Below are 41,694 nucleotides of genomic sequence, written 5' to 3' on the forward strand. Positions count from 1 at the left end.
GGTGGGACGACGAAATCGAATTCTAACGAATGACCGATTTCTGTCCCACGCGCTCTATCCTATTTAATTTTCAAATTCTTGCTTGATGAGGTCCATCAAACTATTGCGGTCTTGAATCCATTGAGCGCGTTCGTCCTTCTCATAGGTCCGGTTGGACAAGAAAATCACCGCCTCTTGCTTGGTGCGATTGTACATGATGAAGGTTCCTGTATAGCCTGTATGGTCTAGCCAGTCGCCCTCTAGATTCCATCCAAGAGAACGTGCCTTCCCCGCTTCACGCGCAAAATTCTGAGATAGATTCCGCGCAAAATCGTCTTTGAGGTAATGTTCCAAAAAACACTCGAGATCCCTTACAGTTGAAAAAAGTCCGGCACTACCCGCATGATGGCCTAAGACCTGAGCCTTGGGATCATGGACAGAGCCAGAAGTAACTCCACGCACCGTTGGCACCGCCTGGTCAACTGGTCCAAACTGTGTCTCTGTCATTTTCCAAGGTGCAAAAATCTTCTCTTCAAATAAAGCATCCAAGGGTTGGCCGAATACGTTTTCTAACCAAAATCCCAATAGAAGAAAATTGACATCGGTGTAATGAAAACTCTTGTCTTCTTTCAACTGCAAATTTTCAAGAGCTTCTTTCAATTGTCTGGCATCCAACTGATCCCGATTGGGGATAAAAGGATCCAGTCCAGAAGTATGGGTCAAGAGTTCCCGGATGGTCGTCCTTGGATGGGCAAAAGGCGGATAAAGCTCTTTAAAGGATTGATCCAGCGGAAGTTCTCCTCTCGCATATAAGAAAGCGCAGATCGTAGCGACTCCGACAACCTTACTAACGCTGGCCAAATCATAGACTAGACCCGCACATACCGGCTCTCCTATTTCAGGGTTTGCGAGCCCTAGATAATGCTCACTCCACTGGCCCTTGCGGTAAAGCGCAAGAGAGGCACCTGGATAGATGCCTTCTTGGATTTGTTGCTTGATTTTTTCGATGATTGGATTCACACCTATCTCTCCATTCTTAGGGTTCATAAGAAATATGGACGCGGCCTTGCTTGCCCTCAAACCAGAGCTCAATCCGGCTAGTATCCTTAGCAATCATAAACGATCCTTTACGGTGTACAAATTCAACAGCATCCCCTAGACTTTCCCTCAAAGCCTCCACATCAAACGCAGCCAATTCGACCTTGATGGTGCTTAAATCCCAAGTCACATTATTTTCCAGCTGAAGATCTTCTCCTTGCGCTTCCTTCACATGAACAAAGCCTGTAAGATCAGCAGCCTCGTACAATTTCTTGGCTTGAGCAGGATCCAGTACATTGACCTCAAGAAAGGCCACTTCAAAGGCAGTCAAACCCGTGAAATCGTCTGGAACCACGACTAGAGGGGCTTCCTCCAGAGGTTCTAGACTTTCAAGTTCTTCTTCTGCGTGCACCAGGATCCGATCTCCTTGAGGAGACACCACTTCAAAGGCACGACCATTGGCACCTTGGTAGAGAGCCGTTGTTTGGGGCTTCCGTGCCAGTAGGTAATCAATTTCTTGAGCCTCGCCGACTTTGACCACGATGCGTTTCAATTTTTTGGGCCCTTCAACCTTGCGCGAGCGCATGCTTGGTGATTCTTCCAAGACGATTTTTTCCACGTTTGAAGCATCCCCCAAGGATAAAAGGGCACCTTCTTCTACCAATACTTTCATTCCCAATGTTTCTTCATAAAAGTCTTGATTGACATTGCGGTTGTTTACTTTTAAGACTGGGATAACTCTTACGATCTGATTTATTGTCATAACTTCCTCCACGCTCATTTTATTGTAAAAGATTTTCTGACTTTTTACAAGAAATTTTGCGCAAATGAGTGCAGATTTCTGAAAATTGCTTTTGATCCGCTCTTTCCCCATTTTCTTTAGACAATCCCTTTCGGATCCAGTATAATAGAAATTGGAACGATGACAGCGCTGATGCGACTGCTCACTCACATCGAGATATGATTTAGATAGGAGAATCTACGATGAAATTTAATCAATTTAGCTATATCCCTACGGCTACTGCTACCATGAAGGAAGAGCTGGCGGGGCTTGGCTTCACCTTCCAAGAAGAGCCTGATCCAAAGGCCATGCTAGAGGCCTTTGTCCGCCAAGCATTCTTCCAATACAAGAACACAGACTACGCCTTATCTACTCTTGTGGCTGATAAAGACACAGATCTGCTAGCCTTTTTCAAGTCTGATAAAACCTTAACGGCAGATGTTTTTTATGCGGTTGCCTTTCAACTACTGGGCTTTAGCTTTTTTGTCGATTTTGATGATAGCGAGGCCTTTCGCAAGGAAACCCATTTCCCCATCACCTATGGCACGCTTCTTGAAAATCTCTACCAACTCCTTAATACCCGAACCAAACGAGGCAATAGCTTGATCGATCAGTTGGTCAGTGATGGCTTGATCCCTGAAACCAACCAGTATCACTATTTTAATGGCAAGAGTCTCGCCACCTTTACCAGTCAAGATGCTATTCGCGAGGTCGTTTATGTCGAAAGCCGGGTCGATACCGACAAGGATGGCCTGCCAGATCTGGTCAAGGTCAGCATCATCCGTCCTCGCTATGAAGGCAAAATCCCAGCTGTTATGACGGCTAGTCCCTACCACCAAGGGACCAATGATAAAGCTAGTGACAAGGCTCTCTACAATATGAATGTCGACCTGGAGGTCAAAGAACCTCATACCATCCAACTAGAAGAACCTCAATTAAACTTCGTCGAACCGGTCGGTCAAGCTGAAGAGGTGGATGAGGCTGAAGAGCTCCTAACCCATATCAACTCCAGCTACACCCTCAATGACTACCTGCTGCCACGCGGATACGCCAATCTTTACGTATCTGGAGTTGGAACAAAAGATTCGCAAGGGCTGATGACCAATGGAAATTACCAACAAATCGAAGCCTACAAGAATGTGATCGATTGGCTCAATGGCCGTTGCCGGGCCTTTACAGATCATACACGCAAGCGCCAAGTCAAAGCCGATTGGTCTAATGGAAAGGTCGCAACGACAGGAATCTCCTACCTTGGAACCATGTCTAACGGCCTAGCGACCACAGGCGTGGACGGCCTAGAAGTCATCATTGCAGAAGCAGGAATTTCTTCTTGGTACAACTACTACCGTGAAAATGGTCTCGTCACAAGCCCTGGTGGCTATCCTGGTGAAGACTTTGATTCCCTAGCCGAATTAACCTACTCGCGCAACCTTCTAGGTGGGGACCATTTGCATCACAATGCTGCCCACCAAGCCGATCTAGACATGGTGAAAAAAGAACTGGATAGAGCTTCTGGAGATTACAATCAATTCTGGCACGATCGCAATTATCTCTTAAATGCAAATCGGGTCAAGGCAGAGGTGGTCTTCACTCATGGTTCGCAAGACTGGAACGTCAAACCGCTTCATGTCTTTAATATGTTCCAGGCTCTTCCAGCAACTATCAAAAAGCACCTCTTCTTCCACAATGGGGCCCATGTCTACCTCAACAACTGGCAATCCATTGACTTTCGTGAAAGCATGAACGCCTTCCTGTCGAAAAAATTGCTAGGCTATGCTTCAAGCTATGAATTGCCAACGGTCATCTGGCAAGACAATACAGGAGAACAAAGTTGGACTCCCTTGGAAGATTTTGGTAACCAAACAAATCAGCGGACCTTCTCACTGGGAGACAGCGAAAAAGTCATCCAAAACCGTTACGAAACAAAGGATTACGAGCGCTATGGCAAGGCTTATCCAACCTTCTTAACGGACCTCTACCAAGATAAGGCTCAACAAGTAACAATTGATCTTCCGATCGAAGAAGACCTGCACCTCAACGGGAAAGCTCGCCTTCACCTGCGGGTCCAATCCAGCACCAATAAAGGCCTGCTCTCAGCCCAACTCTTAGAGCTTGGAAGTAAGAAGTTCCTCCAACCTTATCCTGCTGTCTTGTCGGTCCGTACGCTGGATAATGGTCGCTACCACATGCTAGACAACCTGACAGAGTTGCCCTTCAAAGAAGCTGGCCAACGAGTGATTTCTAAAGGTTATCTCAACCTCCAAAACCGTCAGGATCTCTTAGAGATTGAGCCCGTGACGCCAGGCGAGTGGATGGAATTTGACTTTGAACTCCAACCAACCATCTACAAGCTCGAAAAAGGCACAACTCTTCGCCTGGTCCTTTACACGACAGACTTTGAGATCACTGTGCGCGATCAAACCGATTACCAACTCACCGTCGACCTTGCTCAATCAAGTCTCAGCCTTCCCGAAATGACAACGTCTCACTAAGCTCATTTCAAGCCTTGTCTACTTTGCTTCATTTGACAGCTTAGCCTACTTGTGATACTATCTAATAGAGTATTTCATAGAAAAAGATAGTAGAGGAAGTTATGGCGATTGAAAAAACTGTCAGCGAACTTGCTGAAATTTTAGGAGTCAGCCGCCAGGCGGTCAACAACCGTGTCAAGGCACTCGCTCCAGAAGATACTGAAAAAAATGAAAAAGGGGTTACCGTTGTAACCCGTAGTGGCTTGATCAAGCTCGAAGAAATCTACAAAAAAACCATTTTTGAAGATGAGCCGGTCAGCGATGATACCAAACAGCGCGAATTGATGGAGATTTTGGTAGATGAAAAAAATTCTGAAATTGTCCGTCTCTACGAGCAACTCAAGGCCAAAGACGAGCAGTTGGCAAAAAAAGATGAACAATTGCGCGTGAAAGATGTGCAGATTGCTGAAAAAGACAAGCAATTGGACCAACAGCAACAATTGACCTTACAAGCAATGAACGACCGCGATACCTTGAAACTTGAACTCGAACAAGCCAATGAAAAAGTTCAAGAGCAAGAAAGCAAAGGTTTCTGGGCGCGCGTTTTCCGTCGATAATCCGGGGCTGGATCATACCAGTCCCTTTTCTGTCTCACCAAAGGAGATTTCCCATGAAAGTATTAGAAGAGTATATCGCCTTCGATCTCGAATTTAACCAATACGAAGGCGCCTACCAGATCATCCAGGTATCTGCCGTGCGTTTTAAGGAAGGTGAAGAAGTCGACCACTACGATACCTACGTCTACACCGATAAGCCTCTAAAAAGCTTTATTAACGGCCTTACTGGCATTACCCAGGACAAGATCCAACATGCCCCTCAACTCGAGCAGGTCCTCGGTGAATTCAAGACCTTCGTTGGAGACCGACCCTTGATCGGCTACAATGCCAAAAAGAGCGACCTTCCCATCCTGCTTGAAAATGGGCTGGATTTAGAGGACCAGTATGCCGTCGATGTCTTTGACCAAGCTTTCGAGCGCCGTCCATCTGACCTCCACGGCATTAAAAATCTCCAACTCCACACTGTTGCAGAATTCCTGGGCGTCGCAGGAAGATCACATAATAGCTTAGAGGACGCCCGTATGACCGCCCTGGTCTACCAACAATTTCTCGAATTTGATCAAGGCCGCACCCTCCTTGAAGAACAAGAGGACTTCTCCACCAACCCCTTTGGAGGCTTGGACTTATCCGGATTTTTTGAGGAATAAAAAGAGAGAGTGGGACAGAAATCGGCAATTCGTTAGAATTCGATTTCTGTCCCACTCTCTCTTTTGAGTTGATGAACATCTTCTTTGCTTAAAATGGCAATTTCCCTGCGAAAGCACCGAGTTTTTTCTTAGTAGCTGCATCAATTTCTTCAATGGCAGCATTGATAGCTTGGACTGTCATATCCGAAAGCGTTTCTGTATCTTCAGGATCGACCACTGCAGCATTGAAATCGATGGAAACGACCTTCTTATCACCTGTAAGAGTCGCGACAACCAAGTCTTGAGCAGATTTCCCTACAAATTGAGTTGCAGCTAGTTCCGCTTGGCTTTGCTCCATTTGCTTTTGCAATTTTTGAGCTTGCTTCATCATATTTTGCATATTCATCATAGCAATAACATTCCTTCCAAATTGTGAAATTTACAGTTCATTATACCATTTTTTAGACGCTTGGAAAAGCTTTGGTAAGGGAACTCTGATCTCACGTCTATTGTTTCAGACAATTTCATGAAGAGAGAAAAGGGTTTTAAAATCTGTGAGCCTCATCTTCCTTTAAAAGCCTGCATGTTCTTTCAAATACTCCTCTTCTTCCTTGGTCGAAGGCCGTCCTAAGATGGCATTCCGATGTGGATAACGCCCAAATTGTTTGAGAATCTCCGCATGCATTTTCTCATACTTCAAACGCTTTTCTAAGCCCGGTTGATCAAATAAGCGCAAAGCTTCTTCATGAATGGCTAAAGATTCCGAATGCATAAAGGGCATGTAGAAAAAGCCTCTTTGTACAACTGGTAATTCTTGGGCTTGTATTAGGCCTTCTTGGGCCAAAACCAAGGCAAGCGAATCGGTTGCAAAGGCTTGGGCCGTCCCTCGAAAAATATTCCGAGGGATCTGGTCCAAAAGCAAAATCTCTGCCAAGCGCCCTTCAGCTGACGCGCGCCAGCTGAACAATTCCCCACGACTGGCCTTCCAATAAAGTTCTTCAAAGCGCACGCGCATTTCTTGATCCAGTGCGTCTGATTTTTTGAACCAATCCTCTGGCTTCAACTCTTCAAACCAGAAGCTTATCACTTCCTTCATTGCTTAACCCGCCATAATTTTTTCTTTTGTTTTTTCATCCAATGAATCATTCATCCGACCGTACTTGTATCCAGCCAAATCCAAGGCTACATAGGTAAATCCGATTTTCTTCATGTAGTCATTGATCTTGTCATGCAGTTGGATGGCTTCAAGCAGATGGTCTTCTTCCACTTCGATGCGTGCCAAGTCTCCATGGACACGCACACGAGCTTGCTCAAAGCCAAGTCCTACAAGGAACTCTTCCCCTTCAAAGACCCGTTGGACATTTTCTGAAGTGATTTTCACCCCGTATGGGAAGCGTGAGGCAACACTACAAGATGGCACCTTATTCCAATTGGAGACCCCTCTTTCCTTGGCCAATTGACGAATTTCTGTCTTATAGAGACCGGCTTCTTGCAAGACACTGCGGACACCTGCTTCGTCCCGAGCCTTTATCCCAGGACGGAAGTCGTTGATATCATCCATGATCATGCCGTCCACCAATTGCTCAAATCCCAATTCTGTAACCGAATCCTTAATGGTTTGGTACATCAATTGTTTGGTGTAATACCAAATATTGGGCGTATTGGCAGCAATCCGAGGATCACTCAACTCTCTCATTTCCAGACCAAGCACCGGTGCTCCAAGCTGATCAGCCAAGTCGAGTGCTAGATCGAACTCTTCATTTGAAAACATCTCAGAGTTCACGACAGCCGCAATGACATTGTCGGGTCCCAAGGTATCCAAGGCCACCTTCAAGAGATAAGAACTGTCAATCCCACCTGAATAGGTAACGGCGACTTTCCCGATTTTGCGTAAAATATCTTGTAATTTTTCTTCTTTTTCTTTTCTGATTTGTGCTTCTGTTGCCATCTTAGAATAGCTCCCTTCCGATAAATTCTTCAATCCGTTCATTATCCAAAATCACGATCTTTTGCTGTCGAATATCCAAAACGCCTTCTCGTTTTAATTCATTGAGAATGCGATTGACACTGTTTCGCGTCGAAATCCCACAAAAGCCAGCAATATCTTCATTGGTAATGTTGAAATCAATCAAGACGCCATCTTCTTGCTCCACACCAAACAAATTGCTTAATTTTTGCAAATGAAAACAAACTGCTCCTTTTTTGCCATTCATCATCATATACTGCTGAGACTCCATACTTTCAGACAGTTTATTGCGATAATAGTCCCTCACATAGTCCTGCAGTTCTTTTTGTTCTTTGACAAAATTCCAAAATTTGACCCGGGGAATGCGATAAAAACTCGCTTCTTCTGTCTCCACTCGCACATTAAAAGGCGAGTCTGTATAATTGGACACCTCATCACGAATCAAAGAGACAATGTCAATGGCTTTTAGATAGGAAAAGTTAAACTCACGCCCATCGCGCATGATGACACTGGTCTTGACTACACCTTCTTTCAAGATGTAGATGTAGTCCTCTTTGATCCCACGATAGGAGAGGTAACTATGGTATTTTTTCTTGACGATCGGCGTTCGCCTCTCTTCCAAAAATTTCACTAAAAATTCTGAATTCACGACGGTTTTTCCTCCCCATCTGCTCTTTCTCAAAGTCACACTAATGATACACCTATTTTCGTTATTTTATGTTATCATTTGTTAACAACAAACAGTACACACCTCTTTTAAAAAAGAATTATACTATAAGTATCAGTATTAATAAAGGAGATCGCAAATAATGGTAGAAATTAAATTACCGTACGACAAAAAGACGATTGTTGCAAAGATTCCAGATGAAAACTTTGCTGGTTTGTTAGAGTCAAAAGCGGAAAACTTCCATAACCCACTGTCTGAAGAAGAAACTGTTGAACGTTCATTGGATAACCCTATCGGCAGCCCATCTTTGGAAGAACTCGCTAAAGGTAAAAAAGACATCGTGTTGATCAGTTCTGACCACACTCGTCCTGTACCTTCTCATATCATTACCCCAATCATTTTGCGTCGTATTCGCTCAGTTAACCCTGATGCACGCGTGCGTATCTTGGTTGCTACTGGTTTCCACCGTCCTTCAACTCGTGAAGAATTGATCAACAAATACGGCCAAGAAATCGTTGACAATGAAGAAATCGTTATGCACATTTCAACAAACGACGATGACATGGTTAAAATCGGTCAACTTCCTTCAGGTGGGGATTGTATCATCAACAAGATTGCTGCTGAAGCTGACTTGTTGCTGGCAGAAGGATTCATCGAATCTCACTTCTTTGCTGGATTCTCAGGTGGACGTAAATCAGTCCTTCCAGGTATTGCTTCATACAAGACTATCATGGCGAACCACTCAGGTGACTTTATCAACTCTGATAAAGCACGTACTGGTAACCTTGACCACAACCCAATCCACGAAGATATGCTTTACGCTGCTCGTACTGCAAAATTGGCCTTCATCGTCAATGTTGTCTTGGACGGCGAAAAACACATCATCGGATCTTTCGCTGGGGACATGGTTGAAGCCCACAAAGTTGGTTGTGAATTTGTTGCAGACTTGGCACACGTGTCTAAGATCGAAAGCGACATCACGATTTCAACAAACGGTGGTTTCCCACTTGACCAAAACATCTACCAAGCCGTTAAAGGGATGACAGCTGCTGAAGCTTCAAACAAAGAAGGCGGAACCATCATCATGGTTGCTGGATGTGCGGATGGTCACGGTGGAGAAGGATTCTATCGTAACCTTGCTGAAGTAGAAGATCCAAAAGAATTCTTGGAACAAGCCATCAATACACCTCGTTTGGAAACTGTTCCAGACCAATGGACTTCTCAAATCTTGGCTCGTATCTTGGTACACCACCATGTTATCTTTGTATCTGACCTTGTCGATCCTGCTTTGATCACAGGTATGCACATGGAACTTGCAACTTCATTTGACGAAGCACTTGAAAAAGCCTTGGCTCGTGAAGGAAAAGATGCGAAAGTAACCGTTATCCGCGACGGACTCTCTGTCGTTGTTGAATAGAATCGACCATGGATTTTCAACCAAATCTAGAACAAACACTCCGTGACTTGCAAGCTGGCCACCTCTCTGTAGAGGATGCGCTGGAGCAAATTAACGGCGTGAAAGAACTAGGGTATGCAGCAATTGATACTGACCGGCAACGCCGCAATGGCTTCCCTGAAGTCATCTTCGGCGAAGGAAAGACAGTTGAGCAAATGGAAGGCATCATGCAATTCCTCTTACAAAAAGAATTGCCGATCCTTGCAACTAGAGTCTCTCTCCAAAAGGGAGAGGCTCTTTCTCAGCTCTTTCCTAACGGCCACTATTATCCAGAAGCGCGCTGCTTCGTTCTCAACTCGAAAAAAGAAGAGGTGGATGCGGAGCACTACATTGCCGTTGTGACAGCAGGGACTAGTGATGTTCCTGTTGCCGAAGAGGCTGCCGTAACGGCAGAGACCTTTGGCCACGCTGTCCACCGGATCTATGACGTAGGAGTCGCCGGTATTCATCGCCTCTTTAGACGCTTAGATGAGATCCAAAAGGCCAGTGTGGTGATTGTCATCGCTGGAATGGAAGGAGCTCTTGTCAGCGTTGTTGGAGGTCTTGTGGATGTGCCTGTGATTGCCGTGCCGACTAGTATCGGATACGGAAGCAATCTTCAAGGACTCACGACTTTGATGAGTATGCTGACTTCTTGTGCTTCTGGAGTCACCGTCGTCAATATTGACAATGGATTTGGTGCAGCTTATTCAGCTTGTATGATCAACCGACTCAACCACAATCGAAAGGAAAACGAATGACCAGTCTATTTTTAGAACCTTTTTCTGGAATAAGTGGCGATATGCTCAATGGTCTATTGGTTGACCTTGGGGGAGACGTCACCTTACTTCGCTCCGAACTCGAAAAACTGGGAGTCGATGGTTTCCACCTTCATGTTGATCGCATCGCAAAAAGTGCTATCTGGGGAACTGATTTTGATGTCCACCTTCACCACGGGGAGAAAGATACGGGGATTGAAGGCGATTTTGATCACGATCACGAACATCATCATGATCACGAACATCATCATGATCACGAACATCATCACGATCACGAACACCATCACGATCACGAACATCATCACGATCATGAACATCATCACGATCATGAACATGGACATTCCCATGCGGATGCCCGCAGTTATGCAGACATCCACGACTTGATTGTCGCTTCTCAGTTGAGTCCTTTTGTAAAAGAAAAGAGCCTTGCAGTCTTTCTTGACATTGCAAAGGCTGAAGCAGCTGTGCACAACATGCCTGTTGAGCAGATCCATTTCCACGAGATCGGTGCCATTGACTCGATCGTCGACATCGTTAGCTTTTTCATCCTAGTGGAATCGCTCGGAATCGACACAGTCTACTCCACTCCTCTCACAGAGGGAAGTGGAACGATCTCAGTCGCCCATGGGGAAATGCCGGTTCCAGTTCCTGCTGTCATGCAGTTGAGAAAGGAAACCACCATTCCGATCACTCAAGACTTCACCGTCAAAACAGAGTTGATCACCCCAACAGGGTTAGCCCTCTTGAAAGCATTAGACCCGATCTTCGAACCGATCCCATCCCACTTCGCCATCCAAAGTGTCGGCTATGGCTTTGGGAAAAGAGATACCGGAAAATTCAATGCTTTACGCGGTTCGCTATTGAAGGAAGACGCCTCACATAGCACGACCATCGTTCATCACACCGATGATCGCATCGTTGAAATCACCACAACGATTGATGATCAAACACCAGAACAACTGGCTTATATTCTCAATCGGTTCTTGGATGCTGGCGCTTTGGATGTCTACTATCGTAGCATCGTTATGAAAAAGAATCGTCCTGGTTTTGAGTTAACGCTTTTGATTCAAAATAGCCAGCTGGAAGATTTTTCAACCCTCTTGTTCAAAGAAACCAGTACCATTGGTTTTCGATACCAACAAGTTGACCGCAAGGTCATGCAACGTCGATTTGAACAAATCGATACAGAATTTGGAACCGTTACGGTTAAAATCAATCAGTACGGATCCATCACTAAGAAGACGCTTGAATACGAAGACTGTCAGCGTATTGCTAAGGAGATGCAGTTGCCGATTCAAGAAGTTTATCACCAATTACAAAAATATATTTATTAATTTAGGAGACATTTATTAACATGACACATCAATTACTTGCAGAAGTTATGAGTACAGCTTTGATGATTATCTTCGGGGTTGGCGTACACTGTGACGACGTTTTGAAGAAAACAAAATATGCTGGAACTGGACACTTATTCGCGATCACTACATGGGCATTCGGTATCACTGTCTGCTTGGTTGTCTTTGGCGGCGTTTCAATGAACCCTGCAATGGCTTTATTAAAGGTCCTTCTTGGTAAATTGACAATCGCTCAATTCTTCCCAATCGCTATCGCTGAAATGATCGGTGCTTTCCTTGGAGCTTTGATTGCTTACTTTATGTATGCTGATCACTTTAAAGCTTCTGAAGGTCAAATTGATGGTGTTGCTATCCGTAACATCTTCTCAACTAACCCTAACTGCCGTAACCTTCCACGTAACTACTTCGTCGAAGCGTTCGCAACATTTATCTTCTTGACATCAATCATGGCTGCTGAACACGCCAACGAAGCAATGCTTCCATTCACTGTTGGTTTGATCGTTTGGGCTATCGGTATGGGTCTTGGTGGTACTACAGGTTTCGCCATGAACCAAGCGCGTGACCTTGGACCTCGTTTCGCTTACCAAATCTTGCCAATTAAAGATAAAGTAAACAACGACTGGCAATATGGTCTTCTTGTACCAGGTACTGCTCCATTTGTTGGTGCTGTCCTTGCCTTCTTCTTCATCCGTTACTTCCTTGGAATCATGTAATCGGAAGATCAATCCTATGAAAAAACAAGCATCTGCGGGTGCTTGTTTTTTTGATTCCTTCATTTTCCGAAGACCTCTATAAAATGATATAATGGACAAAGCAAATCATGAAAGAAACAAGAGAAAGAAGATTGATATGACTCACTATCAGACTATTGTCATTGGAGGCGGTCCTGCTGGGATGATGGCGACCATTGCCAGCGCCTCTTATGGCCAATCCACCCTGCTGATCGAAAAGAATAAAAAGCTGGGCAAGAAGCTCGCTGGTACCGGAGGAGGTCGCTGCAATGTCACGAACAACGGGACCTTAGATGATCTGATGGCCGGTATTCCTGGAAATGGCCGTTTCCTTTACAGTGTGTTTTCTCAATTTGATAACCATGATATCATTCAATTTTTCACCGATAATGGCGTCAAGCTGAAAGTCGAGGATCATGGTCGAGTCTTTCCTACTAGCGATCAATCCCGCACCATTATTCAAGCTTTAGAGAATAAGATCCTTGAGCTAGGTGCTAGCATGGCCACCAACTGCGAAGTAGTCTCTGTCACCAAGCCTGAGGATGTCTTTATCATCAAATCTGCTGAAAAAACTTGGACTGCTGACAAGCTGGTCGTTACAACTGGGGGTAAATCTTACCCATCGACCGGCTCTACGGGGTATGGGTATGAGATTGCCCGTCACTTCAAGCACACCATCACCGATCTGGAAGCGGCAGAGAGTCCTCTGTTGACAGATTTTCCACACAAGGCCCTCCAAGGGATCTCTCTGACAGATGTGACCCTCAGCTACAGCAAACACATCATCACACACGACCTGCTCTTTACGCATTTCGGTCTCTCTGGTCCTGCAGCCCTTCGGATGTCTAGCTTTGTTAAAGGCGGGGAAATCTTATCTCTGGACCTCCTGCCAACCACTTCTTCTCAAGATTTAATAGATTTTCTTGAAGAGCATCGTGAAAAGTCTATAAAAAATACCCTTAAGTCCTTGCTACCTGAGCGTCTAGCAGATTTCTTAGCGCAAGGATTCCCTGAAAAGGTAAAGCAGCTGGCTCCTGCCCAGAAAGATGAGCTGATCCGAAAGATCAAAGAGATGCCTATCCCCGTCACTGGAAAGATGTCTCTTGCCAAATCCTTTGTGACGAAAGGGGGCGTCAGTCTTAAAGAAATCAATCCGAAAACACTAGAAAGTAAATTAGTTTCTGGTCTTCACTTTGCTGGAGAAGTCCTCGATATCAATGCCCATACAGGCGGTTTTAATATCACATCCGCCCTCTGTACCGGTTGGGTAGCAGGTAGTCCTCATTACTAAAAAACGAACTCGATTTGTTCGAGCTCGTCTTTTAATAATGACAAACTATTTTAAAGTAAAATAAGTTAAGTAATTCTACAAAGAAATATAAATGTGGTCCAGTTCTTAGAATGAATCAAGAAAATGCCGAAACTTTCCGCTGTGAGAAAAGTGCCTGAAACAAAAAGTTTCAGGCACTCGGAATTATTGAGAGTAAAACAGTTTGGGAAACTGTTTTAGCCTGAGCCCAGAAATTAAAGAGCGAAGAGGCTCAATAATTAGTCATGGAACTTCTACGAAGTTCGCTGACGTCCGTACTCACCTAAGGAAAGTTTTTAAGATGACTTTGTCTTAAAACTGAAACGGACTCGATTTTCCATCGAGTTCGTCTTTTTATTGTTCTTTGGTTAATGAAAAGCGGAAATCATTGTATTTGTTGTAGTCAAATGGAGTATTGACAGGTGCTGTGAACACAACCGGTGTATAGTGACCTTCTTCTAATACAAAACCAGGTTCGAGTCGGAAATTGGCTACGCCTAGACCTGTGATCCCTGGAAGTAAGGCATCTGCTCCATCTAATCCTTCTGAATCCCAATAGTAGATATTTCCTGTTGCTTGGACGGCTCTTGCTGTATAGGTCGCTGTCCGAGTTGGTTCGCTATCATTTTTGAAGCTAACCACTGTTGTCACATTCCCATTTGCATCGACAGTCATTTTAATCGCATCCGCTTGTGGACTAGATCCTACCCAAGTTCCCACCAGTTCTGCAGGGACAGGGGCTTGGCTCGGGGTAGGTGTGGTTTCAGTCTTGCTAGCCTCTTTTGCAGGGCTACTAGCATTGGCTTGACTAGATGAACTCTTGGTCTCTGTTGCTTTGGAAGAAGCTTCTGTAGCTTTCTTACTACTACTTTTTGTTTTTTTGACAACCTTGCTGCTCGATGCTTTCGAGGAGGACGCGGATGTTTTGTGATCCTTTGATCCACAGCCACTCAGGGACAAACCAAGTGACGCAGCCACCAGAACAGCGGTACCCCAACGGAAGATTGTTTTTTTCATAAGATCACCTCTTTCTCTTTCTGATTCCCATTATACTCCGTTTATTACAAAAATCAAGTTTTTTGTAATAATTGTAATTTTTTTGTAACATATTTTTCTATTTAAAATGCCAATCGTAAGAGGGCCATGAGAACAATTCCAAACAAGACGGTTCCCATAAGATTTTTAGAACGAAAAGCTACATAAAGACAGGGCAGTGTCACCGCTATTTCTAACCAGTGGAACTGGGGCAGGTGACCGATTTTCCCGGTGGCTAGGCTTGATAGGACCAAGGCAAAGATAATGGAAATGGGCAGGTATTTGAGAAAGCGAGTCACAGGATCTGGCAGGCCCTTGTACTTGACCAAGACAAAGGGCAAGATCCGAGGAATCCAAGTGACTAGGGCTGAGGCCAGAATGGCCATGAAGATAGAACTATTCACGCGCATCACAAATCACCCCCACAAAACAGCCAATCAAGGTCGCAACTAGAACAGCAATAGCTTGGGCAACCACAAAGAGCAAGAGAAAGAAACTCACCGCCACTGATAAGAGCACCAAGAGCAGGGTCTTGGTCTTTTCTGTCAGTTGCATACCTTGAAACTGGGCTGCGAAAATCCCAATAAACATAGCTACTAAGGCAAAATCAAGTCCAAAAGCCTTTGGATCAGGTAGGAGAGACCCCAGAGCTGTTCCAACAACCGTCGCACTGATCCAGACCACATAGCCTACTAAATTGTTTCCATGCATCCAAGGTACTGTGATCCGATCGGTCTTTAGCTTCTCACTCAAATAGACACCATAACTCTCGTCCGTTAGAAGACTCCCAATTCCAATGGTATGAGCGAGGCTGGCATCCTTAAAATCAGAGGAGGTATGCAGACTCATCAACATATTGCGGAGATTGATCAAAAAGACCGTCAGGGCCATATTGAGGATCGAAGAATGGACTGCAATCAGGGAAATCATTGCAAACTGAGCCGCACCTGCATAGACGAGAATACTCATCAAGGCCATCTCTAGGGGAGATAGATAGGGAGACGCCACCACACCGCAAGCCAGGCCAATACTGATATAGCCTAGAGCTGTCGGCAGTGCATCTCTCACTCCCTGCCAAAAATCTTTTTCCATGCTCTCACTCCTTTTCTAGACACAACATACTGACTTCTATTATAGCATAAGAAAAAGAAGGCAAGAGAAGACTTTTGCGATAAAAGAAGAGAGTGGGACAGAAATCGGTCATTCGTTAGAATTTGATTTCTGTCCCACTCTCGTTTCGAATCCTAGATTCTCCTAAGATTCTTTTTTCGTCTTGGCTATAAAGAGGGCCGTTGCTCCTAGACTCAGACCTGCTAGGAAGAGGGCAGTTGAGGCTGCTTCCCCTGTTGCTGGAAGCATCGCCTTGTCTTCTCCTTTCATCTCTGTAGCAAGGCTTGGTGAAGCTTCACCTGTCATGGAGGTCGTCATTTCTTTGTAGACCACCGCATAAGTTCCTAAATGAGTCGTTGTGAATTCCAGCCAATCACCTTTCAGCGTGAAGTCCACAGTCTCGTTTGTTGTCAGATCGTAAAGGGCTTCAACAGCGCCAGTAAGTGGCAAACGGACTAGAACAGCACCAGTTGGTTCCACACGGGTATGCGTTGGGTCAAGCAGTTGGATCGCATAGGCATCATAGCGTTTGCCTTGCAAGGCTTGATCCATCACTCTTTGAACATGGACGTTAGTAGCTGTTCCTAATTCACTGTCTCGGCCAATCACCATCACGCCCGTTGCGGGATCACTCAACAAGTGCAAGTTTTGTTGAGGGGATGTTAGATTGCTTTGATGCGATTCGTTTTCAGGTAACTTGTAAGCTGGCAAGTCAAGGACGGCTGCTTCAAGGCCATTGGCACCACCTGTGTAGGCTGGAAGATTGTTTTGTGCTGCTTGGACCGCATTCACACCTCCCTTGAACTCTGGGACTTCGAGGACAGCTGCTTCAACAGCGTTGACTCCTCCTGTGAATGCTGGGATCTCAACGACTGGTGCTGCTTCCTCTCCCACTGTTCCGACTGCTTCTGTATAGGCTGGAACTTCGTGGACAGCTGCTTCAACACCATTGACTCCACCTGTGAATGCTGGGATCTCAACGACTGGTGCTGCTTCATCTCCCACTGTTCCAACTACTTCTGTATAGGCTGGGACTTCGTGGATGGCTGCTTCAACACCATTGACTCCACCTGTAAATTCTGGAATTTCTACTACTGGTGCTGCTTCATCCCCCTTACTGCTCGTACGGAACTCAGGTTTCGGAGCTGTGGTCGTTTCCACCGGTTGATCAGTCAGACCTTGGTGGAAAATCGTTAATTCGTAGAACTCAGGCTTGCCTCCTTGCCATGTGAGCTTGACATCCAACAAAGGCGCCTTGTTTCGTACAGCAAAGGTTTGGAAGCTTGTGGTAATGGCTCCCAAATCTGCCCAGGCTCCGGTCCGATCTTCTTTCAAAGTCCGAGCAAGTACATGCGCTACCACCCCTTGAGGAAGGCTTGAAACGAGGCGGATATGATTGGCATCTGTTGGTTCTGACAAGTGGTAAATCAGTTCGCCTTGGTCTTTTTCAGCCTTGTAGCTCGTCAAAACCTTCCCATCGACAAGATTGGTGTAGAGGTTACCACGACTTTCTCCACTATTTCCTTGGACGGTTGGGTCGTTGATTGGTTTTACAAATTCACCATCATTGATCACTAATTCGGTAAAGCCGACAAAGCGAGCATCGTAATCAGCGGTAAAGAGGACACGGAGATAGTTGGCTTTAACTGGACTTGTGAGCTCTCCTTCGATGTAGCGATTTCCTGGCATCTTAGAATCATGGGTCCAGCCATCTGTCAAGGAATCATCTCTTGTTTCATTGGCAAGGCCATCTCCAACGCTGACAACATCGGTCCAAGTCTTGCCATCTGGACTGACTTGGATCTTACCATCTCGAAGGTAATTTTGAGTTCCGTCTTGGATGTAAGCTCGAATCTTCTTGATATCCCGTTGGCTACCAAGCTTCAGGGTGATATGGCCACCTTTATGAGCATAATCTGAGAATTCAACAAAGTTATTGTAGACTCCATCAAATAATTGGTCCAAATTCTTAAGCTTGCGTACGTCATTGCTTCCGTATGTGGCATCAATTCCCATAGAAGTCGAATCTAGCGTTGTTGGTTCGACTTCTTTGGTCTTCACAAGTAGAGAAGTTACGGTCACTGCTTGTTCTTGATCGGTCTTGTTGACCAAACGAGCATAGCGGACCAAGGCTTGATCGGTCACTTGGCTAGCTGGATACCACTCTTGAGCATTTGGAGAGTACTCGACGCGGAGGGCTGGATTTTCAATTCCGATTGCTTGGATACTTTCGGCTTGATGGAGACGATCCAGTTTCATTCCCAAATAGCTATGGGCTGGTAGCTTGGTACCACTTGGAATTTGCAGGTCATAACGGCCGAGGCTATCATATACTGGGATAGATTTCAAACTTGCAACGTTGGTATCTGTTAATTCGCTGTTGCCAGAACGGGTTTCAAGGGAGAAGTCTGCAATTCGCCACCACAGATTGGTATTCTTGGTGTTCCGAACACGGACGTAGCGAGCTGAAATTGGAGTTTCGATTTCTTTGGTTTGCTCACCTGATAAACGATCCAATTCTTGCCATGTATGCCCATCTGTAGAATACTCTAGAAGACCGCTGGCTAATTTATCGCTTGAACCTTGAACCAGACGCACCTTGGTCACTGGTTTGACTTCACCCAAGTCGAGCTGAATCCAAGCATCCACTGGAGTGGTATCTGTCCGATCGGCATTGGCAAACATGGCTTCCGTATTGTCACGACCATCTGTGATCTGAGTAACTGTCGTGTTGTACTTGTACATGAGATTTGGACTAATCGTCACTGTAGCGCTCTGTTTGCTATGATGTACTTCGACTGGTCGGTTAACTGCAATTTCACGCACAGCAAACCAGGTATTGTCCCGATCGGAAGTAGCAACCATCCGGACAGCCTTGGCATTGAGATTGAGATTCTCAAATTGAAGGAGAGGCTCATTACCAGTGTAGTGAGGATCTGTCAGTGCTACCCATTGGTCATTTTCATTGAGATACTCAACCTTGGCATTGTTGAAGGTATCACGTGGATTGGTTTGAGTTCCCATTGCAAAGGTCAAGGTATGAATTGGCACAGCCTTGTTGAATTTCAGACCAATGTAATCACCAGTTTGAATACTGTTTGGTGATTTGATCAGGGCATGTGTACTTAGATCTCCATCTGTCACTTCTGCTAGTCCACCTTCTACACCTGTACGATTAGTGATAAAGGTACTCATTACTTGGTCTGGGTGCAGAGCTTTTTGAACTTCTGATGCCAAGATTTCACGGAGACCAAGCAAGAATGGACGGATATGTTGAACACCTAACTCTGCTCTTTCATCATGGTCAACATAGTGGAAGGTATAGGTTTGGGACTGTTCATAGAGCTTCAAGCCCTTGTAGTAACTATCCCAAAGTTTTGCGGCATCATTTTTTGAAATGGCTTCTGTTCCATCAAGGAAGGCACTCAGAGCATCCATCTGATCAATTGTATTATCCAACCAATAATGGATTTGAGTTACCATCTTTTTATCACCAGAGGCTTTATACAGTTGCGCTGCAGCTTTTAGTTTGGCAAATTCTCCACGCAATTCCTCCCGTTCTGCACGGACATCTTGACCTGCTTGCAACTTGGTCATAAAGGCAGTTAATTTTGGTGCTAACTCTACAGATTCTTCCAATTTCACAACACGACCATCCATATTTTGATTGATCATGTGTTTTCCGAGTTCACGGAAGGCTTTAGAGGTATCACTCTCTGTAAACTGACCAGTTTCAACAAAGTTAAAGGCCATATCGTTTACTTTCTTCGCTTCTTCTTCAGACTTCCATTGTTTCCATGCGTATTGCGCCGCAGAGAAGAGTGCAATCTTAGAAGGCTCAGATTGTTGCATTGGATTCAACATAATGCCTGAAAGGAGACTAGGATCTACATTTGGATGCAGGAATTTCTCACCACCACCTAAAATCAAGTGTTGTTTCGAGTTGTCTGTACATGGCCAGTTGATCCATAGAGCCACTGGACGATAGGTCTTGCCACCCGCTGTGAGGTTGTTCTTGAGGTTGGATAGAAAAGATTCTGATACTTCTCCCCAAACCTTACCTCCAGTAAGGGTCATGGTGGTGGAAGCAGGAAGGTTTTCATTGAGCGAACGCAACTCCGCTTCACGGCCATTGCCCCAGTATTGAGCAGGTACGAAGATCATATCCTTACGAAGGCCTGCATACCGCGCTTGCTTTTCAGTCAACCAGTCAGTCATATCCTTCATCAAGCGGTTGTAGCTATTGTAGCCTCCTACTGGACTTGGCGCATCATCGGCCAAAATACCGAATTCACGAACACCTACATCCATCAGCTGGGTGAACTTGGCCTTAATGGTTTCCAGATCTTTTTGGTAGTCAGCATCATTTCCGAAGCGAATCCGGTTGTTCATAAATGGGTGGATGGTCCAAACATAACGTGTCTTGTTTTGGTTTCCGACACGCGCCAATTCACGGATTTCAGCTAGTTTTTCTTCTGGATACAGTTCACGCCATTTCTTGTTGTGGTATGGATCGTCTTTTGGTGCAAAGAAGTATTGGGTCAACTTCAAGTCACCACCATAGCGCATGAGTTCTGCACGATCAGCGTTCGACCATGGATTTCCGTAGTAGCCTTCGATAAAGCCACGATTCTTAATGTCAGCATAGTCTTCGACGGTTACATTGCGCAAGACTGGTGCTGCACTTTCATTCAGCATGTGTTTGAGAGTCGTCAAACCATAGAAGACAGCATCTGTATCTTTACCGACGATCGAGATGCTATTTCCTTTGATAGACAAGGCATAGGCATCAATCTTATCAAAGAGTCCTTGAGACAGATTTGGCATTTCTTTTTCGGCTTGGGAATTTTGCCCATGCACACCAAGGTAGATGTTCGTTGCACCTGCCACTGCTGCTGGACTACTTGTGTACGAGATTTGATGATCTTGCAAGACACTCTTCAAGCGGTTGCGCGTATAGATATCCAATTGATCGCCCATGACAAGATTGACTTGTTGATGAAGCTTGGTAACGCCTTCACCATAAGTAACTTTTTGTGGGGTTGGAAAGACCTTGTATTCTCTCTTGAGATAGTCTTGACTTTGGGCAGCAGCAGCAATCGCTTCATCACTTGCTGGCTTCTTAGCTACAAAACTATCCGCGAGTTCGGTTGTACCATCACCCATTTCCTCAACTTTAGGCTTTTCTGGAGTTTCAGGTTTTTCTGGGCTAGCAGGCTCTTCTGGTTTGCTACTAGAAAGTGGCTTGAGCAAATGGATTTCAGCAGCACTGCCAAATCCTGCAACACCTGCTAGGACCTTAAATTCTACCTTATCAGTATCAACTGTTTCAAATGAAACTGTTTTTTCTTTGGCATTGGTGTCCCAAGTTCCTGAAGCCACCTTGACCATTTGGCCATCTTTTTGGGCATAGATTTCATAGGACGTGACAACCCCATTGCCCCCGCCTGAACGTGGAAGATAGGTCAAGCCATTCACCATTTCAGCTGTTTTCAGCTTCATTGTAACCGTATATGGAGCTTGAGATCCGGTCCATTTCGAATGCCAGAAGGTCGTTGGATCATTGTCAAAGGCTTTTTCAATAGCCCCTTCTGTTTCAGTACCAGGCAATTCTTGACTGCTTGCAGTCACTGTCAAGTGATCATTTGGAATCAAGCGTGGATTGACAAAGGCTTCATCCGTCAACTCTGCACTATGCAAGATGCCCTTGAAGCCACCAATGGTGTCAAGAGGAAGGACCAAGCTATTGTAAGCTAAGTGAGGTGCAGCTGGATCAGCCAAGCGTTCTACCTGTTCACCATTTACATATACTTCGGTCAATTGAGGTTTGGTAACCACAGCAATCTGGTAACGTTTATTCTTTTCCAGTTTCTTATTAAATTGGATATGGAATTGCTCAAAGGTATAAGCCAGGTAGCCATCCTTGTCTGCGAGATAGAGCCTATTGTCCCCACTGCTTGAGAAGGTTTGCTCACCGTCTCCTGTCACTGTCACATCGAATTTCAAGACATGACTAGGACCAACATCACCAGCCAAACCATTGATCCGACTGTCTTTTTCAAAGGCTAGGCCATCATTACTGGTTGTCACTTTCTTACTGGCATAGTTTTCAATCGTTTCTGGTGTGATGTGAAAGAGGGCATCTGCTTCTACGGTCTTATCGGGATTGGTTTGTGGTGCGTAGATACTGGCTGGTAAGACCCGTTCAGCATAGCTTGCACTCGCACGATCGGATCCCCACGTACGCTCTGCGGTAGTCTGCATGCTCTTGAAAAAGCGTTTAAAGAGATCGTAAGACGTGAGACCTGTTTCATGAAGGTCAATATTATCATTCCAAAGCGCATGACCACCACCAAGAACGCTTGGGTTAGAGGCCTCTAACAATGGTCCATGGCCAGTTCTGAAGTCATTCGGTGTCCAGCTATTGTATTGGAGTTCATAGTTGGCATAATCCCCATAAGCCCCTTGCTGGTTGTTCCCATTTGGGACACTGTAAGTTGGAATATCTGTGATATTGATCACCTTGGCACCTTGGGCAATCGCTTCTTTCGGTTGTTGCCAACCGATGCTCCAAATGTCCACTTCAACACCATTTAAGTCAATTGGTGTGTGTCCTCTCTTGGCACTAAGAGATCCCCAAATTCGTGGGGTATAGCCTTTAGATTTGATGTATTGGATCAAATCATTGACATACCGACGATAACTTTCTCGATTTCCGTAGTATTCATCTGTCCCGATATGAACGGTAGACACCCCGTGAAGTGGTGCATCTTCTCCATCCAGCAACTTGTCATAGACGTATTTGACAAAAGCTAGAGTTTCGTCATATTTGCTATCCAAATCCAACATGGCCACACGTTCTACATTGTGCTTGCCCCTGTAATCACTCAAACTACCCTTATACATGAGGTCTGGCCGAACCTTGACAAAGGACAAAGCATGACCGGGCGTGTCAATTTCAGGTACGAGATTGATATGCAAGGCTTTGGCCAGTTGAATCAACTGTTGCATCTCCTCTTTGGTATAGTGCTGGTCTGAAGTGAGTTTTTCCCCATTGGCCCCTACAATATCTGTATCAACTCGGAAACCTGTCTTAGCAGTTTTTAAGACATAGCTCAACTCTTCTTCTGGGCTCAGATGTTTACCAGCCAGATGATCTTTTAGGAAAATATAGTTGTCATTCAAGTGCAATTGCAAGTCGTTCATCTTGTAGTAGGCCATGTTGAGCATGATATCTACTACTGTATCATAAGGGATAAATTTGCGACCTGTATCCAGCATAAAACCACGGTAGCTGTAGCTTGGAAAGTCACGGATTTCCCCATTTTGCAGGTCTTTTTCCCCCATTTGAAGCAGTGTCCGAGTGGCGTAAAAAGCTCCTGCCTTGTCGGCAGCTTCTACAGTGATCACACCATCCTGAATCGTGATGCCATACCCTTCCTTGCCATAGCCCTTGTCTTCTACTTTTTTAAAGACAATGCGTTTGGAAGTTTCTTGATCGCCTGTTGCCAGTTCAAGTCCACGACTTTCAAGGTCCGCTTGGTAGAATTTTGCTTCCTCAGCAAATCCAGAATCCCCCACTGAGATCACCGTATCTGCTGTAATAGACGTTTTTCCTTCTCTACCAAACCATTGTTGTACTGCTGGTGCTACCGTCGGTTTCACACCCACACCTTCATTTTGATGCAAGCCTTTAACAACGACTTCAAATTCTTTGGTCAGGGTACGTCCTTCGTTTGTTTGTTCCACCATCACTTTGACGTGTTGATCTGTCAATGGTGTATAGATCTTATTTTCAAGATCAATCACTCCCTGCTTGTTACTACCAATCAGGCGAACTTGGCCTGGAAGGGTTGGCAAAACCAAGGAATGACCATTTTCTGCTAGGCTAAGTTCATTTACTTGCCGAATACTGGTTGGCTTGCTTTGGTCAGGAATATTGGAATAGGCACGAATTTCTTGGATCCCTACATTTTTCCATTGCATACTACCAGCTTGGTAATCCGTCACTTCCAGTTTGAGATACTTGGCCAAAATCGGTGTTTTCAAATCTACCTTTTCATCTAAGACAGGATTCCCTGTTTTTTGATGGGCCAGTTGCCAGCGTTTTTCACCGTGATCATTGACATCATCAACACCAGCATAGTAGAGATTCCAAGAAGTGATATTTGGATCGTTTTGTCCCCCTCTGAGGCGCCGGTCCCAGTCAATTTCCACATGCTTGATCAAACTTGTCTTAGGAAGGGTAAGCTCGATACTTGGATTTTTTGCATCTCGGTCGGTAGCCCAGCGTGTATCGCTATTGCCATCGACTGCCTTATCCGCTGTGAAGTTGGTTCCAGTTTCGTGATTGCTAGCAGTTGCCTGCGCCCCTTCTAGATGATTTCGGTCTGGACGATCTTCTAGATCTGTGACAATTGGCTGACTTGGGCTCACTACCGGAGGGGTAACAGGTGCTACTACAGGTGCTACTGGGCTAACTGTTTCAGTTGGTTTCACGACAGGTTTTGGTGTTTCTTGTGGCGTTTCCGTTGTTGGACTGTCAGCCTGGTCTTTAGTTTCAGAAGACGTGGAATTCCCCTGAGTTGCCTCAGAATCAGCTTTTTTTAGTAAGTTAGCAACTTCAGAAGGCAACGTCTCCATCGGTTGAACCTGTGTGATCGTCCCTTCTGTTTCAGGACTGGCTTGAGTTTCTGCTGCCTCTACCACACCAACACCAAAGAAACTAGCCCCAATCATCACAGAGGCTGCACCGATTGCAAATTTGCGAATACTATAATAGCATCGTTTTTCAAATCCCTTTTTACTCATGTTTCCATCACCTTTCATCAGAATAGCAAGGTATCGTAAGCGCTATCATTTTCATATTTCAAAAAGGGAGCGGGACAGAACGAATCGAGATTTGGATTCGCCTCGCTCCCTGTTTCGAATCCTAGATTCTCCTAAGATTCTTTTTTCGTCTTGGCCATAAAGAGGGCCGTTGCTCCTAGACTCAGGCCTGCTAGGAAGAGGGCAGAGGAGGCTGCTTCACCTGTTGCTGGAAGCATCGCCTTGTCTTCTCCTTTCATCTCTGTAGCAAGGCTTGGTGAAGATTCACCTGTCATGGAGGTCGTCATTTCTTTGTAGACCACCGCATAAGTTCCTAAATGAGTCATTGTGAATTCCAGCCAATCACCTTTCAGCGTGAAGCCCACAGTCTCGTTTGTTGTCAGATCGTAAAGGGCTTCAACAGCTCCAGTAAGCGGCAAACGGACTAGAACAGCGCCAGTTGGTTCCACACGGGTATGCGTTGAGTCAAGCAGTTGGATCACATAGGCATCATAGCGTTTGCCTTGCAAGGCTTGATCCAACACTCGTTGAACATGGACTTTAGTAGCTGTTCCTAATTCACTGTCTCGGCCAATCACCATCACACCTGTTGCAGGATCATTCAACAAATGCAAGTTTTGTTGAGGGGATGTGAGATTGCTTTGATGCGATTCGTTTTCAGGCTGCTTGTAAACTGGCAAGTCAAGGACGGCTGCTTCAAGACCATTGGCACCACCTGTGTAGGCCGGAAGATCGTTTTGTGCTGCTTGGACCGCATTCACGCCTCCCTTGAACTCTGGGACTTCGTGGATGGCTGCTTCAACAGCGTTGACTCCGCCTGTGAAGGCGGGGATCTCAACGACTGGTGCTGCTTCATCTCCCACTGTTCCAACTGCTTCTGTATAGGCTGGAACTTCGTGGACAGCTGCTTCAACACCATTGACTCCTCCCGTGAATGCTGGGATTTCCACCACTGGAGCTGCTTCATCTCCCACTGTTCCAACTGCTTCTGTATAGGCTGGGACTTCGTGGATGGCTGCTTCAGCACCATTGACTCCGCCCGTGAATGCTGGGATCTCAACGACTGGTGCTGCTTCGTCTCCCTTACTGCTCATAGGAGCTTGCAATTGATTAAGGTAAGTTGCAAAATAGTCTACCATTCGACTGGTTAAGAGATGGTGCTCTCTTGCAAATGTCATACTCGCAACGACACTGGCTACTTCTTCTTGCTTGCTTTTATCCGTCAAGGTTTGGGCCTTGGCTAGAGCAGCATCATAAGGAGTTGTATCTAAAGGTGCTTCTGCAACTTGAGGACGCATGAAGACCAGTTCCGCTGCTGATTGGTACTGATTGCCACCATCACCATAGGTTCTCGTTCCCGTCAAGACAATTTTCTTTGCTTTAATGGTCTGACCAAAGGTGATTTCTTTCGGTTTGTTCGTATCAGCCCAATTACTAGCTGTGAAAGAATGTTCCTTGCCAGTTTCATCTGTTACCACAAGCGTTAAATCTCTCAAGTTTCCATTTGAACCAGAAGCGCGTGGAATATAACGGAAGCCCGTAATGTCTGTAGCTTCTCTCAAAACCATGGTCGCTGGTTTTCCAACATCTCCACCACTCCAAGAAGTATGCCAGAGACTTGATAAATTGCCATCAAAGGCATTTTCAAGACCCTCACCATCTTGGGCTGGACCTGTTAGACTTTCAAAATCCTCTGCAACAAGAGATGTCTTCTTCATGACCAAGGCATCCTTCAGAGCCTGAACTTTGGCAATTTCACTCTTAGCTTCTGTAAGACTAATCTCGTCATCTGCTTGACTGAGGTTGAAGACTGCCTCTTTCAAAGCATCCATGCTTTCTTTGGTATAGTTCGTCATAGCCACCGTTGGCAGATAGTTTTTGAGAGCATTGTCTGTCAGCATCTTGCCTGTCAAAGTAATTTCTTCGATTTGAAGATTATCCATTATAAAGTCATTGTAACTACGGAAGTTGGCATTGCCCCCAGCATCTCCGTGAGTATTACTTGGATTTCCAGTTGAGTAAATACCGACCCAAGTATCGCCTGTTTCTGCACCAGTGACAAGGAAGGTAGCCCGTTTCGCTTTCTTTGAATCCGTCCAAGAATTGGCTAGTTCATGAAGTTCCAACTCACTAGCTTTAGTACCACGACGACCCGATTGGAATTCACCGTGACCGATGACAAAGGCATAGGTATTATCAGAGCCCGCTTCGTAATTAAAGCTAACCCGGTAAGTCTTACCAGCTTCAAAGCGATAATTTTGAGGAATGGTTTGATAGACCAAGTTGCGTCGGCTGACCAGGCCATTTGTCTTGAGAGACCAGTGACCTTCGATGACGTCATCTATTTTCTTACCATTCCAACCACGTTGGGTATATGGTTCATGTTTTTCAGATAAGTGGGTCCGGTTATCTTCGACCCCTTCGATTCCTCCAATGACAAATGGGAAGATTCCTTGAGCTACATTTTCAAAGTCTTGCTTGAAGACACCTGTCGCCGTATCATGACCATCCCCATACATACTGGATTGATTTTCAAAGGTCCGGATTTCATCGAAGTAAGTCGCTTCGCTACCAGCTTCACGACTCAGTGTCAAGGTCACGTGGGAGACATCCTTACCTGTAGTGAAGAAGACATACATGTTTTGGAAATAGCTGGTATCATTCACAGTTGCATTGTCCCTGCGAGTGTTGTGAGCGTAGGCCTTCACATAGTTGAGGGCGAGTGACTTGTTGGTGTAGTTTGTGACCACTTTTTCACCCGTATTGACTGTGAGACTGGCTTTGGCATCACTCCGGTTGTCCACACCGACATACACGGCATATCTCGTATTTGGTTTTAAGTCGGTCAATGTTTGCGTTAGACTCACTGTTTTCGTATTGCCCTCTATGCGCAGCATTTGATTGGCCCCTTGAGACTTGACAATGGCAGCCTTAGAAGCATCGCCAGTAATCTTCCAATGATCCAATGATTCACTGTTAAATCCTTGGTCATAGATATGCATTCCTTCACTCCAAGACATTTCTGGATTGGTTTGTTTAGAGCGGTAGAGGACATAAGGCTGATTGGCCAGTAGATCGAGGGTAATCTTACCATCTTTCACAGCCACTTCTTGTTCTTCAGTTTTACCTTGATCCGTGAGTTTGTAAAGGTAAACTTTGCCATTTGCCCAATCACTCGGAAGTGCCCAGGTTGTTGCACCATTTTCTGTATTGAAATAGTACATCTTTTCCTTATCAGCAGGAAGCTTCTGACCATTTGCATCCCAGTTCCAAGGCGTTAAATAAGCTGAACCATCTTGAATCACACGACCATTAAGGGTGACCGTTCGTTCACGGTAGAGCGGGCTATTGACATCATTTGATTTCCGCGTGATCACGACTTGATGACCATCCGCGTCAACCAAGGAAATTTTCATTTCTGGAGTCCACTTGTAAGTCGCACCATTATCCGTCATCGTTACCGGTGTTCCATTTTCCCATTGGCTAACGGTGAAGTGTTGGAAGTACTTGGTCATGACATCATGAGCAAACAAATTGGTCACATAGCCATTGTAATCACTCCGTCCTTGCCAACCTTCAAAATCTTTCATGCTGTAGCCACCTAAAAGTGGATAATCTGCCGCACCGCCATAACTCCTGTAATCCCCCACCCAAGAGTCTTTTTGATGGTTGCGGATAAAGCGGGTAATCGCACTGTTGATTCCTTTATTGGTATAGCCACCATAAGTCAAATCCGCTGCCCAGTGTTGGAAGGTCGAGTCGTATTCGCCACCATGGCCCCACTCAATCGCAAAACGCCAGCCTTGCTTGTTAATTTCTTTTGCAAGCACATGAGTTGCCCAGGCACCATTATCACCAGATTGGCCATTGCCCCAGACATCTACATAGATAAAGTCTAGACCATCACCTAATTCTTTCTTCAACTCTTCCCAGCGGGCCAAACGACCATGGGCTAAGTCATAAGCAGCATCAATATTAATCCCTTGGTCTAACCAGTTCCAACCATAGCTATAGCTACCATCAGGATTCTTACGAAGGATATTTTCACTAAAGTACTTCGACTCAGGATAGGTTTCAGAAGCATTCACATGGATACCCAAATGAGCCCCATATTTCTTCGCTTTCTCAATCAAGGCTTTGAAATCCTCAACCCCGCCGATACGCTTTCCAACATCCGCATAATTCAAATGACCCGAATCATGGCCTTCACTACCATACCCTTTCAACAGTACACCTTGTCCGAGACCATCTGTATTTAGATTGATTTTCTTGATGCCATCAAGTGTCATTAAAAATGGGTTTTGAGCCTGTGAACCAAAGTTCATGGCAATCCGATAAGCTGTAATATCTTTAACTTTTTCCCAACCTTGAGGGTTGTTCATAATACTCCGATAAGCAATCGCTCCGTCTTGCCAGTCTACCTTCTGATCCCCGTTGGCATCTTCTGTGATGACAACCCTTGCGCTAGGCAATTCCTTGGTATATTCTGGATAAACAATGCCCTTATAAGCTTTTTCCCATTGCCACTCTGAGCTTTGGATCCCAACATAATTGGCCGTTCCAACCGTCTGCTTAAAGGCTGTTAACCGAGTCCAGTCGCTGGATCCACCACCATAACTATTTTGAGAATTGCTCCAGACACCTGCAGCTAGCTTATCCGTCGAAACAAAGCCATACATGTACCCCTTAGCCAGAGCTTTCATCGGATTTGTAACAGCAATATGGTCATCTCCACTGATGTGGGTGTTATTTGACATGGTTGCCCCGTCAAACTTAGCTCCAGCTTGATCGCTCGACACAGAGACCAAGGCATCCCCAAGAAAATTGATGGAAGAAAGGAGTTTTCGTTCATCATCAATTGCTTGACCTGGCGTCACTGAGTTGTGGTTCACAATCTTTGTCACATCAAAATGCAACTGATTGTCCACCACTTGCAAACGAACGGTCAGATCCGCGTTGATCAGGTTCTCCTCATCCCGGAGCTTCATATCGTATTCAGCAGTCTCTGCATTGATCTTCTTATACGTTACCTCTGGAGTCACTTCATGATTGTTGATCAAGACTTTCTTGAGTTGTTGGACTTGACCTGGAAGTGTGTGACCATTCAGTGTGTATTCTTTCACCCGTGGAAAGGCTTGGTCGATCACTGCCTTCAGCACACTTGAAGCAATGGTATCATATGCTACATGCTGATCATCAACCGGATCACCCGTTTCCTTTTTGGCCGGAGCCTGGTCTGATTTCACTCCTTCTTGATTGTCTGTCTTGACGCTAACAATCGTTCTTTCAGTTGCGTTATAAGTTCCAGCCTTTAGCAGAATCTTCTTCTCACTCTTTAGCTTGTCATTGACAGCAGAAGGCAAGGTCACCGTATCAAACAATTTCACATCGTTGTTGCTTGCATTGAGCTGGCCGTCTGACTTAAGACTGATGGTCAAATGGTTGCTAGAACCATTAACTGGAGCAGCTACGCGGCTTCCTTGGTACCAAAGACCGCTCCCGTTCGTCTTGTACTCCCAGAACCATCCGCCCTGGTCATAACCGACAAATACGTTGTTTTCCGTATCTTTGAACTTCATAAAGACTCCAAAACGTGCTTTCCCAGTTTCAGATTCTTCTTTGAAGTTCAAATCAACCGTCGCATTGCCATTGGCATCCACTGAGAGGCCTTCTTTTTCAAACAAGGCTGGTTTTTTCGCATTGTCATTTTGTGCTGTAGAGGCAAGCTGATTGTAGCGAACACCATTTTCTTCCCGAATGGTAACGGTTCCCTGTTGCTCTTTCTTTTCGACCGTCTTCCACTCGGGTGTCACTACCTTAGATGGAGTTGGTTGGTTCGTCACAGGCTTCGACTCACTCGGTTTTTCTTCCGTTGGCTTGTCCACTTTTGGTTTGTTATTCTTATCCTCAACCTGTTTATCCATAGCTTCTAGACCCGCTGGTTTACTAGTTTCAATTCCCTTGATAAAATTGTGGATCCATTCAAGCTGAGCTGGTGAAAAGAGAATTCCTCCACTACGAATCCCAACCACACCATTTTGGTGAACACCGATCAATTTTCCATTTTCATCAAAGATACCACCGCCACTCGCACCTGGTTCACTACCTTGATAGCTAATTCCACGAACTCCTTCTCCATAATCATTCAACACTTCAACCGTCGTATTCAAGATTGGAGAGAGTTTTCCAGTAGGATAGCCAAAAACGTGAACCTTATCTCCGACCTTTGTCTTCGCCGGTTGGTCTGTGACTTCTACAGGTGCATTGGCTAGAGGCGAACGGAGCTTGACGATTGCCAAGTCATTCTTATAGCCCTTTAGGAAACCTTCACGATCCCAGTGATGGACATCATTTTTGCTAAATGCGACGTCTGGCACCCCTTCATAGGAAATGCGATACACATCCCCATCCCGATCGATATTATCGGCTACCTTACGATTATTTCCATCCGGAACATCCTTGATAAAGTTATGCGAAACAGTCAAAACAAGATTTTTACCAATGACAATTCCACTTCCTGTCCCAGCAGCACTCTTGATTTCAACGGTTGCTCCGTAGTTTAATTCCCCATTCTTGGTTCTTGCGACATCGTCTGGCACTAACTCCTTGTCCTCTTTTGCCAAATCCTCTTTGGAAGTTGTTCGGCCATGGTCTTCTACATTCTCTAGCTTTCCACGAACTTCTTCGGGGAGTTTGTCCAAAGCAGGAGTCGGTGTAGCTTCCTTTTCAACTACGTCTCCCGTTTTTGGAGCCTCCACCACCTCGGGAGAAGCTTGAGGCTCCTCAGCTTTTGGTCTCTCAACTTCTCGTCCATGATCCTCGGCACTTGCCAAAGCAGACGCCAAGTCAGGCGGTAAGTTGTCAATAGAACCCGACGTAGGCGTATCCGCAAGCGCTGTTCCTGCTCCAAATAGAGCCACACCAATCATTACAGATGCAACACCCAACGAAAATTTACGAATGCTGTATTTGCATCTTCTTTCAAAAAAACATTTTTTCATTAGCTTTCCCTTTCATTTCAAAAGTAAGCGGTTGCATTTTCTGCCGCAGCCATACTCCTTCCTCACACATGGCACCACTTACATGATAAAACATCCAAATACATTAGCACCATTAATATATCAAAATATTGTATATCTTGCAAGAACTAAATGGTATAAAAAATGAGAAATCGATCAATTGATAGAAAGTCCCACCCAGTAGAAAAATCCGAGCAAGCTGAATCCCTTCACTTACTATCCAAGATAACAAAAAAGGCCTAGTTGACTCCAACTAAACCTTCCAAAAACGCTTAATGTGATAAAAGATATGTTCTCAGTCCAGATTCCTACGGTTATAGACAGGATTCAGTTCATTCTTGCTCCCAATCTTCCATAAGAAGCTCTACTCACTCAATTCACCACCTTGTCCGTTGTAGTATTGTTTAAACTCATCATAAGAACGAATTTCATGTTCTTGACCATCTATTGAGTACCGAGCTTCAATTTTTACCCCAGATAAGACGTCCTGTCCTTTAGGTGCAAACCAATGAAGAAGAGTATCAAACCATTCCTTACTACTTAATAACTGTAATCTAGGCTCAATCCAGTACTTACCACTCAACATTTTCTCTTTGAATTCCGGATAAATTGCAAATAGATTAATATCTGTGTTTACATTCTTGGCCTGTTTCTGAAATTTAAATCCTGCTTGAAGGTCAAAACCGGTATTTTTATCGATTAATTCCATTAAATTTGTATAGTCTATAATTTTTTCCTTAACTGCACTGCCCTCTGGGATGGCATACGTGCTGTAGTATTTCTGTTCATCTAACTTGTAATAAATATTTTTCTCATCACCGATATCACGTTCCCTTGCTCTACGAGACATATAATATCCCATATCTACAACACTCACTCCACTATTAACGTTTATTTGATAATCATTAATAAAAGCATTTGGTGCTTTCTTTCGAATCTCGTCTAAAACATTTACGGTTGTTTCTTTAAATTGATTGTCAATCTCGTAATATCGGAATCCAATATACTCCTTTTTTATATCTTCATCCCCATTTACATAGTCAAAACCAACCAGATACTTCCCATCAGCCAACGTCAGATCCTTACTCAAAACAAATTGATTTTTCTCACCAAATAGCTGAACATCCTTGAGATTCCCTTCATGGATGACTTTGGTTGAGCTAGGGCTTTTTTCAACAGAATTTTTCTTAGTCTCTGAAGGTTTAAAATAGAATAGGAAACCGACTATGACACCCAATATAAAAACCAGTTTCAAACTTAAAATTTTTTTCAATACACCCACCTACTTTTCAAAATCCTCATGACCATCAAATCTTTCTTACTTACCATTTTCCACTTCTTGAGATATGATCTCTATCATATCAGGCCATTTATGAAGTTGGTAATCAAATTTAAACATAAATATCACTAAAAAACTAATGAGTAAAAAGAGGACTGCAATGGTTTCATTGCCAATCACAAACAAAAGAATCGCGGCTACAGTTAGGAACCTAAAAAGATTGACCAGAAATATAAAGTACACCTTCCGTCTCTTTAATGCCTTGATGAACTTCTTGCACTGATCCTCATCCAACTTGGAGGTCTGTAATTTCAGGCTTGCATGGTAATATCGAATGATCCACGCAGCTAAGAAGTAGGAGATAACACCTAAAATTGGAATCGTTCCAAATCGTACTAACTGATTGTCAAATAGTCCAGCTTCCGCTAATCCATCCGAAATTTTGTGGATAATAAATAATGTGACTGGAAGCAGTACATAAGACCAGTAGTTAGGAGAAGACGTTTCTTCTAGTAAAACTTTTTCCTCCCAATCAAAATGGTAATTCTTGTTTTCCCATATTCCTAAATTAATCATTGATGGCATAATAATCTTTTTTTCATTCTCCTTATATGTTTTCTAAAAATTCTCTCAGTATTAATCTGAAATAAATTTACCGTTATAATACTTTTGAATCTCATCGAACTGAGAGATTTTCGTATCTTTATTTTCAATACTCAGTTCTTTAGGCAGATAGGCATGATCGTACACAGAGGAACCTAATTTAAGAAATTCTGTTTCTAGATCTATCAGTTCCTTCCCATTCGTAATCACACCATTCTCAGAATTAATCACTTTATACGCAAAACCTTCTGGTTTTGAAAAGAGTTTAAAAGCTGTCGGATAAGACGCTCTCAAATTAATATTCCCTTTGTAAGATTTCTCCTTCCAAAAACCATTATCAAACGGAAGAACTCCAGCAGTGTAGCCTTTAAGGGTAGAAATGGAGAGATACACTCTATTTTTCTCATTTACGTCTTCTTCCGTTATTTCTTTATCAATTTTGAGAGTTTTAAGATTAAGCAAGAAATAACGATATGTTTGTTGATCATTTATTTTAATAACAGCATAATCATTTTTTTCTATCCTTCTTAAGGTTGGCAAGGTCCTACGCAATTCAATATTATCATTTTTTAAATAGTTAACCATTAATTTCCAAACATTCACTTCTTTCTTAGAGGCTTTTTTATTGGTTAAATCAAATACATCTAAATACGAGTATTCATCTGACTCCATTTTTTTAGAGGCAGACGCTAGTCTTAATTTCTCTCTCGTTCTAACAAGATAATGTTGATTTACTCTAATCCAATCAGAGGAATTGACTGCTTTTGCTACTTTATTATTTTCAAACTTCCATTCAACTATGATACCATTTTTATTATGGATAAATTGAAAATTCTGGATATCTGCATTAAGATTATAAGTACTAAAATATTCATTTTCATCGCCATTAGTAGATCTCTTAGGACCTTCCTTCAAAGATTTTGAACAACCAAAAAGAAATAAAATAAACCCCATTCCTAGTAAAATTAAGCTAGAATATACAACTACATTCTGTTTAATTTTATTTCTGTTTCGTACCATCCGACTTCCCTCTCTTCCACCAATCTTTTATTCCCTCTATCATACCGAATTTTCTTACCAATCGCAAATCCCTTACTAGTTGGTGAGATTTCAACAAAAAAACCATCTAGATTCCTTCATCTAAATGGCTAGCATACATTTATTCAATTCCTTCAAAGGCCAGGCTTGGTTTGGCATTGAGGTCCCAGCCTGCGAAGTTTTCTTTGTTCCATTCGCTGACGCTGGCATAGGCAATCATCCCTGCATTGTCCCCGCAGAGGCGCAGAGGCGGAATGATGACCTTAACATCCGTGATCTCAGAAGCCAAGCGTTCACGGAGACCTTGGTTGGCTGCGACCCCACCCGCAACGACTAGGGTTTTGACCGGATAGTTTTCCAAAGCCTTCTTGGTCTTGGCCATGAGAATGTCTAAAACGGCGGCCTGAAAGCTCGCTGACAGGTCTGCATTGGAGAGACTTTCCCCTTTTTGTTGCGCATTATGGTGCAGATTGATAAAGGCCGACTTAAGCCCTGAAAAAGAAAATTCCAGATTGTCTTCTTTGATCATGGCCCGTGGGAAATCATAAATATCAGCTCCTTGGTGGGCTAGCTGATCGATCTCACGACCTGCTGGATAGGTCAAGCCCATCACGCGCCCGACCTTGTCATAAGCCTCACCAACCGCATCATCACGCGTTTCCCCAACAATCTTATAATCCCCCGCTTCACTGACATAGACCAGCTCGGTATGTCCTCCACTTACCAGCAAGGCCAAGAGCGGAAATTCTAAGGGCTCAACGCTTTGAGCGGCCATTAAGTGCCCCGCCATATGATTGACTGGAATCAAAGGAAGGCCGTGCGCCCAGGCAAAGGCCTTAGCTGCAGCCAAGCCGACTAAAAGAGCCCCAACCAGGCCTGGGCCGTAAGTAACTGCTACAGCAGTGATCTCGTCTTCTGTAATCCCTGCTTCTTCTAGGGCTTCTTCAATACATGCGGTGATGACTTCCACATGGTGACGGGAGGCTACCTCAGGCACCACTCCACCAAAACGCTTGTGGCTTTCGATTTGACTGGCAATGACATTGGACAAGAGTTGGTCGTCATTTTTCAAGACAGCCACGCTGGTCTCATCACACGATGTCTCAAAAGCCAAAATATATCTATCTTTCATTCGGGTTCCTCTTCATGATCACGGCATCCTCTATCGGATCGTGATAGTAGTTTTTCCTCCGTGCAATTTCTTCAAAATGCATTTTTTTGTATAGGCCTTGGGCCGGTTGATTGGACACGCGCACTTCTAAGAAAATCTCTTTTTGATCCGGTAACTGCGCGAGTAACTGCTGGGCTAGGCCTTGCCCCTGAAAGGCGCGCTTAACCGCAATCTGCAAGACCTCGGCTTCATAGAGTGTCTCTTGAAAAGCGACAAACCCAAGGACTTGGTCCTCATCCATAGCTAGGAAATAGGAGGTCGATTCCTGCTCTAAATCAGCTTCAGTCTGCTCCAACTTCCAGGGACTAGTTTCATAGACATCTTCCATCACAGCGAGAATGGCAGCTGCATCCTGACTTCGCCCCTTTTTGATTTCTACTTTGATCATAGACGCTTGATATAAGAGGTCGTCGTTTCCGTATGGTCTTTGAGCCAATTTTCCTCTGCTTCGACCCGTTTCAGATAGTTTGGAACAAAATCATGGAGGCTAGCAGGTGCTTGTTTGAGGCCGAGACGTCCGATTTTCACAGCATCTGGAAGGGTTTCAGAGAAAGTAGCCTTTGGCAGATGAGCTTGAATTTGTCCCTCAAAGGCTGTAACCTCTCCGACAAAGGTAACCTTGTCATTCGTCACTGCACGCTCTAAGACCTCTTCAAATGGAAAATGCCCTTCTGGTGCGACCAGTTGATCCCCTTGGTAAAAGCCTGCATAGACGTTGTTCCGACGAGCATCCATGACAGGTACTACCAAACCTTCTAGATCATCCGGCACTAGAGCTAAGAGGCTTGAAACCCCAACCAAGTCAATCTTTAAGGTATGAGCCAGCGTCTTTGCAGTTGCGACCGCAATGCGTAGCCCAGTGTAACTCCCAGGTCCTTCTGCCACCACGATCCGATCCAAATCCTTGGGCTTTAGATCAATTTGCTGCATCAAAAAATCAATGGTCGGCATCAAGGTCATACTATGGTTTTTCTTAATGGTGAGTGTTGTTTCTGCAAGTAGAGTCTCATCTTCTAAAATCGCTACAGAAAGAGCCTTACTCGAGGTATCAAATGCTAATAATTTCATTTCCTACTCCTCTTGAACTGGATTATATTATACTACAAATTCCCTTCAAATCCCAGCGAAACTCTCCCCCCAAGGAAGGATTGCATCAGAGAAAAGTCATCAAAATACCAAGCTATTATAGGAATGCCCTCACCTGTCTTGACGGGTGGATCTTTTACTTACAGGCGAATTTATGATATAATGATAATTAATTGTATCGAATCAGGTCCCCTTAAAACTCTAGGAATTTCCCCTATAGTAGCCAACAAAATGGACCGAAATAATGAAAGGAAAATTACTTCATGATTTACAAAGTTTTTTATCAGAAAACAAAAGACCGGAACCCTCGTCGTGAAACGACACATGCACTGTATCTTGATATTGATGCACCAAACGAACGCGAAGGGCGCATCCAAGCTCGTCAATTGGTTGAAGCAAACACAGATTTCAACATTGAATTTATCACACCACTTTCTGAGCAACACCTTGCTTATGAGAAAGAGTCAGGTGCTTTTGAACTAACGGAGTACTAATCCATGGCTTATACCTTAAAATCTGAAGAAGTTGGTGTATTTGCCATTGGTGGACTTGGAGAAATCGGGAAAAATACCTACGGGATCGAATACCAAGATGAAATCATCATTGTCGATGCCGGGATCAAATTTCCAGAAGATGACCTCCTTGGGATCGACTATGTCATCCCAGATTACTCTTATATCGTTGACAATATCGATCGCGTCAAAGCGGTCCTCATTACCCACGGACACGAAGACCACATCGGTGGGATTCCTTTCCTTTTGAAGCAAGCCAATGTCCCTATCTACGCTGGACCTTTGGCGCTTGCCTTGATCCGTGGAAAATTAGAAGAGCACGGCCTTCTTCGTGATGCCAAACTCTACGAAATCAACCAAAACACTGAGCTTCAATTTAAAAATCTTAAAGCAACCTTCTTCCGTACGACTCACTCGATTCCAGAACCTTTAGGGATTGTGATTCACACTCCTCAAGGTAAGATTGTCTGTACCGGAGACTTCAAATTCGACTTCACACCTGTTGGGGAACCGGCTGACCTCCATCGTATGGCGGCCCTTGGGGAAGAAGGCGTTCTCTGCCTGCTCTCAGACTCAACCAACGCAGAAGTCCCAACCTTTACCAACTCTGAAAAAGTAGTTGGCCAATCCATCATGAAGATCATCGAAGGCATCCACGGGCGTATCATCTTTGCCTCCTTCGCTTCGAATATCTTCCGTCTCCAACAAGCTGCTGAAGCGGCTGTCAAGACCGGTCGCAAGATCGTCGTCTTTGGACGCTCCATGGAAAAAGCCATTGTCAATGGGATTGAGCTTGGCTACATCAAAGTCCCTGCTGGAACCATTATCGAGCCTAGTGAGATCAAAGATTATGCAGCCAATGAGATCCTGATCATGTGTACAGGAAGCCAAGGAGAACCCATGGCAGCCCTCTCTCGGATCGCTAACGGAACGCACCGCCAAGTGCAACTCCAACCAGGAGACACTGTGATCTTCTCTTCTAGTCCGATTCCTGGAAATACAACCAGTGTCAACAAACTGATCAATACAATTTCCGAAGCGGGAGTCGATGTCATCCACGGGAAGATCAACAACATCCATACCTCTGGACACGGTGGTCAACAAGAACAAAAACTCATGCTTCGCTTGATCAAGCCAAAATACTTCATGCCCGTCCACGGTGAGTACCGGATGCAAAAGATCCACGCAGGACTTGCCAAAGATACGGGTGTTGAAAAAGACAATATCTTTATCATGAGCAATGGTGATGTACTCGCTCTTACAGCCAACTCTGCTCGGATCGCAGGAAGCTTTAACGCCCAAGACATCTATGTCGATGGAAATCGTATCGGTGAAATCGGTGCTGCAGTCCTTCGTGACCGCAAAGACCTTTCCGAAGATGGGGTTGTCCTTGCCGTCGCAACAGTCGACTTTAAGTCTAAGATGATCCTAGCAGGCCCAGATATCTTGAGCCGTGGGTTCATCTACATGCGTGAATCAGGAGATCTGATCCGTGAAAGCCAGCGCCTGCTCTTTAACGCGATCCGCATCGCACTGAAGAATAAAGATGCCAGCATTCAAACCGTCAATGGAGCGATTGTCAACGCCCTTCGTCCATTCCTGTACGAAAGCACGGAACGTGAACCTATCATTATCCCAATGATTCTCACACCAGATGACGAAAATTAAAAAGAAACCAGTTGAGACCCTGAGCTCAACTGGTTTTATTGTGACTTTTTAAATTACACAAAGAGCTTGGAATGTCTTCCAAGCTCTTTGTGCTGTTGTTACTTAATAAAGGTCTAGATAGTGATCTACTTCCCATTGCGATACGAAGGTTGCATAGCTAGCCCATTCGATCCGTTTGGCTTCAAGGAAGCTGGTGTAGATGTGTTCACCCAAGGCTGCTTTGACGACTTCATCTTCTGTCAAAGCTTTCAAAGCATTATGAAGAGTTGAAGGAAGGTCTGTAATTCCAGCAGCTCTGCGTTCTTCTGGTGTCATCACATAGATGTTTTCTTCGATCGGAGCTGGTGCTTCGATTTTATTTTCAACACCATGAAGTCCGACTTCAAGAAGGACAGCCAAGGCTACATAAGGATTAGCCATTGGGTCTACTGAGCGCAATTCCAAGCGAGTACCCATTCCACGTGACGCTGGTACACGCACAAGTGGAGAACGGTTGCGTCCTGCCCATGCGATGTAGACTGGTGCTTCATATCCTGGCACCAAACGCTTATAAGAGTTAACCGTTGGGTTGGTAATAGCCGTAAAGTTGTAAGCATGCTTGATCAAGCCACCAAGGAAGTGGTAAGCAGTTTCTGACAATTGCATCCCCTTTGGATCTTCTGGATCAAAGAAGGCATTATTGCCATCTTGGTCAAAGAGAGACATATTACAGTGCATCCCTGAACCAGCGATACCAAATTTTGGTTTGGCCATAAAGGTAGCATACAAACCGTGTTTACGGGCAATGGTTTTCACGACAAGTTTGAAGATTTGAATCTTATCACAAGCGCGAAGCACTTCGTCATACTTAAAGTCGATTTCATGCTGACCAACGGCTACTTCGTGGTGACTGGCTTCCACTTCAAATCCCATCTTTGTCAAGACATTGACGATTTCACGACGAGTATTGTCGGCAAGGTCTGTGGGAGCAAGGTCAAAATAGCCACCCTTATCATTTACTTCAAGTGTTGGATCCCCATTTTCGTCTAACTTGAAGAGGAAGAATTCAGGTTCTGGACCAAGGTTAAAGGACTTGAATCCAAGTTCTTCCATATGACGAAGAGCACGTTTCAAATTCCCACGAGGGTCCCCTGCAAATGGTTTACCTTCCGTTGTATAGACATCACAGATCAAACCAGCTACACTACCATTTTCATCACCCCATGGAAAGACTGTCCAAGTATCCAAATCTGGGTACAAATACATATCTGACTCATTGATACGAACAAATCCTTCGATCGAAGAACCATCAAACATAGCTTTGTTTGAAAGAACCTTGTCCAGTTGCTCATCGGTAGCTGGAATTTCGACGTTTTTCATGGTTCCCAAAATATCAGAGAACATTAAACGAATAAAAGTAACATTTTTTTCTTTTACTTCACGGCGAATATCTGCAGCAGTAATTGACATTTTTGTCTCCTTAAAATAAAATGCAAAGAAATGAAATGATCAACGAAATGGATCATATGGCGATAGGGATGATGTGAAGCGACTTTGCTGAACGATGTCACGATGAAGGGCCTTACGGATCTCTTCTTGACTGACAGCTTTGGTAGTTACCTGCTCTTTTTCCGCATATCTTCTCTTGATATCCGCAATGTTCAAGCCATCAGAGATATAATCCTTAATCTCTAAGAGCCGGTCCATATTGTCCAACGAATACATACGGCGATTGCCTTCTGTACGATCAGGAAAAATCAAGCCCTGATCTTCATAATAGCGAATCTGGCGTGCTGTCAAATCAGTCAGTTTCATCACGCTCCCAATCGGAAAGACCGCAAGCGAGCGTCGTAATTCCTTTTCCTTCATACCATTCCTCTTTCTATTCTATTATAACCCAAAAAAAATCTATGTCAAGATTAAATGTCATATAATCTTACATAGGTTTTTTACGTTTCCTGAGGGCGTCCCGTATCCGATCGACATCCGAATTGACCAAAATGGCTACAAACACACCCACAAAGGTCTCAAAGATGCGGGCAAAAACATACAAGAAGGTCTCCCCATCAGGAATGGAGAGGGTGATGATCAGCATGGCCGCAACTCCCCCAATGATCCCAGCCTTATTATTCATCGCAACATTGGTCATAATGGTTAACATGGTCGCAATGGGGATAAAAATCAGAGTCACCCAATACGCCCCATGAAAGAGCGTTTTTAAAAGGAAGAACAATACGGCATAAAAACCTCCGATACTATTGCCCATGACACGAGAAGCCCCAAAATGGACACTCTTATCAAAGTCTTCCCGTAAACTAAAAACAGCTGTCAAAGTCCCGATCTGAAGACCTTTCCAACCAAATACCCCAAAAATCAGGAGTACAATAAAAACGGCAATCCCAGTTTTAAAGGTTCTCATTCCCAAACGGAATTTGGACCAATCAAATTTGTGTCGTTTAAAGTAATCCATGGTCACCTATCTTTCTATTTCTACTATTCTACCATATTTTCAGAAAGGATAGAACCAGTAAAAATAGAAAGGCAGCAAAAAGAGAGTGGGACAGAAATCGGTTATTCGTTAGAATTTGATTTCGTCGTCCCACCTCCGCAC

At 44.4% G+C, this 41,694-nt stretch carries 30 protein-coding genes; 10 read left to right on the forward strand and 20 right to left on the reverse strand.

From position 1 onward, the window contains the following. Window positions 1–63: 63 nt before the first annotated feature. Complete coding sequence (locus BTU61_RS05875) at window positions 64–1,026, reverse strand: serine hydrolase domain-containing protein (RefSeq protein WP_200772752.1); 963 nt, start codon at window positions 1,024–1,026, stop codon at window positions 64–66. Beyond that, window positions 1,016–1,780 (reverse strand): CppA N-terminal domain-containing protein, encoded by a 765-nt coding sequence (locus BTU61_RS05880; RefSeq protein ID WP_200772753.1) that lies wholly within the window; start codon window positions 1,778–1,780, stop codon window positions 1,016–1,018. Before BTU61_RS05880 ends, BTU61_RS05875 begins: the two co-directional genes overlap by 11 nt. Window positions 1,781–2,001: 221 nt before the next feature. On the opposite strand from BTU61_RS05880, the gene BTU61_RS05885 reads away from it, so the two are divergent. The 3 genes from BTU61_RS05885 (at window position 2,002) to BTU61_RS05895 (ending at window position 5,533) form a co-directional block, all read left to right on the forward strand. Then, window positions 2,002–4,290 (forward strand): Xaa-Pro dipeptidyl-peptidase, encoded by a 2,289-nt coding sequence (locus tag BTU61_RS05885; protein WP_200772754.1) that lies wholly within the window; start codon window positions 2,002–2,004, stop codon window positions 4,288–4,290. Window positions 4,291–4,391: 101 nt separating this feature from the next. Then, window positions 4,392–4,886, forward strand: a complete 495-nt coding sequence (locus BTU61_RS05890; protein WP_187538706.1) for a DUF536 domain-containing protein — start codon at window positions 4,392–4,394, stop codon at window positions 4,884–4,886. 53 nt (window positions 4,887–4,939) lie between these two features. Beyond that, window positions 4,940–5,533: a 3'-5' exonuclease gene (locus BTU61_RS05895; RefSeq protein WP_200772755.1), complete on the forward strand. Its 594-nt coding sequence runs from the start codon at window positions 4,940–4,942 to the stop codon at window positions 5,531–5,533. 88 nt (window positions 5,534–5,621) lie between these two features. Here the strand turns inward: BTU61_RS05895 and BTU61_RS05900 are convergent, their stop codons facing one another. From BTU61_RS05900 to BTU61_RS05915, 4 genes are all read right to left on the reverse strand, one after another. Beyond that, window positions 5,622–5,951, reverse strand: a complete 330-nt coding sequence (locus BTU61_RS05900) for a YbaB/EbfC family nucleoid-associated protein (RefSeq protein WP_288599060.1) — start codon at window positions 5,949–5,951, stop codon at window positions 5,622–5,624. A 132-nt stretch (window positions 5,952–6,083) separates the two neighbouring features. After that, entirely contained in the window at window positions 6,084–6,608 is a 525-nt protein-coding gene (locus tag BTU61_RS05905) for a DUF924 family protein (protein WP_200772756.1), read from the reverse strand. A gap of 3 nt (window positions 6,609–6,611) precedes the next feature. After that, window positions 6,612–7,460 (reverse strand): ATP-dependent sacrificial sulfur transferase LarE, encoded by an 849-nt coding sequence (larE, locus tag BTU61_RS05910; protein WP_200772757.1) that lies wholly within the window; start codon window positions 7,458–7,460, stop codon window positions 6,612–6,614. Between the two features lies 1 nt (window position 7,461). Beyond that, the gene (locus tag BTU61_RS05915) at window positions 7,462–8,127 is read right to left on the reverse strand and encodes a Crp/Fnr family transcriptional regulator (protein WP_200772758.1); all 666 of its coding nucleotides are present in this window, start codon (window positions 8,125–8,127) and stop codon (window positions 7,462–7,464) included. 160 nt (window positions 8,128–8,287) lie between these two features. On the opposite strand from BTU61_RS05915, the gene larA reads away from it, so the two are divergent. From larA to aao, 5 genes are all read left to right on the forward strand, one after another. Next, entirely contained in the window at window positions 8,288–9,562 is a 1,275-nt protein-coding gene (gene larA, locus BTU61_RS05920; protein ID WP_200772759.1) for a nickel-dependent lactate racemase, read from the forward strand. 8 nt (window positions 9,563–9,570) lie between these two features. Continuing rightward, complete coding sequence (gene larB, locus BTU61_RS05925; protein ID WP_045759929.1) at window positions 9,571–10,341, forward strand: nickel pincer cofactor biosynthesis protein LarB; 771 nt, start codon at window positions 9,571–9,573, stop codon at window positions 10,339–10,341. Further along, window positions 10,338–11,693: a nickel pincer cofactor biosynthesis protein LarC gene (gene larC / locus BTU61_RS05930; RefSeq protein WP_200772760.1), complete on the forward strand. Its 1,356-nt coding sequence runs from the start codon at window positions 10,338–10,340 to the stop codon at window positions 11,691–11,693. Before larB ends, larC begins: the two co-directional genes overlap by 4 nt. 20 nt (window positions 11,694–11,713) lie before the next feature. Next, window positions 11,714–12,427 (forward strand): D/L-lactic acid transporter LarD, encoded by a 714-nt coding sequence (gene larD, locus BTU61_RS05935; RefSeq protein ID WP_187538690.1) that lies wholly within the window; start codon window positions 11,714–11,716, stop codon window positions 12,425–12,427. 136 nt (window positions 12,428–12,563) lie between these two features. After that, entirely contained in the window at window positions 12,564–13,736 is a 1,173-nt protein-coding gene (gene aao, locus BTU61_RS05940) for an aminoacetone oxidase (RefSeq protein ID WP_200772761.1), read from the forward strand. 372 nt (window positions 13,737–14,108) lie between these two features. On the opposite strand, the gene BTU61_RS05945 is transcribed toward aao, so the two are convergent. The 11 genes from BTU61_RS05945 to tsaB all read right to left on the reverse strand — a co-directional run bounded on the left by BTU61_RS05945 (window position 14,109) and on the right by tsaB (window position 36,906). Then, window positions 14,109–14,771, reverse strand: coding sequence for a hypothetical protein (locus BTU61_RS05945; protein WP_200772762.1), 663 nt, complete (start codon window positions 14,769–14,771; stop codon window positions 14,109–14,111). A gap of 101 nt (window positions 14,772–14,872) precedes the next feature. Further along, window positions 14,873–15,199 carry an AzlD domain-containing protein gene (locus BTU61_RS05950; protein WP_200772763.1) on the reverse strand — a complete coding sequence of 109 codons (327 nt, stop codon included), beginning with the start codon at window positions 15,197–15,199 and terminating at the stop codon, window positions 14,873–14,875. Next, entirely contained in the window at window positions 15,186–15,881 is a 696-nt protein-coding gene (locus BTU61_RS05955) for an AzlC family ABC transporter permease (RefSeq protein ID WP_200772764.1), read from the reverse strand. Before BTU61_RS05955 ends, BTU61_RS05950 begins: the two co-directional genes overlap by 14 nt. A 162-nt stretch (window positions 15,882–16,043) precedes the next feature. Beyond that, on the reverse strand, window positions 16,044–24,710 hold the full coding sequence (locus tag BTU61_RS05960; protein ID WP_200772765.1) for an SIALI-17 repeat-containing surface protein: 8,667 nt from the start codon (window positions 24,708–24,710) through the stop codon (window positions 16,044–16,046). Window positions 24,711–24,841: 131 nt separating this feature from the next. Beyond that, window positions 24,842–31,729, reverse strand: a complete 6,888-nt coding sequence (locus tag BTU61_RS05965; RefSeq protein ID WP_200772766.1) for a SpGH101 family endo-alpha-N-acetylgalactosaminidase — start codon at window positions 31,727–31,729, stop codon at window positions 24,842–24,844. Between the two features lie 382 nt (window positions 31,730–32,111). Then, window positions 32,112–33,029, reverse strand: coding sequence for a hypothetical protein (locus BTU61_RS05970; RefSeq protein WP_200772767.1), 918 nt, complete (start codon window positions 33,027–33,029; stop codon window positions 32,112–32,114). A gap of 36 nt (window positions 33,030–33,065) precedes the next feature. Continuing rightward, window positions 33,066–33,611 (reverse strand): hypothetical protein, encoded by a 546-nt coding sequence (locus tag BTU61_RS05975; protein ID WP_200772768.1) that lies wholly within the window; start codon window positions 33,609–33,611, stop codon window positions 33,066–33,068. Window positions 33,612–33,662: 51 nt separating this feature from the next. Next, entirely contained in the window at window positions 33,663–34,649 is a 987-nt protein-coding gene (locus BTU61_RS05980; RefSeq protein ID WP_200772769.1) for a hypothetical protein, read from the reverse strand. A 139-nt stretch (window positions 34,650–34,788) separates the two neighbouring features. Continuing rightward, entirely contained in the window at window positions 34,789–35,799 is a 1,011-nt protein-coding gene (tsaD, locus tag BTU61_RS05985) for a tRNA (adenosine(37)-N6)-threonylcarbamoyltransferase complex transferase subunit TsaD (RefSeq protein WP_200772770.1), read from the reverse strand. Next, entirely contained in the window at window positions 35,789–36,226 is a 438-nt protein-coding gene (gene rimI, locus BTU61_RS05990; RefSeq protein ID WP_200772771.1) for a ribosomal protein S18-alanine N-acetyltransferase, read from the reverse strand. The genes tsaD and rimI overlap by 11 nt, the downstream gene beginning before the upstream one ends. Beyond that, window positions 36,223–36,906 (reverse strand): tRNA (adenosine(37)-N6)-threonylcarbamoyltransferase complex dimerization subunit type 1 TsaB, encoded by a 684-nt coding sequence (gene tsaB, locus BTU61_RS05995; RefSeq protein ID WP_200772772.1) that lies wholly within the window; start codon window positions 36,904–36,906, stop codon window positions 36,223–36,225. Before tsaB ends, rimI begins: the two co-directional genes overlap by 4 nt. Window positions 36,907–37,187: 281 nt before the next feature. On the opposite strand from tsaB, the gene BTU61_RS06000 reads away from it, so the two are divergent. Further along, the gene (locus BTU61_RS06000; protein ID WP_200772773.1) at window positions 37,188–37,418 is read left to right on the forward strand and encodes a DNA-directed RNA polymerase subunit epsilon; all 231 of its coding nucleotides are present in this window, start codon (window positions 37,188–37,190) and stop codon (window positions 37,416–37,418) included. A 3-nt stretch (window positions 37,419–37,421) separates the two neighbouring features. Then, window positions 37,422–39,104, forward strand: a complete 1,683-nt coding sequence (rnjA, locus tag BTU61_RS06005; RefSeq protein ID WP_200772774.1) for a ribonuclease J1 — start codon at window positions 37,422–37,424, stop codon at window positions 39,102–39,104. Window positions 39,105–39,206: 102 nt separating this feature from the next. Here the strand turns inward: rnjA and glnA are convergent, their stop codons facing one another. The 3 genes from glnA to BTU61_RS06020 all read right to left on the reverse strand — a co-directional run bounded on the left by glnA (window position 39,207) and on the right by BTU61_RS06020 (window position 41,553). Beyond that, window positions 39,207–40,553: a type I glutamate--ammonia ligase gene (gene glnA, locus BTU61_RS06010; RefSeq protein ID WP_200772775.1), complete on the reverse strand. Its 1,347-nt coding sequence runs from the start codon at window positions 40,551–40,553 to the stop codon at window positions 39,207–39,209. Window positions 40,554–40,592: 39 nt separating this feature from the next. Beyond that, a complete protein-coding gene (locus BTU61_RS06015) occupies window positions 40,593–40,952 on the reverse strand; it encodes a MerR family transcriptional regulator (protein WP_200772776.1) in 360 nt (119 codons plus the stop codon). A 67-nt stretch (window positions 40,953–41,019) separates the two neighbouring features. Further along, window positions 41,020–41,553: an FUSC family protein gene (locus BTU61_RS06020; protein ID WP_200772777.1), complete on the reverse strand. Its 534-nt coding sequence runs from the start codon at window positions 41,551–41,553 to the stop codon at window positions 41,020–41,022. Window positions 41,554–41,694: the final 141 nt, after the last annotated feature.

Origin of the sequence: Streptococcus lactarius, from assembly GCF_016642265.1 — a bacterium.
Taxonomy (GTDB): domain Bacteria; phylum Bacillota; class Bacilli; order Lactobacillales; family Streptococcaceae; genus Streptococcus; species Streptococcus lactarius.

What these genes read in the sequence shown, in the direction of transcription:
- larC (WP_200772760.1), top strand. Translation starts at nt 10,338, where the DNA reads ATGACCAGTCTATTTTTAGAACCTTTTTCTGGAATAAGTGGCGATATG.
- tsaB (WP_200772772.1), bottom strand. Translation starts at nt 36,906, where the DNA reads ATGAAATTATTAGCATTTGATACCTCGAGTAAGGCTCTTTCTGTAGCG.
- BTU61_RS06020 (WP_200772777.1), bottom strand. Translation starts at nt 41,553, where the DNA reads ATGGATTACTTTAAACGACACAAATTTGATTGGTCCAAATTCCGTTTG.
- glnA (WP_200772775.1), bottom strand. Translation starts at nt 40,553, where the DNA reads ATGTCAATTACTGCTGCAGATATTCGCCGTGAAGTAAAAGAAAAAAAT.
- aao (WP_200772761.1), top strand. Translation starts at nt 12,564, where the DNA reads ATGACTCACTATCAGACTATTGTCATTGGAGGCGGTCCTGCTGGGATG.
- BTU61_RS05950 (WP_200772763.1), bottom strand. Translation starts at nt 15,199, where the DNA reads ATGCGCGTGAATAGTTCTATCTTCATGGCCATTCTGGCCTCAGCCCTA.
- BTU61_RS06000 (WP_200772773.1), top strand. Translation starts at nt 37,188, where the DNA reads ATGATTTACAAAGTTTTTTATCAGAAAACAAAAGACCGGAACCCTCGT.
- BTU61_RS05880 (WP_200772753.1), bottom strand. Translation starts at nt 1,780, where the DNA reads ATGACAATAAATCAGATCGTAAGAGTTATCCCAGTCTTAAAAGTAAAC.
- BTU61_RS05885 (WP_200772754.1), top strand. Translation starts at nt 2,002, where the DNA reads ATGAAATTTAATCAATTTAGCTATATCCCTACGGCTACTGCTACCATG.
- BTU61_RS05945 (WP_200772762.1), bottom strand. Translation starts at nt 14,771, where the DNA reads ATGAAAAAAACAATCTTCCGTTGGGGTACCGCTGTTCTGGTGGCTGCG.
- BTU61_RS05890 (WP_187538706.1), top strand. Translation starts at nt 4,392, where the DNA reads ATGGCGATTGAAAAAACTGTCAGCGAACTTGCTGAAATTTTAGGAGTC.
- BTU61_RS05965 (WP_200772766.1), bottom strand. Translation starts at nt 31,729, where the DNA reads ATGAAAAAATGTTTTTTTGAAAGAAGATGCAAATACAGCATTCGTAAA.
- BTU61_RS05975 (WP_200772768.1), bottom strand. Translation starts at nt 33,611, where the DNA reads ATGCCATCAATGATTAATTTAGGAATATGGGAAAACAAGAATTACCAT.
- rimI (WP_200772771.1), bottom strand. Translation starts at nt 36,226, where the DNA reads ATGATCAAAGTAGAAATCAAAAAGGGGCGAAGTCAGGATGCAGCTGCC.
- tsaD (WP_200772770.1), bottom strand. Translation starts at nt 35,799, where the DNA reads ATGAAAGATAGATATATTTTGGCTTTTGAGACATCGTGTGATGAGACC.
- rnjA (WP_200772774.1), top strand. Translation starts at nt 37,422, where the DNA reads ATGGCTTATACCTTAAAATCTGAAGAAGTTGGTGTATTTGCCATTGGT.
- BTU61_RS05905 (WP_200772756.1), bottom strand. Translation starts at nt 6,608, where the DNA reads ATGAAGGAAGTGATAAGCTTCTGGTTTGAAGAGTTGAAGCCAGAGGAT.
- BTU61_RS06015 (WP_200772776.1), bottom strand. Translation starts at nt 40,952, where the DNA reads ATGAAGGAAAAGGAATTACGACGCTCGCTTGCGGTCTTTCCGATTGGG.
- larE (WP_200772757.1), bottom strand. Translation starts at nt 7,460, where the DNA reads ATGGCAACAGAAGCACAAATCAGAAAAGAAAAAGAAGAAAAATTACAA.
- BTU61_RS05980 (WP_200772769.1), bottom strand. Translation starts at nt 34,649, where the DNA reads ATGGTACGAAACAGAAATAAAATTAAACAGAATGTAGTTGTATATTCT.
- BTU61_RS05955 (WP_200772764.1), bottom strand. Translation starts at nt 15,881, where the DNA reads ATGGAAAAAGATTTTTGGCAGGGAGTGAGAGATGCACTGCCGACAGCT.
- BTU61_RS05960 (WP_200772765.1), bottom strand. Translation starts at nt 24,710, where the DNA reads ATGAGTAAAAAGGGATTTGAAAAACGATGCTATTATAGTATTCGCAAA.
- larA (WP_200772759.1), top strand. Translation starts at nt 8,288, where the DNA reads ATGGTAGAAATTAAATTACCGTACGACAAAAAGACGATTGTTGCAAAG.
- larD (WP_187538690.1), top strand. Translation starts at nt 11,714, where the DNA reads ATGACACATCAATTACTTGCAGAAGTTATGAGTACAGCTTTGATGATT.
- BTU61_RS05895 (WP_200772755.1), top strand. Translation starts at nt 4,940, where the DNA reads ATGAAAGTATTAGAAGAGTATATCGCCTTCGATCTCGAATTTAACCAA.
- larB (WP_045759929.1), top strand. Translation starts at nt 9,571, where the DNA reads ATGGATTTTCAACCAAATCTAGAACAAACACTCCGTGACTTGCAAGCT.
- BTU61_RS05875 (WP_200772752.1), bottom strand. Translation starts at nt 1,026, where the DNA reads ATGAACCCTAAGAATGGAGAGATAGGTGTGAATCCAATCATCGAAAAA.